Origin of the sequence: Hydrogenophaga intermedia (assembly GCF_000723405.1) — a bacterium.
Taxonomy (GTDB): domain Bacteria; phylum Pseudomonadota; class Gammaproteobacteria; order Burkholderiales; family Burkholderiaceae_C; genus Hydrogenophaga; species Hydrogenophaga intermedia.
This window is the reverse complement of sequence record NZ_CCAE010000012.1, coordinates 57,672-108,283: the sequence shown is the minus strand read 5'-3', so window position 1 is coordinate 108,283 and position 50,612 is coordinate 57,672. Positions and strand designations below refer to the sequence as shown.

The following is a 50,612-nucleotide window of genomic DNA, read 5'->3' as shown; positions in this document are numbered from 1 at the left end:
TGCTTCGTCTCCCGCGCCGAGCCCGACCCCGGCGCCGGCCCCCAGTCCCGCGCCCGCGCCGGCGGCTCCAGCGCCGGCACCGGCGCCCACCCCCGAGCCCGCCAAGCGCGACTCCGCCGCCGAGGCCGCGCGCGCCCAGGCCATCCTGCGCGGCCAGCAGCCGCCCGCCGCCGCTTCCACGGCGAACGAGCGCGTGGTCGTGCAAGTGGGCGCTTTCGCCGATGAAGCCCGTGCCCGCGAGGCCCGGCAGAAGCTGGAGCGCGCCGGCCTCAAGACCTACGTGAATGTGGCGCAGACGTCCGACGGCAAGCGCACCCGTGTGCGCGTGGGCCCCTTCGACAGCCGCGCCGAGGCCGAGAAGGCCGCCGCGCGCGTCAAGGCGCTGGGCCTGCCGGCCGCCATCCTCACGCTCTGAGCGGAGGGTCCTCCATGCTGCTGACCGACTGGGTGCTGCTCACGCTGCTGGTGCTGTCGGTGCTGCTGGGCATCTGGCGCGGCCTCATGTTCGAGGTGCTGTCCGTGCTCGGCTGGGTGGCCGCCTTCCTGTTCGCCCAGGCCTTTGCCGACGACGTGGTGCCTTACCTGCCCATCGACAAGGTCGCGCCGCCGCTGCAACTGGCCATTGGCTTCGCGCTGGTCTTCATCGTGGTGGCGTTCCTCGGTGGCCTGGTCGCCTGGCTGGTGCAGAAATTCGTCAACACCGTGGGCTTGCGCCCCGTGGACCGCGTGCTTGGCGGTGCCTTCGGCCTGCTGCGGGGCCTGGTCATCCTGCTCGCCGTCGCGCTGGTCATCACCATGACGCAAATGCAATCGGCCGCTTGGTGGCAGGGCTCGCCCACCGCCAATGCGCTCAGCGGCACGCTGCAACACGCCAAGCCGTTGCTGCCCGACCCGCTCGCGCGCTACATCCCCTGAACTTCTGAACCCAAGGACACCATCATGTGTGGAATCGTCGGCGTCGTCAGCCAGACCCCGGTGAATCAGCTCATCTACGACGCGCTGTTGCTCCTGCAGCACCGTGGGCAGGACGCGGCGGGCATCGTCACCCAGCAGGGTCGCAAGTTTTTCATGCACAAGGCCAAGGGCATGGTGCGCGACATCTTCCGCACCCGCAACATGCGCGCCCTGCCGGGCAACTGCGGCCTGGGCCAGGCTCGCTACCCCACGGCCGGCAACGCCTACAGCGAGGAAGAGGCCCAGCCCTTCTACGTGAACGCGCCCTTCGGTCTCGTGCTGGTGCACAACGGCAACCTCACGAACGCGCACGCGCTCAAGCAGGAGCTGTTCCAGACCGACCACCGCCACATCAACACCGAGAGCGACTCCGAGGTGCTGCTCAACGTGCTGGCGCACGAGCTGGAGAAGTGCACGCGCGGTGAGCCGCTGAAGCCGGCCGATGTGTTCGCCGCCGTGCGTGGCGTGCATGCGCGCGTGAAGGGCTCTTACGCGGTGGTGGCGCTGATCGCGGGCCACGGCCTGCTGGCCTTCCGCGACCCGTTCGGTATCCGCCCGCTGTGCATCGGCCGCCACGAAGGTGCCGTGATGGTGGCGAGCGAGTCCGTCACGCTCGAAGGCTCGGGTTTCAACTTCGAACGCGACGTGCAGCCCGGCGAGGCGGTGTTCGTCACGCTGGAAGGTGAGATGCACGCTGAGCGCTGCGCACCGAACGCCGTGCTCAAGCCCTGCATCTTCGAATACGTCTACCTCGCCCGGCCCGACTCCGTCATGAACGGCATCTCGGTCTACCAGGCGCGTCTGAACCTGGGCACCACGCTGGCCAAGCGCGTCATTTCCACCGTGCCGCCGAACGAGATCGACGTGGTCATCCCCATCCCCGAGTCCTCGCGCCCGAGCGCGATGGAGCTCGCGCGCCTGCTGGGCCTGCCCTACCGCGAAGGCTTCGTGAAGAATCGCTACGTGGGCCGCACCTTCATCATGCCGGGCCAGGCCGTGCGCAAGAAGAGCGTGCGCCAGAAACTCAATGTCATCGGCAGCGAGTTCAAGGGTCGCAACGTGCTGCTGGTCGACGATTCCATCGTGCGTGGCACCACCAGCCGCGAGATCGTTCAGATGGCGCGCGACGCCGGTGCGCGCAAGGTCTACCTCGCCAGCGCGGCACCACCGGTGCGCTTCCCCAATGTCTACGGCATCGACATGCCCACGCCCGGTGAACTCGTGGCGCACGGCCGTTCGGTGGAAGAGGTGCGCGAACTCATCGGCTGCGACGCGCTGATCTACCAGGACGTGGACGGCATGAAGCAGGCCGTGGGCTCGCTCAACGCCCAGCTCGATGGCTTCGACGCCTCGTGCTTCGACGGCGTCTACGTCACCGGTGACATCACGCCGCAGGACATCGAACGGCTCAACCAGGGCCGCCCGCAAAGCGAGGAGGGCGAAGAAGACACGTCCCGCCTGGCGCTGCCGAACGCCCAGGAGGCCTGAATTGGACGACGAGTTGCGCAAGACCCTGCACCGCGACACGCTGGCGGTGCGCGAAGCCGTCGAACGAAGCCCCTATGGCGAGAACTCCGAGGCGCTGTACCTCACCAGCGGCTATGTGCAGTCCTCGGCTGAATCGTCGGCCCGCCGCTTCGCGGGCGACGAGGACGGCTTCACCTACGGCCGCTACGGCAACCCCACCGTTGCCAGCTTCGAGCGCCGCCTCGCCGCCCTCGAAGGCGCCGAGGCCGCCATGGGCACGGCCTCGGGCATGTCGGCCATCCTGATGATGTGCATGGGCCTGCTCAAGGCCGGCGACCACGTGGTGTGCTCGCGCTCCATGTTTGGCTCCACCATCAAGCTCATCGGCAGCGACCTGGGCAAGTTCGGCGTGGAGTCCAGTTTCGTGCCGCAGGACGACGTGGCCGCGTGGAAGGCCGCGTTGCGCCCGAACACGAAGCTGCTGTTCGCCGAGACACCCACCAACCCGCTCACCGAGGTCTGCGACATCCAGGCCCTGGCCGACCTGGCCCACAACGCGGGCGCGGTGCTGTGCGTGGACAACTGCTTCGCCACGCCCGCGCTGCAGCGCCCCATGGACTTCGGCGCCGACATCGTCATGCATTCGGGCACCAAGTACCTCGATGGCCAGGGTCGCGTGATGGCGGGCGCCCTGTGCGCCAGCCAGGCCATGATCACCGACAAGTTCCTGCCCGTGCTCAAGAGCGCGGGCATGACGCTCGCGCCCTTCAATGCCTGGGTGGTGCTCAAGGGCCTGGAGACGCTGGACATCCGCATGCGCGCGCAGAGCGACAACGCGCTGGCGATGGCGCGCTGGCTCGAATCGCACCCCTCGGTTTCGCGTGTCTACCACCCGGGCCTCACCAGCCACCCGCAGCACGAACTCGCGATGAAGCAGCAGTCCGGCGTGGGCGGCGCGGTGCTGTCTTTCGACGTGGTGGCCATGGACCCCGACCAAGCCCGCGCGCGTGCCTTTCACGTGCTTGATTCGCTGCGCGTGCTCTCCCTGTCCACCAACCTGGGCGACACCAAGACCCTGTGCGCGCACCCCGCCAGCACCTCGCATGGTCGCCTCACTGAAGCGCAACGCCAGGCAGCCGGCATCGGCCAGGGCCTGATCCGCGTGGCCGTGGGCCTCGAACACCTCAACGACATGCAGGCCGACCTTTCGCGCGGCCTCGACACCCTGCCGTGACCATCCGTACCCGCTTCGCTCCCTCGCCGACCGGCTTCATCCACCTCGGCAACATCCGTTCGGCGCTGTACCCCTGGGCCTTCGCGCGCTCGCAGAAAGGCGACTTCATCCTGCGCATCGAGGACACCGACCTGGAACGGTCCTCTCAGGCCGCGGTGGACGTGATCCTCGAAGGCATGGCCTGGCTGGGCCTGGACCACGACGAGGGGCCGTTCTATCAGATGCAGCGCATGGACCGCTACAAGCAGGTGCTGGCCGAGATGCAGGCGCAAGGCCTGGTCTACCCCTGCTACATGAGCGTGGAAGAACTCGACGCGCTGCGCGAGCGCCAGATGGCCGCGAAGGAAAAACCGCGCTACGACGGCACCTGGCGTCCCGAGCCGGGCAAGATCCTGCCGCCCGTGCCCGAAGGCGGCAAGCCTGTGCTGCGCTTCAAGAACCCGCAAGGCGGCGTTGTGGCCTGGGACGACAAGGTCAAGGGCCGGATCGAGATCCGCAACGACGAGCTCGACGACCTGGTGATCGCCCGCCCCGACGGCACGCCCACCTACAACTTCTGCGTGGTGGTGGACGACATCGACATGCGCATCACCCACGTGATCCGTGGCGACGACCACGTGAACAACACGCCGCGCCAGATCAACATCTTCCGCGCGCTCGGCAAGGAACCGCCGGTGTACGCGCACCTGCCCACCGTGCTGAACGAGCAGGGCGAGAAGATGAGCAAGCGCAACGGCGCCAAGCCCGTCACGCAATACCGCGACGAGGGCTACCTGCCCGACGCCATGGTGAACTATCTCGCGCGCCTGGGTTGGAGCCACGGCGACGACGAGATCTTCAGCCGGGAGCAATTTCTCGAGTGGTTCGACCTCGACCACCTGGGTCGCAGTGCCGCGCAGTTCGACGAGGCCAAGCTGCGCTGGGTCAACGCCCAGCACCTCAAGGCCATGGCCGACGAGGCGCTGGCGCCCTTGGTGGCCGAGCAGTTGAGCAAGCGCGGCATCACCGCCGACGACCGCCTGCCGCGCATCTGCGCGCTGTTCCAGGACCGCTGCGACACCACCGTGGCACTGGCTAACTGGGCCGCGGCTTTCTACACCGACGTGAACCCCAGCGCCGAGGAGCGCGCGCAGCACATCACCGAGGCCGTGAAGCCGGCACTGGCGGCGCTGGCCTCCGCCCTCGCCGAACTGGCGAGCTGGGACAAGGCCGCCATTTCGACCGCGCTCAAGGCGGTGCTGGCCGCGCACGGCCTGAAGATGCCGCAACTGGCCATGCCGGTCCGGGTGCTGGTGATGGGCACGGCGCAGACACCTTCGCTCGATGCCGTGCTGGAACTGCAATCGCGTGAACTTGTGATCGCGCGGCTTCAGAAAGCCTGAATTTCTGGCATATAATGCGAGGCTCGCTAGGACGCAACGCCGAGTGATCGACGAAGCGAAGCAGTGAACCCTGTGGGGGTATAGCTCAGCTGGGAGAGCGCTTGCATGGCATGCAAGAGGTCAGCGGTTCGATCCCGCTTACCTCCACCACAGATTCGAAGTCGCGCATGGTGGCGACGGCAGGAAAAGCAGACACTGCCGCTGATACAATGCGAGGCTTCCGTCCAGGTTATGACCCTATCGTCTAGAGGCCTAGGACATCACCCTTTCACGGTGAGTACCGGGGTTCGAATCCCCGTAGGGTCGCCAAACAAGCCGCAAGGCAAGTAGGCACAAGTCGTGGCACTTGGTTCGCAAGAACGAAAGCCGCCTGCCAGGAGTGGTAGTTCAGTTGGTTAGAATACCGGCCTGTCACGCCGGGGGTCGCGGGTTCGAGCCCCGTCCACTCCGCCAGATTCAGAAGCCTTGCTCATCGCTGAGCAAGGCTTTTTTCATTTCCGACGCACCTGTGAAGCGTCGTCGGCCTCGGTTCACAGGAAGCGGTTGAGGATGCGCTTGGACACCCGGTCCAGCGCGAAGCGGTCGGCAACCTCGAACAGCACGCCGTGGCCGTCCTGGATCAGCAGGCGCCCACCCTCGAGCCGGCGGATGTCGTCTTCGGCCTTGAGCACCAGTTGCGCGGGCCCGCGCGCGGTCGCCACTGTCCAGGTGCTGGGCGTGGCGTAGCTCGACACGCTCAGGATGCGTTCGATGCGGGGCATGAACTCGCGCGGCGCCAGCTCTTCTTCGATCAGCGCGCGCGTCGCGGCATCCAACGTGGACAGGTGGTCGATCCACAGCAGCTCATGCCCGTCGCTGCCCACCAGCGACAGGCCCTCGCCGGGCTCGGCCAGGGGAAAGGCGCGCACGGGCAGCACATCGGTGTGCAACTGACCGTCCGCCGTGGTGAGTTGCAGTGGGCCCTGCGGGTCGCGGCGGAGTGTCCAGTCGGGAGTGGTCATGGGTTGGGTTCCGGTGTCCATCAGGCGGTGCCGGCCGTGGCGCCATGCGCCGTGGGATTGGCAATGGGTGAAACGAGGGTGGGGTCGTCTTCCGAGTCCACATTGCGAAGCTGCGCCATGTACAGGCGCCAGTAGGCGCCTTCGCGCGCCATCAGCTCGTCGTGTGGCCCCACCTCGACCACCTCGCCGCGGTCCATCACCACCAGGCGGTCGGCCTTGCGCAGCGTGGAAAGGCGGTGCGCGATGGCGATGGTGGTGCGCCCGGCCACGAGGTTGTCGAGCGCCTTCTGGATTTCCTTCTCCGTCTCGGTGTCCACGCTGGACGTGGCCTCGTCGAGGATGAGGATGCGCGGGTCGATCAGCAGCGCGCGCGCGATGGAGATGCGCTGGCGCTCGCCGCCGGACAGGCCCTGGCCGCGCTCGCCCACCAGCGAGTCGTAGCCGTGCGGCAGGCGCAGGATGAACTCGTGCGCGTGCGCGGCGCGCGCTGCGGCCACGATCTCGGCGCGTGTGGCGTCCGGCCTGCCGTAGGCGATGTTCTCGGCGATGGTGCCGAAGAAGAGGAAGGGCTCCTGCAGCACCAGGCCGATGTGGCGGCGGTAGTCGGCCACGGCGAACTCGCGCACGTCGGTGCCGTCGATGCGGATGCTGCCGCTGCTGACGTCGTAGAAGCGGCAGATGAGGTTGACCAGCGTGCTTTTGCCTGAGCCACTGTGGCCCACCAGGCCGATCATCTCGCCGGGCCGGATCTGCAGGTCCATGCCGCGGATCACCGAGCGGTTGCCGTAGCGGAAGTGCACGCTGTTCAGCTCGATGCCACCTTCGATGCGCGGCCGGCTCACGGGTTGAGACGGTTCCGGCACGTTGGAGACGTGGTCAAGGATGTCGAAGATGCGTTTGGCGCCAGCGGCGGCCTTCTGCGTGACGGAGACGATGCGGCTCATGGCGTCCAGGCGCGTGTAGAAACGGCCGATGTAGGCCAGGAACGCCGTGAGCACGCCCACGGTGATCTCGCCCTTGGCCACCTGCCAGATGCCGAAGGCCCAGACCACCAGCAAGCCCAGTTCGGTCAGCAGCGTGACGGTGGGCGTGAACAGGGACCAGGTCTTGTTGAGCTTGTCGTTGACCTCCAGGTTGTGGCGATTGGCTTCGCGAAAGCGCGCGGCCTCGCGCTTTTCCTGGGCGAAGGCCTTCACCACGCGGATGCCGGGAATGGTGTCGGCCAGTACGTTGGTCACGTCAGACCACACGCGGTCGATCTTCTCGAAGCCGGTGCGCAGCCGGTCGCGCACGAGGTGGATCATCCAGGCGATGAAGGGCAGGGGCAGCAGCGTGACCAGGGCCAGCCAGGGGTTGATGCTGAACAGGATGATCGAGGTCATCAGGATCATCAGCACGTCGGTGGCGAAGTCCAGGGCGTGCAACGAGAGGAAAACGCAGATACGGTCGGTTTCCGAGCCGATGCGCGCCATCAGGTCGCCCGTGCGCTTGCCGCCGAAGTACTCCAGCGAGAGCGCGAGCAGGTGCTCGAAGGTGGTGGTGCGCAGGTCGGCGCCGATGCGCTCGGACACCAGCGAGAGCACGTAGGTGCGCGCCCAGCCCAGGCCCCAGGCTGACAGAGCCGCCAGCAGCAGGCCGCCCAGCAGCCAGGCCACCTGCCAGGGGTCGATGCGCTGGCCGTTCTGGAAGGGGATCAGCACCTCGTCCATCAAGGGCATGGTCAGGTAGGGGGGCACCAGGGTGGCCGCGGTGGAGGCCAGCGTCAGCAGAAAACCCAGTGCCAATTGGCCGCGATAGGGTTTGGCGAATCGCCCCAGGCGCAATAGAACCCATGTGGATGGCGGGTTTTGCAATTCGGGTTCATTGGCCAATTTGTCGTCAATCAGCGACAAGCCATTTTCGGGATTTGGCGACAACTCGATTGCGTCTGTCGGTTGCGCGACAGATTCTTGCATTGCAGCAATTGTTTGCGCGTGGTCGAACGCGGTTTTAACCCGTTCGAATTCGCTCTTGAAGCGCAGGGCCTGCGTGTTGTGTGACACGGTGAAACGCCAGATGCCCAGCCGCTGTTGGCCGTTGTGCACACTGAGTTGGCCGACCCCTGCATGATCGCCGTGCTTCAAGCACAATACCGCCCCCAGGGGCCATTCACGCCAGCCGGCATCGGCCCCGGCGGTCTCCCAGCTCAACAATCGTTGGGTCGTCAGCACCAGCACGCCGGTCGAGAAATTCAATTTCGAATCGAGGTCAACCTGTAGCCAGCCCGAAATCCGTTCGTTGGGCAGTAGTCGGTCCCGCAACTTTGCTGACCAAGCTTGCGGCAGGTTACTGAACACCGACCTGGTTTCGGGTGAAGTTGAGTTCATTGAATGTGGATCGGTCCGTTGTGTGCCCGCTGTGATGGGGCGTGCCTGCATTGTCCTGGATGCAGACCATGCCGGCTTGTGGCACCCGCGTCGAACGGTCGCTAATCGAGACCCAAGATGAATCCCATACGATTTCTGCGCGTCAGCTACCTGGGCGGCCCCAACATCTGGACCTACCGCCCGGTCCTCGAGAGCTGGATCGACATCGGCGAACTCGAGGACCACCCCTCGCATCTGCTGCCCGGCCTGTACCAGCGTCTCACCGCGTGGCTGCCCGGGCTCATCGAGCACCACTGCGGCGTGGGCGAACGCGGGGGCTTCCTGCAGCGCCTGCAGGAAGGCACCTGGGCCGGGCATATCCTCGAGCACGTGGTGATCGAGCTGCTGAACCTGGCCGGCCTGCAGACCGGTTTCGGGCAGACGCGCAGCACGCCGCAGCGCGGCGTCTACAAGATGGTGTTCCGCGCCCGCGACGAACAGGTGGCCCGCCGCGCGCTGACCCTGGGGCACGAGCTGCTGATGGCCGCCATCAACGACGGGGCGTTCGATGTCGACACCGCCGTGCACGAGTTGCGCGAGCTGGTGGACGACCTCTGCCTGGGGCCCAGCACCGCCAGCATCGTGGACGCGGCCACCGGCCGCCGCATCCCGCACATCCGCCTGAACGACGGCAACCTGGTGCAGCTGGGCTATGGCGCGCGTCAGCGCCGCATCTGGACGGCCGAGACCGACCGCACCAGCGCCATCGCCGAAAGCATCGCCAGCGACAAGGACCTGTCCAAGGGCCTGCTCGCGGCCTGCGGCGTGCCGGTGCCCGAAGGCCAGGTCGTCGAGAGCGCGCAAGCCGCCTGGGCGGCCGCGCAGGACATCGGCCTGCCGGTGGTGGTCAAGCCCACCGACGCCAACCACGGCCGCGGCGTGTCGCTGGAGCTGATGCGCCAGGAAGACGTGGAGGCTGCCTTTGCCGTGGCCGACGCCGAAGGCAGCGGGGTGATGGTCGAGCGCTTCGTGCGCGGCCTGGAACACCGCCTGCTGGTGGTGGGCGGGCGTGTGGTGGCCGCCACGCGCGGCGACGAGGCCTGGGTGACGGGTGATGGGCGCAGCACGGTGCTGCAACTCATCGAGAGCCAGATCAACAGCGACCCGCGCCGTGGCCTCAACGAGGACTTCCCGCTCAACGCCATCCGGCTCGAGGAATACCCCGCCATGGCGGTGGAGCTGCAGCGCCAGGGCCACGCGATCGACAGCGTGCCCGCGGCCGGCCAGCGCGTGCTGATCATGCGCAACGGCAACCTGGCCATCGACTGCACCGACGACGTGCACCCGCAGGTCGCCCATCTGGTGGCGCTGGCCGCGCGCGTGATCGGCCTGGACATCGCCGGCGTGGACCTGGTGGCGCAGGACATCTCGCGCCCCCTGGCCGAGCAGGGTGGCGCCATCGTCGAGGTCAACGCAGGCCCCGGCCTGCTCATGCACCTCAAGCCCGCCGTGGGTCAGCCGCGTCCCGTGGGCCGCGCCATCGTCGATCACCTCTTCGTGCCCGGCGACACCGGTCGCGTGCCGGTGGTGGGCGTGGCGGGCAGCCGCGGCACCACGGCCATCGCGCGGCTCGTGGCCTGGCTGGCCACGCTGAACGGCCCGCAGGTGGGCCTGGCCTGCAAGGCGGGCCTGTTCCTGGGGCGGCGGCCCTTGCAATACGGCGACTTCTCCAAGGCCAATGCCGCGCGCCGCCTGCTGATGAACCGGGGCGTGCAAACGGCGGTGTTCGAGAACGACCCGCTGACCATCGTCACCGAGGGCCTTGCCTACGACCGCTGCCAGGTGGGCGTGGTGACCGATGCTTCGGGCAGCCCCGAACTCGCGGCCTGCCACATCCGCGAGGTGGAGCAGCTCTTCAAGGTCATGCGCACCCAGGTGGACGTGGTGCTGCCCGACGGCGTGGCTGTGCTCAACGCCGCCGACCCGGTGGTGGCCGAGATGGCGCCGCTGTGCGACGGCGACGTGATCTTCTACGCCGAAGACCCCGACCTGCCCGTGCTGGTGGAGCACCTGGCGCAGTACCGCCGTGCGGTTTTCCTGCGCCAGGGCGAGATCGTGCTCAGCGACGGCCAGCAGGAACACGTGGTGGTGGCGCTGAGCGATGTGTCGCTGGGCGACAGCGTGGCTGCCGACGACAAGACCGCCGTGCTGCTGGCCTCGCTGGCCGCCGCCTGGGCACTGGAGATCTCGCCCGCCCTGATGGCCGCCGGCCTGCGCACCTTCGACCGCGAGGCGCCGATCGCGCACGCCCCGATCCGGCGCATGCCGGCCGCCGTGGTCTCCCCCGAATCCCTTGCCGAGAAGAGCCTCTGATGGAACTCACCCGCATCCGGGCCCTGCGCGGCCCCAACCTCTGGACCCGCCACACCGCCATCGAAACGGTGGTGCACTGCGGTGACAACGAGCGTGCCCTGGCCAGCCTGCCGGGCTTCGAAGCGCGCCTGCGCGAGCAGTTTCCCCACCCGGGGGCGCTGCACAGCGCGGGCGGCTCGCTCTCCCTGGCCCACGTGCTGGAGGTGGCCACGTTGTCGTTGCAGGCGCAGGCGGGTTGCCCCGTTAGCTTCAGCCGCACCTCGGCCACCATCGAATCCGGCGTCTACCAGGTGGTGGTGCAGTACAGCGAGGAGGCCGTGGGCCGCCGCGCACTGGAACTGGCGCACCAGCTCATCGAGGCCGTGCTGCGCGGCGAAGGGTTCGATCTGGCCGCTGCCGTGGCCGAGTTGCGCGAGCTCGACGAGGACGAGCGCCTGGGCCCGAGCACCGGCTCCATTGTCAACGCGGCGGTGGCGCGCGGCATTCCCTACCGGCGCCTCACCCGTGGCAGCCTGATCCAGTTCGGCTGGGGCAGCCGCGCGCGCCGTATCCAGGCGGCCGAGGTGGACCGCACCAGCGCCGTGGCCGAGTCCATTGCGCAGGACAAGGAACTCACTAAGCGCCTGCTGCAGGCGGCCGGCGTGCCCGTTCCCCTGGGCCGGCCCGTGAGCGACCCCGACGACGCCTGGGCCGCCGCGCTCGAGGTGGGCCTGCCGGTGGTGCTCAAGCCGCGCGACGGCAACCAAGGCAAGGGCGTCACCGTGAACGTGACGACGCGCGGGCAGCTCGACGCCGCCTTCCAGACCGCGGCCCACTACGGCGACGTGCTGGTCGAGCGCTACCTGCCCGGTAGCGACTACCGACTGCTGGTGGTGGGCGATCGCCTGGTGGCGGCCGCGCGCCGTGACCCGCCGCAGGTGGTGGGTGATGGCCGGCACACCGTGCGCGAACTGGTGGACATCGTCAACACCGACCCCCGCCGCGGCGAGGGCCACGCCACCGCACTCACGAAGATCCGCTTCGACGACATCGCCCTGGGCAGCCTGGCCGTGCAAGGTCTGCAGGCCGACAGCGTGCCCGCCAGGGGACAGCGCGTGGTGCTGCGCAACAACGCCAACCTGAGCACCGGCGGTACCGCCACCGACGTGACCGACGACGTGCACCCCGACGTGGCGGCCCGCGCGGTGGCGGCCGCGCAAATGATCGGACTGGACATCTGCGGCGTCGACGTGGTCTGCGAAACCATGCTCAAGCCGCTGGAGGACCAGGCCGGCGGCGTGGTCGAGGTGAACGCCGCGCCCGGCCTGCGCATGCACCTCTCGCCCTCGTACGGCCACCCGCGCGACGTGGGCAAGGCCGTCATCGACGACATGTTCCCCAACGGCGAGGACGGCCGCATTCCCGTGGTGGCCGTCACCGGCACCAACGGCAAGACCACCACCGTGCGCCTGATTGCGCACCTGATGGCGGCCAGCGGCCTGCGCGTGGGCATGACCAACACCGACGGCGTCTACGTCAACGGCCACCAGACCGACAGCGGCGACTGCGCCGGCCCGCGCAGCGCGCGCAACGTGCTGGCCCACCCCGACGTGGACGCGGCTGTGTTCGAGACCGCGCGCGGTGGCGTGCTGCGTGAAGGCCTGGGCTTCGACCGCTGCCAGGTGGCCGTCGTCACCAACGTGGGCGCGGGCGACCACCTGGGCCTGAACTACATCACCACGGTCGAGGACCTGGCCGTGCTCAAGCGCGTGATCGTGCAGAACGTGGCCACCACGGGCTACGCCGTGCTCAACGCAGCCGACCCCATCGTGGCCGACATGGTCCACAACTGCCCCGGCGAGGTCATCTACTTCGCGCAGGACCGCCACCAGCCCGTGATGGCCACGCACCGCGCGCAAGGCCGCCGCGTGGTCTACGTGGACGGCGGCGCCATCGTTGCCGAGCAGCAGGAACTGGGTGAACGCTTCGAACTCTCGGGCATTCCCATCACGCGCGGCGGGCAGATCGGCTTCCAGGTCGAGAACGCCATGGCCGCCATCGCCGCCGCCTGGGGCGCGGGCCTGTCCTGGGACGCCATCCGCCGCGGCCTGGCCAGCTTCCACAACGACGCGCACAACGCCCCCGGCCGCTTCAACGTCATGGACTACCGCGGCGCCACCGTGATCGCCGACTACGGCCACAACCCCGACGCCATGCGCGCGCTGGTGCAGGCCGTCGAATCGCTGCCGGCCCAGCGCCGCTCGGTCGTCATCAGCGGCGCCGGCGACCGCCGCGACCAGGACATCCGAGAGCAGACGCAGATCCTGGGCAAGGCCTTCGACGAGGTCATCCTGTACCAGGACGCCTGCCAGCGCGGCCGCGCCGACGGCGAGGTGATCGGCTTGCTGCGCGAAGGCCTGGCGGGCGCCTCGCGGGCGCGCGAGGTGCTGGAGATCCAGGGCGAATTCAAGGCCATCGACACCGCGCTGGAGCGCCTGCAGCCGGGTGATCTGTGCCTGGTGCTGGTGGACCAGGTGGAGGCCGCGCTGGCCCATCTGCAGCAGCGCACGCGGCAAGAGGCTTTCGTGGCGGCTTGATCCGTCTCACAGGCGCCGGCGCAGGTCCCGGCGCAGGTCCCGGCGCAGCCTCGCACAGGCCACCCCACGCGTTGGGGGTTTTCACGTATGCCTCACGTCATTGCCGACAGCCGAACTCCGGAATGAGCGACAGCCACTCAAGTGTCCGTTCATTCAGGAGACCGTCTTGATTCGTTTCACCCGCCAAGGCCCCCCGGTGGTGTTTCGCCGGGAAGAGCAACCCCGCTTCTCAAGAGCCACCGATTCCCTCGATCAGAGGGCGGGTGGCCCGCCTCTTTTCCCTCCGCTCATCCAAAGCCGTGTCCTGGAGCCCGACTGGATCCGAGAGGACGACGACTCAGGCGCAGGCTCGGCCACGCTCAGGCACCTGGACGCACCCGCCGACCTGGTGACCGTGACCATGCCGGTGGTGGGTGGCCTGACCGCAGCGGGTCTGGCGGTTGATCATTCCCTGTCCTCCGATGCGGTCGCTCTCGTGTGCGTGGTTGCGGCCGGCCTGGGTATCGCGCTCGCCGGTGCAGGCGAGGACCCGAACCGCCAAGCCCCTACCTGACCGCAGGAAGGGCGTCTTCGTCCGTGGACCTGGTGCTTTTCGGTTATCCCGATCCGGACGACCGCGAGCGCCAGTAGACACCGCCCCGCTGCGGTTCCCCCTCAGATCGTTCGCCGCTCCAGCGCGCGCAGCTTCACCAGCCCGGTCGACAGCGCCGTCCCGCAGACGATCACCAGGCCGCAGCCCACCATCCAGGCCGTAACCACCTCTCCCAGGAACACCGCGCCGTAGACCAGCGCAAACACCGGGATCAGGAAGGTCACGGTGAGCGCCTTGGCCGGGCCGGCGCGCTCGATGAGGTGGAAGTACAGGATGTAGGCGATGGAGGTGCACAGCACCGCCAGCGCCGTCACCGCGGCCCAGGCGCCCGCGCTCACCGCCTGCGCCGGCCACAGCCAGGCCATGGGCAGCACCAGTGCCAGCGCGGCCCCCATCTGGCTGCCCGTGGCCGAGGCCAGCGGGTTCACGCCGGTGAGGTAGCGCTTGGTGAAGCTGGCCGCCACGCCGTACGACAGTGTGGCCAGCAGGCAGGCACCCATGGCCACCAGCGACATGGCGTGGCCGCCCACGCTGACTGCGCCCCGCGCGTCCACGCCCGACTTGCCCAGCACCAGCAGCGTGACGCCGACGAAGCCGATCACCAGCCCCAGCACGCGCGAGCCGCCCGGGCGGTCCTTGAGCCAGACCCAGGCCACCAGTGCGCCGGTGAGCGGCACCGTGGCGTTGAGGATGGCCGAGATGCCGGTGGGGATGTGCAGCACCGCGAAGGAGAACAGCAGAAAGGGCAGGCCCGAGTTGAGCAGGCCCACGACGAAGATGGCGCGCCAGCGCGCGCGGAAGTCGGCCCACACCGCCGCTTTCAGGAACACCGGCAACAGACACAGTGCGGCGATCCCCACGCGCAGCCCGGCCGTGGGCACGGGGCCGAATTCGGCCGCGCCCAGGCGCATGAACAGGAAAGACGCGCCCCACAGGGCGGCGAGCGCGATGAATTCAAGCAGCAGCAGCGGTGTCATGCGGGCAGTGGGGTGCTTGTGGGTATGGACAGCTCGGCGGATTCGAGTTGCAGCAGGGCCTGCTTGCGGGCCAGTCCGCCAGCATAGCCGGTGAGCTCGCCGCGCGCGCCCAGCACCCGGTGGCACGGCACGATGACGCTCAGCGGGTTGCGGCCCACGGCAGCGCCGACAGCGCGCACCGCGCTCGCGGCCTGAAGGCCCTGGGCCAGCGCGCCATAACTCAGAGTGCGGCCGGCGGTGATGCCGCACAGGGCGCGCCACACGGCGATCTGGAACGGCGTGCCGAAAGACAGATCCAGAGGCAGTTCGAACACGCGGCGGCGGCCTGCGAAGTAGTCGACCAGTTGCGCGGCGGCTTCGCGCAGCACGGTGTGGTGCGGGTCGGGCCGCCACAGGGTCATCAGCGCGGGGTCGGGTGCGTGCCGCTGGTCGTGAAACCAGGCGCCGGCCAGGGCGTGGTCGGTGGCGGCGAGGCGCATGGGGCCCAGGGGCGTGTCGATGTCGGTGCGGATGAGCGTGGCGGGCAGTTTCATGATGGGCTCCCTTCGAGGGCGGGTGTGGGGACGGGGACCGGGCGGTACAGGCCGGCCCAGGCGCGCAGCACGGCGTAGCTGCGCCAGGGTTGCCAGGCCCGGGCCAGTGCCTCGCAGGCGCGCTCGCGCTCGCGCGGCGTGCCGCTCAGGCCCAGGGTGTGGTGCAAGGCGACATCGGCCGCAGGCCAGGCGTCGGGCCAGCGCAGCGCGCGCATGGCGATGTACTGGGCTGTCCAGGGGCCGATGCCGGGCAGGGCGGTGAGCGCCGCGGTGGTGGTGGCCAGGTCGGCGTGCGGGCCCAGGTCCAGCGTGCCCTCGGCCACGCCGCGCGCCAGTGCCTGGATGGCGCCCTGGCGCTGGCGCACGATGCCCAGCGAACCCAGCTCGTCTGCGCTGGCGCCGGCCAGTGCCTGGGGCGTGGGAAACAGGCGGTTGAGCGCCGGGTCGGGTGTTTCCAACGGTTCACCAAAGCGCGCCACCAGTCGCCCGGCCAGCGTGCGCGCGGCCGCCACCGTCACCTGCTGGCCCAGCACCGCGCGCACCGCGAGCTCGAAGCCGTCGATGGCGCCGGGCACGCGCAGGGCCGTGCCCCCGGGGAAGTGCGCGCCCAGCACGGCGTCGATGGCGTGCGGGTCGGCGTCCAGGTCGCACAGCGCGCGCACCCGCCAGATCAGCGTGGGCAGGGCGGGCAGCAGACCGTCGCTGGCGTGCAGCCAGACGCGGTGGCGCTCGGGCTCGAAGCGCAGGCCGAACCAGCCGGTGTGCGTGCCCGAGGGCGTGTGCAGGCGCAGGGTGCGCCAGTAGCGCTGCTGGTCCAGGTCGATCGCGTCCACGCCGGGCAGGCGTCGCGCGTCCAGGAAGGCGAGCAGCGCGGGCACGTCCAGCGGCGGGCGCCAGCCCAGCGCCACGGCGTGGCTGCCCGAGGCGTCGACGCCGCGCCGGCGCATGGCCGTGGGGCTCAGGCCGTAGCGCTCCAGCAGCGCGGCGTTGAAGCGGCGCAGGCTGGAGAAGCCGCTGGCGGCGGCCACGGCGCCCACGCTCAGGCGCGTATCGGTGAGCAATTGTTTGGCGGCCAGCAGGCGGCGCGTGTGCAGCACCTGCAGGGGCGACACGCCCAGGTGCGCCTCGAACACGCGGCGCAGGTGGCGGTCGCTCACACCCAACTTCGCGGCCAGGCGTTGCATGGCGGGGCCGTCCTCGCCGACCCATTGCGCGGGGTCGTCGAGCAAGCGCGTGGCGTGCTGCACCAGCAGCTCGCCCGCGTCCTGCGTGGACCAGGCGCGCGACAGCGGTGCCAGCTCCGGCCGGCAGCGCAGGCAGGGCCGGAAGCCCGCGCGCTCCGCCTGGGCCGCGTGGTCGAAGAAGCGGCAGTTGGCGCGGCGTGGTGCGCGCACGGCGCAGACGGGGCGGCAATAGATGCCGGTGGAGGTGACGCCGGTGAAGAAGCGGCCGTCGAAGCGCGCGTCGCGCGCGCACAGGGCGAGGTAGCGGGCGTCGTCGTCGGTGGGGGTTCGGGTGTCCATGGGGGGCATGGTAGGCCGCATGCACCGAGAGAACTCGCCGTTTCCGGACATGATCCTGTAACAGGGGTATTGGCCTCGCTTCCTACAATGCCCGCTTTTGCCAACTATTCCCGGGAGCCCCTGCATGCAAGTGTCCGCCTCCATTTTCAAGGCCTATGACGTGCGCGGCATCGTGCCGAGCACGCTGGACGAGCGCGTGGCCGAAGCCCTGGGCCTGGCCTTCGGCACCGTGGCGCGCCGCCAGGGCGAGCGCACCGTGGCCGTGGGCCGCGACGGGCGCCTGAGCGGGCCTTCCTTGTCCGAGGCGCTGATCCGGGGCCTGGTGGCCGCCGGCATCGACGTGATCGACGTGGGCATGGTCACCACGCCCATGCTGTACTTCGCCGCCGCCACGCTGTGCAACAGCGGCATCCAGGTCACCGGCAGCCACAACCCCAAGGACTACAACGGCTTCAAGATGGTGATGGGCGGCCGCGCCATCTACGGCGACGACATCCAGGCCCTGCGCCAGCTCATTGAAAGCGACGGTGGTGAGCGCGCCGAGGGCGGGCGCGTGCGCCACGTCAACGTGGCCGGCCCCTACCGCGACCGCATCGTGAGCGACGTGAAACTCGCGCGGCCGATGAAGGTCGTGGTGGACTGCGGTAACGGCGTGGCGGGTGCCTCGGCGCCCGCGCTGTTCCGCGCGCTGGGCTGCGAGGTGATCGAGCTCTTCAGCGAGGTGGACGGCAACTTCCCCAACCACCACCCCGACCCGAGCAAGCCCGAGAACCTGCGCGACGTGATCCGCACCCTGGCCGAGACCGACGCCGAACTGGGCCTGGCCTTCGACGGCGACGGCGACCGCCTGGGCATCGTCACCAAGCAGGGCAACAACATCTACCCCGACCGCCAGATGATCCTGTTCTCTCAGGACGTGCTCTCGCGCGTGCCGGGCGGCGCCATCGTCTACGACGTGAAGTGCTCGCAGCGCCTGGGCCCGGCCATCGAGGCGGCCGGTGGCGTGCCGCACATCTACAAGACCGGCCACTCGCTCATCAAGGCGCGCATGAAGGAGCTGGACAGCCCCCTGGGCGGCGAGATGAGCGGCCACATCTTCTTCAAGGAGCGCTGGTTCGGCTTCGACGACGGCACCTACGCGGGGGCGCGCCTGCTGGAGATCCTGAGCCGCCACCCCGACGCCAACGCCGTGCTCGACGGTCTGCCCACCAGCCACAGCACGCCCGAACTGAACGTGGCCTGCGCCGAGGGCGAGCCGCACGCTGTGGTGAAGACGCTGGTGGACATGGCGCGTTTCGATGCGCCTGCCAAGGTCTCCACCATCGACGGCGTGCGCGTGGACTGGCCCGACGGCTTCGGCCTGATCCGCGCCTCCAACACCACGCCGGTGCTGGTGCTGCGTTTCGAAGGCCACACGCCCGAGGCGCTGAACCGCATCGAGGCGGCGATGCTGGATCTGCTCAAGCGGGCCAAGCCCGATGCAGTCGTCGGTGCGAGCGCGCATTGAACACGCGTGACGACGACCTGCTCGGCCAGGTCACTGTGGTGCTGGTGACCTTCCACAGCGCCCACTGCCTGCCCGCGCTCGACGGCTTGCTCGCGCACTGCCCGCACATCGTCGTCTCCGACAACGGCAGCGGCGACGGCACGCCGGAGCAGGTGCGCGCGCGCTGGCCGCAGGCCGTGGTGCTGGAGCACGGCCGCAACCTGGGCTTCGGCACGGCGAACAACCGCGCCATCGCACAGGTGAAGACGCCCTTTGCCTTCCTGCTCAACCCCGATTGCGAGGTCACGCCCGATGGCCTGCGCGAGCTCGTGCGCGCCGCCCAGGCCATGCCCGAGGCGGCCATCGTCGCGCCGCAGCTCGAAGGCGCACCCGGCCGGTCCGACGTGAACTACCGCTGGCCGAGCACGCTGTGGTCTTCACGCGGGCCCGGCGCCGACGGCCCGGCCTGCGTGGGTTTCGTGGTGGGCGCGGCCATGCTGTTTCGCCTCTCGCGCTTCGAGGGCGTGGGTTTTTTCGACGAGCGCTTCTTCCTCTATTACGAGGACGACGACCTCTGCCTGCGCTTGTTCCAGCATCAGCGCCCGCTGCTGGTGTGGCCCGCCGTGGCGGCGGTGCACCGCGCGCGCGGCTCGGTCAAGGGCAAGACACCGTGGAAGAGCGAGTACCTGCGCGGCTACCACCACGCGCAGTCCAAGCTCATCTACACCGCCAAGCACCGATCGCCGGCCCAGGCGCGCCGCCAGCGCTGGCGCGTGCTGCTGGGCACCACGCTGGCGCTGCCGCTGCGCGCCATCGCGTGGTCGCCGCGACTGCTGGCGCGCATGGCGGGGCGCTGGATGGGACTGATCCAATGGAGACAACATGACAACAGAGGCTGAAAAACGCCCGACCCTGTGCATCGGCATCCTGGCCGTCAACGAGGCCCGTCGCATCGCGGCCTGCATCGCCTCGGCCCGCTTCGCCGACCAGATCGTCGTCATCGACAGCGGCAGCACCGATGGCACCCGGGAAGTGGCGGCCGAAGCCGGCGCCGAGGTGCACCTGCGCGCGGACTGGGAAGGCTTTGCCGTGCAGCGCAACCGCCTGCTGCCTCACGTGCGGTGCGACTACGTGTTCTTTCTCGACGCGGACGAGATCATCCCGCCCGAACTCGCCCAGGAAATTCAGGCGGCGGTGCGCTCGGGCGACGACGCCGTGTGGGAAGTGCAGTGGAACCAGGTGGCCTATGGGCGGCCCCTGACGCTGATGAAGTCCACCGGCGGGATACGGCGCCTGTTCCGCATGGACATCCTCAGCCACTTCGACGGGGTGGTGCACGAGGGTGGCGTGCTCAAGCGGCCAGAGGTGCCGATCCGGCGATTTCGCCACCGCCTCCTGCACTACTCGCGCGAAACCGTGTACGGCAGCCTGCTCAAGCTGGCGCAGTACGTGCAACTGGGCGCGGCCAAGCGCGCCGAGAAGGGGCGGCGCGGCGGTGTGCTGCGGGGCATGGCCTCGGCCACCGCGATCTTCATCCGCCTCTACATCATCCGCCGCGGCGTGCTCTGCGGCCCCGAGGGCTTTCTCTTCTGCTTCTTCATCGCGCTGGAGTGCTTCTTCCGCTACGCGGCGCTGCGCTACGACAAGCTGGAGCAGGGCGCCGCGCTGGCGCGTCGCTAGCGTCTAAGCCAGCTTCATGGTCAGCTTGAAGCGCAGGTAGGCCAGCCGGTGCCGCCAGCCCAGGCGAAAGCCCGGCCCGTCGCCGGGTTGTTTGCCCAGGGCCGGCTGGATCAGGTGGCGATCGAACTCGCCCATCACGCGCTCGGCGTTGTAGCGCTCGGTGTAGCGGTCCCAGTCGCCTGAGCGCAGGCTGTCGGTGTCGAGCCGGCGGATCAGCGCGAGCAGGCTCGGCGCGTCGTGGTACAGGAGAGCGGCGTCGCCAAGCACCTCGATGTGGTGGCGGTGCTTGCTGTGCGCGTAGGCGATGACACGCTTGTTGCGCACCGAGAACTCGCCGCAGGCCAGGCCGAATGACTCCCCCAGCACGCGGGCATGCAGCATGGCGTCGCAGGTGTCGACGAAGCGGGCCTTGAACGCCATGTCGCTGGTGCCCGGCAGGAACACGGCGCGCGGGTGTTCCAGGAAGGGCTCCAGGTTCAGGGCGATGAACCACAGGTCTTCGCGTTGCTCCAGCGCCTGGCGCAGGCCCTCCCGGGCCGCCGGCACGTTGAAGCTCTTGGCCCCGCCCATGCCGCCCAGCACCAGGGCCGACGGGGGAATGCCCAGGCTTTCGCGCAGGTTCCCATCGCCGGCCGGCAATTGAACGATGTGGGGAACGGCGGGAATCACGCCGCCGGAGCAGCCGTCGCTGAGCCAGCTCGAGATGTAGGCGAAGGAGGCACCGTGCGCCTCGAACGGCGAGGTGGGAAAGACCGCGTGCACCATGGTGGGCACGCGTTGGGAGAGCAGTCCGTCGCGGCGCCCCGACTTGATCGCATACATCAGCTTCGCGCCGCTGGACTGGATGAGCCCGTCGAGTTCGGTGCGGTCGCGGTAGGCCAGCACGTCGAAGCGGCCCTTGAATTTCTCGATTGCCTCTGGCACGTTGTGGGGGTTGGACGCGTCGTGCAGGATCACGGCCCGGTGCTGCAGCACGCGCTCCGCCGCGTCCGCGTAGTCGTACAACGCGACCTCGGTGCCTTGCCGGGAGATCTGGTTGGAGTGGAAGGCAATGATCATGGCGGGTTCACGCCGCGCGAGCGGCGACCGGGCGGTCACTGAGGCCTGGTGTGAGTGCCATCGACGGTCCGAGGTTCCGGGCTGGTCAGCGGGCCGCGGTTCGAGGCGATGCAGATGAACAGCGCGAGCATGTACATGAAGAACTGGCTTTCCCGGGAACTCCACAGCGGTGAGTTCACCTGGCTGTCCAGCAGCATGAGCGTGGTCAGCACCAGCAACAAGGGGCGGCCCAGGGGTGAGCGCGAGCGCCGCGCCACCAGATACATGCACACGAAGATGCCACCGTACAGCAACATGCCGATGACACCATGGTCCGCGCCGAGGAATAGGAACTGGTTGTGTGGGTGCCAGTTGTAGGTGCTGCAGGTCGCCGGGTCGGGCATCACGTCGCACACACGCACGTGGTAGGCGCCGGTGCCGTGGCCGAGGATCGGGGCCTTGGTGATCAGTTCGGTGGTGGTGGTGTAGTTGTGGATCCGGTGCCCGATGGCGGACAGTGGGTCGGCCTGGTAGTTGAGGGCCTGTTGGTAGGCGGAGGTAAAGCGCGCCTGGATCAGGTCCGAGGAGGTGAACGCCGCGCCAGCGACGGCGACGACCGCCGCGAGCAGCAGGACCAACCACCGGCCGCGCACCGTGGACAGCACATAGGCCACCAACCCGACGACCACCAGCACGAAGCCGGTTCGCCCCTTCGAGAGGTGCGTGATGCTGATCATGGCAAGCACGGCGATCAAGAACCACAACACCCGAACAGCGGGCCTTGTATTCGTGCGGCCGAAGTGCAGTGCCACGATGGCGAAGAAGCTCATCATCACGTTCTGGGTGATGTAGTCGCCGAAGACGTGGTGTGAGACGCCCCAACCCAGGTCCTGACTGACCGACCAGGGCAGCAGGAACCACACGTTGAGCCAGGTGGACACGAGCGTGATCAGCATGGCCGCGACGAAGCCGCGCAAGGCCAGCGTCTGGGCACGTTCATCCTGCCAGAGCAGGCCGATGAGGGCCACCGCGTAGAGAAGCCGCGCGTACTTCGAGAGGTGCAGGGTGATCCAGTCGGGCGACGCGCTCGTGTAGGTGAGGCCCAGCAGCACCAGCAGGTACAGGCCGGCCAGCCACCAGACGATAGGCGTGTGGCGCATGAGCGTCCAGGTCTCTCGGTGCCGCCACGAGGCCAGCCACAACAACAGCAGGATCAGCAGCACGAGGTTCGACGCGCCGAGGGCGATCGGGAACAGGAAGTACAGCGCGGCCAGCAGGTACGCGCGCCAGGGCACGGCGCTCAGGATGGCGCTTGGTGTTCGGGTCATGGGGTGGAGTCGGTGGTGCCGCCTGCCGATGGCGTGGGACCATAGCCCGCGATCAGGGACGCCCACTGGGACTCGTCCCAGTGAAACGGTTGAAGCCGCGCGGCTTCCTTGCGCAAAGAGCGTTGCAGTCGCGCGAGGTTGTCCGCTTTCCAGGCCTCGCCCGGGCGCACGGCGCATTTGTCGAAGTCGACCACCCAGGCACGGCCTTGCATGTCGAGCAGCAGGTTGTGGGCGTTGAGGTCGGCGTGGAAGACCTGGCGGTCGTGCAGGGCGCGGATCGCGTGGCCCAGGCTGGCCCAGTCGTCCGGCGAAGGCGGCGCCTCCTGAAGGCGCTGCACGAGGTTGCGGCTGCCCTCGATCAGGCCGACGGCGATGTCGGCGCTGTAGACCAGGCCGTGCGGCCGGTGGCGCGCCAGCGCGGGCGCGGGCACGGGCAGCCGCCAGGAGCGCATGAGGCGCAGCAGCGCGAACTCGCGCATGGCGCGGCTCAGGTGTGCGGGCTCGCGCCAGAACCGGTCCTCGCTGAGGCGGGCCATGAGGCCGCCGCGCCGGTAGTGGCGCAGCACCAGGCCATGGCCGTCGAGGTGGACGAGCCGCGCCTGCCCGCGACCGCTGCCGGTGGCGAGGTGCTCGGTGGTCGCGTCGGACTCGAACAGCCCACTCGCGCGTTCGGTGCGGACGGTGCGCGGGTCGTGCCACAGCGTGTCGGATCCGTGCGTGTCGGTCAGCACGGGCACCAGGGTCGAGGGATCGACCTCGCCGAGCCGCGCGCGCACGACGGCCAGGGTGCGCTCGGTCGCGCCCCGGTTGGTGTCGACAAGGCCGCGCGCCACCGCGCCGCGCGCGGCCCAGGCGGCGGGCTCGCGCAAGGCGCCGTGCACCGCTGGCGCGAGCGTGGCCGCGTCGTGCACCGCAAGGCCCGCGCCGGCGGCCTGTGCGTCGTCGAACAGCGCCTGCGCGTTCGCCGTGTGTGGGCCGAACAGGAAGGCCTGGCCCAGGGCCATGGGCTCCAGCGGGTTGTGGCCACCCACGGGCGCGATGGTGCCGCCCACGAAGCACACGCTGGCGTGGCGGTACCAGTGCATGAGCTCGCCCATGGCGTCGATCAGCAGCACGGCGGTCCGGTCGCTCACCGCGTCGCCAAGGCTGCGGCGCGCGAAGGGCAGACCCCGGCGTTGCAGCTCGGCCGCGACGGCGTCGAAGCGCTGCGGGTGGCGCGGCACCAGCACCAGCAGGGCCTGCGGGTGGTGCTCGCGCAGGCCGGGCCAAGCGTCGAGCCACGCGGCCTCATCGCCCTCGTGCGTGCTGCCGGCCACCACGAGGTGGCGCGCCTGCAGCGCGGGCGACAGGGGTTCGGCCTGCTCGGGCGGGGCGACGTCGAACTTGAGGTTGCCGGTGACGGCGGTGTGCTCAGCCGCGACGCCCAGGTCGCGCAGCCGCTCGGCCGATGCCGCGTCGGCCGCCGCCACGCCGAGCCTGGGCCAGGCGTGCGCCATCAGCCCCGGCCAGCGCCGGTAGCTGCGCGCCGACGATTCGGACAGGCGCGCGTTGACCAGCAGCACCGGCAGCGCGCGTTCGGCGCAGGCGAACAGCCACTGCGGCCACAGCTCGCGCTCCACCAGCACCAGGGCTTGCGGTTGCAGCCGGTCGAGAAAGCGCCGCACCGCGCCGGGCGTGTCGATGGGCGCGTAGCGGTGCGCGAGGCGGTCGCCCCAGGTGGCGCGCAGCGCGGCCGCGCCGGTGGGCGTCTGCGTGGTGACCGTGATGGCGTGCTCGGGCCAGTCACGCAGCAGGGCCTCGATGAGCGGACGCGCGGCCTGCACCTCGCCCACGGAGGCCGCGTGCAACCACAGGCCGCCGAAGCGCGAGGGCTCGATGGGGAGGTGGCCGAGGCGTTCGGCGAGCCGTTCGCGATAGCCGGGCTCTCGCCGGCCGCGCCACCACAGCCAGCCCAGCAACAGGGGCGCGAGCGCGCGGCTCAGCAGCCGGTAGGCCCGCAGGGTGGTGGTGGCGCGTGGCGGGTTCAACGCCAGTGTTCGGCCACCCACTGCGTGGGCAGCACGCGCCGGTACCACTTGCCGCTCACGCCGGCGATGGCGTCGGGCGGGTTGGGTTTGCCGTGGAAGGCGATGATGCGCGCGCCCGGCGGAATGATGGGTGGCTGGAACCAGCCCATGAGGCCGCGGCGCATGCAGTGGCGCTTGAAGCTCACGCACCAGCCCTCGGGCCAGAAGCTCACCTTGCCCTGGCGCCCCAGGTAGCCGGTGATGAACTCCTGCTCGTTGCGCACCTCGTCGACGGAGCGCGGGTAGTCCTTCTTCAGGTGCTCCAGCGCGTCGGTGTGGGCGCCGATGGTGTAGAGGTAGCACGAGGTGTTGCCCGTGCCGTCCTTCTTGTCCCATTCCTTGATGACGACGAACTCGCCGGGTTGGTCGAAGAAGGGGTCGAGGCTGTCGACGATGACGATGTCGAGGTCCAGGAACAGGGTGCGGCCGCTGAGGTCGTAGAGCGGGTTGGCAAAGCTGGTGAGCTTGAGCCAGCCATGGCCGAAGGTCCAGGGCTTGCGCTGGTCGAATTCGTCGAAGCCGATCGCGGGGATGGGCTTGACTTCGATCGCCGGGTCGATACCGGTGCCGTCGTCGGTGAGGCAGACGAAGCGGAACGGGCGGCTCAGGTGGCGCGACACCATGCTGTGGAGCTTGTTGACGTAGTCGGGGCCGTACTTGCGGCCCCATTTGATGCACAGCACGTTGACGGCTTGCACGTCATCTCCTGCAGGGTGAAAAATGGGTCCGCCCGGGTTGGGGCCGGGCGGATGGGGGATCGGGGGAGTGTATCGGCTCTCAGCGGGCCAGCAAGGCGTCGATCGCCTGCAGATCGGCCGGCGTCAGCTCTCCGCTGGCCTGGCGCAGGCGCAGGCTGCCCAGCAGCACGTTGTAGCGAGCCTGGGCGAGGTCGCGCTTGGTCTGGAAGAGCTGGCTCTGCGCGTTGAGCACGTCGATGTTGATGCGCACGCCCACCTGGTAGCCCAGCTGGTTGGCTTCCAGCGCGCTCTGGCTGGAGGTCTCGGCCGCTTCCAGCGCCTTCACCTGCCCCTGGCCCGACACCACACCCAGGAAGGCGCTGCGCGTGCGCAGATCCACCGTGCGCCGTGCGGCGTCGAGGTCGGCGCGCGCCTTCTCCTCCAGCGCCAGCGTCTGCTTCACGCGGTTCTGGATGGCGTAGCCCGCGAACAGCGGCATGTTGAATTGAACGCCCACACTGGCGTTGTTGGTACGCACGTTGCCCGGTACGCCCTGGATGCCGGCTGGCCCGCGCGCCACCTGGTATTGGCCCACCAGGTCCACGGTGGGCTTGTGGCCGGCCTCGGCGCGTTGCGTCTCGAGTTCGGCGATCTCCAGGTTGCGCCGCGCGCTCACGATGGCGGGGTGGCTCTCGCCCGTGCGGTCCACCCAGGCCTGCGGCGTGGCGGGGTCCAGCGGGGGCAGGTTCAGGGGCGCGGCCAGGGGCAGCGGCGTCACGCCGCTGCGGCCCACCAGTTGGTCCAGCGCGAGCTTCTTCACGCGCAGGTCGTTTTCGGCGGCGATCTCCTGCGCGGTCACCAGGTCGAAGCTGGCCTGCGCCTCGCGCGCGTCGGTCACGGTCGCCGTGCCGACCTCGAAGTTGCGTCGCGCGGCGGCGAGTTGTTGCTCCACTGCCGTCTTCTGCGCGCGCACGAAGGTGAGCGTGTCCTGCGCGGCCAGCACGTCGAAGTAGGCCTGTGAGGTGCGCACGATCAGGTCCTGCTCGGCCTGCACGAGCTGGGCCTGCGAGATGTCGCGCGAGAGGTTGGCCTGGTCGTTGGCGAGCCGGTTGGCGGGCCGGTACAGCGGCTGGCTGGCCGACAGGGTCACGCTCTGGCTGTTGCTGGTGCCGTCGAGCAGGTTGTTGTCGCTGTCGCGGCGCGCCCAGCTGGCGCCGGCGCCCAGGCCCACCTCGGGCAGCAGGCCGGCGCGCGCCTGGTCGGCCTGCGCCAGGTTGGCCTCGTGCTGCGAGCGCGCGGCCAGGTAGGTGGCGTCGAAACCGCGCGCGGCCTCGAACAGCTGCGACAGGCTTTGCGCCTGCGCGGCGGATGCCGCCCCCAGGGCCATCAGCACGGCAACCGTCAATGGGCGAATGGGGGTGGCAAAGCGCATGAGCGGATCCTTGGGAGTTGATCAGTAGCGGGGGATCGACGGGTCGCGTTCCTGCGACCACCGATCGATGCCGCCGTGCACGTTGACGACGCGCGTGTAGCCCTGGTCCTGCAGGAACCGGGCCACCTGCGCGCTGCGGCCACCGTGGTGGCAGAGCACGGCGATGGGGCGGTCGCGCTCGAGTTCGGCCAGGCGCGCGGGGACGCTGCGCATGGGCATGGCCAGCAGCTCGTAGCCCGGGCCGCTCGGCGCGCTGGCCGTCTGCAGTTCCCAGGGCTCGCGCACGTCCAGCAGCACCGGCGTGGCGGCACCGTCCGTGGTCTCCTGACGGATCCAGTCGTCGAGCTGGGCGGGGGTGATGGCTTGCATGCGCGGGCCCGGCTCAGAAACGGAAGCGCGAGGGCTCGGGGAAGTTGCGCAGGCGTGGCGCGACGGTGTCCCAGGGCTGTGCGCTGCGGAAGTCGGCGTCGCCGGCGCGGGTGATGAAGGTGGCGCGCATCATGGGCTCGCTGCCGGTGATGGCCGCGAGCCGGCCGCCCGGGGCCAGCAGGCCCAGCAGCGCGGGCGGCACCTCGGCCACCGAACCGGCCAGCAGGATGGCGTCGTACGGGCCGCCGGCGCGGCAGGCGGCGAAGTCGTTCGCGCAGGCGTCGGCCTGGCGCACCTCGACGTTGGTGACGCCGGCCTGCATCAGGCGCGTGCGCGCCTGCGAGGCCAGCGCGGGCTCGATCTCCAGCGACAGCACGCGCTGCGCCAGGCTGGCCATGAGGGCCGCCGTGTAGCCGCTGCCGGTGCCGATCTCCAGCACCTTGTCGGTGGGCTGCAGGGCCAGGTCCTGCACCAGGCGGGCCTGCACGCGCGGGGCGAGCATGCACTGGCCGTCCACCACAGGCTGCGTCAGGGGCAGTTCCATGTCGGTGAAGGCCAGGGCCCGGTGCGCGGCGGGCGCGAAGTCCTCGCGGCGCACCTGGCCCAGCAGCTCGAGCACTCGGCCGTCGAGCACCTCCCAGGGGCGGATCTGCTGCTCGATCATGTTGAAGCGGGCCTGTTCGAGGCTGGTCGCGGTGGTCATTTCATTTCTCCAGTGGGGTCGGCACAACCGATGGATTTTAGGAGGCGCCCTCTTGCCGAGCCGTGACGGCGGGCGGCAGCCCGGCCTTGCGGCGCAGCCAGTTGGCGAAGTCGTCGAGGTAGCCGTAGACCACGGGCACCACCACCAGCGTGAGCAGGGATGAGGTGATGACGCCGCCGATGACGGCCTGGCCCATGGGGGCGCGCTGCTCCGAGCCTTCGGTGAGCGCGAAGGCCAGCGGCACCATGCCGAAGACCATGGCCAGCGTGGTCATGAGGATGGGGCGCAGCCGCACCTTGGCGGCCAGCAGCAGGGCTTCGTCGCGTGGCAGCGGCGGGCCGCCGGCGCGGCCTTCGCGCGCGCGGATGGCGAAGTCCACCAGCAGGATGGCGTTCTTGGTCACCAGGCCCATGAGCAGCACGATGCCGATGATGGAGAACATGCTCATGGTGGAGCCGAACATCAGCAGCGCCAGCACCACGCCGATGAGGGTGAGCGGCAGCGAGGTCATGAGCGAGAGCGGCTGCAGGAAGCTCTGGAACTGGCTGGCCAGGATCATGTAGATGAAGATGATGGCCAGGGCCAGCGCCGACAGCGCGTAGCCGAAGGACTCCTGCATGTTCTTGGTGGAGCCACTGAACTCGGTGCGGTAGCCCGGCGGCAGGGCGATGCCGCTGACGACGCGCTGGATCTCGGCCGAGACTTCGCCGGTGGAGCGGCCGAAGACGTTGGCGCTGAAGGAGACCTCGCGGTTGAGGTTGCGGCGGTTGATCTGGTTCGGTCCGGTGGCCTCCACGATGTCGGCCACCTGCGACAGCGGCACGGTGCGCGTGGTCGCGTCGGCCGCGGTGGTGCCCGTGCCGGCCACGTTCAGCGGCAACTGCAGCAAGTCCTCGGTGCGCTGGCGCTGCGCGGATGGAAGCCGCACCATCACGTCGTAGGTCTCGCCGTTCTGCGCGCGCCAGTTGCCCACGGTGGTGCCGGCCACCAGGGTGCGCAGGCTGTTGCCGATGGCGTTGGTGGACAGGCCCAGGTCGGACGCCAGGTCGCGCTTGAGCACCACGTCGACCGTGGGCTTGTCGGGCTTGAGGCTGGAGTCCAGGTCCACCAGGCCCACGATGGGGCGCAGCCGCTCGGTGATGAGCGCGCTCAGGCGCTCCAGCTCGTCCAGGTCGTCGCCCTGCAGCGAGAACTCGATCTGCTTGCCGCCGCCCACCGCGTCGAGCAGGCCCGCGTGCGTGACGGTGATGCCCGGCACGGCGCGCAGGCGGTCGCGCAGCGTGGCCGACATGGCGACGGCATTGAGGTCCCGCTCCTCACGGTTCACCAGGCGCACGTAGGTGCTGGCGTACATGCTGCCCTGGGCATTGCCGGTGTTGATGGTGGTGAGCGTGTAGCGCACCTCGGGGAAGCTGCGCACGATGGCCTCGACCTCGCGCGCCTTGGCTTCGGTGGCGACCAGGGACGAGCCGACCGGCGTGTGGTAGCTCACCGAGGCCTCGGAGAAGTCGGCCTGCGGCACGAATTCGGAGCCCAGCAGCGGCAGCATGGCCAGGCTGCCGATGAAGGTGGCCAGGGCCAGCCCCAGCGTGGCCAGCTTGTGCTTCAACGACCAGCGCAGCGCGCCCTGATAGCCCTCGGCGAGGTCGTCCTGAAAGCGGTCGAACCAGTGCGTCACGCGGCCCAGGGTGCGGTCGTAGAGCGAACGGCCCGGCGGTTTGCCGTGCGCGTCGATGGCCGGGTCGTGCCACACCGAGGACAGCATCGGATCCAGCGTGAAGCTCACGAACATGGAGATCAGCACCGCCGCAACCATGGTGATGCCGAACTCGTGGAAGAACTTGCCGATGATGCCGCCCATGAAGCCGATGGGCAGGAACACCGCCACGATGGACAGCGTGGTGGCCAGCACCGCCAGGCCGATCTCCTGTGTGCCTTCCATGGCGGCCTGGTAGGGCGTCTTGCCCATCTGCACGTGGCGCACGATGTTCTCGCGCACCACGATGGCGTCGTCGATCAACAGGCCCACCGAGAGCGTGAGCGCCATCAGCGTGATCATGTTGATGGTGAAGCCCAGCGCGTTCATCACGAAGAAGGTGCCGATGATGGCGATGGGCAGCGTGAGCCCGGTGATGACCGTGGAGCGCCAGGAGTTGAGGAACAGGAAGACGATGAGCACCGTGAGGATGGCGCCCTCGATCAGCGTCTGGCGCACGTTCTGCACCGACACGCGGATGGGCCGCGCACCGTCGGCGATGGGCTCCAGGCGCACGCCGGGTGGCAGCTCGGGCTTCACCGCGTTCAGGGCCGCATTGAGGCCGTCCACCACGGCGATGGTGTTCTCGTCCTGCGCCTTCTGCACCTGCAGCAGCAACGTGCGCTGGCCGTTGTAGAGCGACAGGCTCTCCACCTCCTGCGTGCCGTCGCTCACGCGCGCCACCTGGCCCAGACGCACGGGCGAGCCGCCGCGGCGCGCGACGATGATGTCTTCGAAATCGCGCGGGTTCTGCAGGCGCGAGAGCACCTGCACCACGCGCTCGGACTCGCCGGCCTTGAGCGTGCCCACGGGCAGGTCCTGGTTCTCGCTGCGCACGGCCGCGTTGACCTGTTCGGTGGTGACGCCCAGGGCCTGCATGGCCGCCGGGTCCAGCTCGACGTTGACAGCACGCCGTGTGGCGCCCACCAGGGTGACCGCGCCCACGCCGCGCACATTTTCCAGCCGCTTCTTCAGCACCTGGTCGGCCCAGGTGGACAGTTCCACGGCCGATTGGGTGCGGCCGTCCGCCGCCTCGGGTACCACGGCCACGGACCAGATGGCGCGGCTCGCCGGGTCGAAGCGCAGCACGCGCGGCTCGTCCACCTCGTCGCGCAGCAGCGGGCGCAGGATGCCGATCTTCTCGCGCACGTCGTCGGCGGCCTTGCGGCCGTCGACCGTGAGCTGGAACTCGATGATGACCACCGAGTTGCCCTCGTAGCTGCGCGAGGTGAGGCTGTTCACGCCGGCGATGGCGTTCACGGCCTCTTCGACTTTCTTGGTCACCTCGGACTCGACGATCTCGGGCGAGGCGCCGGGGTAGGTGGTGGTGACCACCACCACGGGGAAGTCGATGTTGGGGAACTGGTCCACCTGCAGGCGCTGCAGCGAGAACGCGCCCAGCACCACGAAGGCCAGCATCACCATGGTGGCGAACACCGGGTTGCGCAGCGAGACCTGGGTGAACCACATGGCGTGTCGCGCTCCGAGGGCTCAGGGCTTGGCGGGCGTGGTCGCGTCCACGCGCGTGCCCTCGCGGATCGCGCCGGCCGTGGCGGCCAGCACGGTGTCGCCCTCGGCCAGCATGGGCACGGCCTGGTGCGGCACACCGTCCACGCTGCCGGTGGGCGCGGGCGTCAGCGTCACGTGCTTCACCGTGCCGTCGCGCAGCAGCTGCACGTAGGGCTCGGGCCGGTCGTTGCGGATGGCCGAGACGGGCACCACGGGCGCCTGCACCGTGCCGGCCACGATCTCGCCGCGCGCGAACAGGCCCTGGCGCATGCCGGGCACCGCCTTCAGGCGCAGGTACACCAGCACGCTGCGGCTGCCGGCCTGCACGCTGGGGTTGATGCGCGCCACCGTGGCGGCCACCGGCTCGGCGAGGCCTTCCACCACCAGGCGCGCGGGCTGGCCGGGCTCGATGCGCGCGGCGTCCGCCGGGCTCAGCGCGGCCTCCATCTCGAAGGCGGAGAGGTCCACCACCTCGAGCACGCGCGTGTCGACGCCCACGCGCTCGCCGTTCTGCACCGGGCGCGCGGCCACCTGGCCCGCGATCGGCGAGCGCAGCACCGTGTCGGCAAGCGACTTGCGCGCGATGTCCAGCGCGGCCACGGCCGCGCGGTGGTTGGCCTCGGCCCCGGCCAGGTTGGCCTGCGAGGTCTCCAGCGCGGTGGCCGAGATGAAACCCTGCTTGACCAGTGCCTGGTTGTTGTCCTGGTTGCGCTGCGCGATGCGCACCTGCGCCAGCGCGGAGGCGGCCTGCTGCTCGGCCTGGCGCACGCGCGCCTGCGGCTCGGTGGGGTCGATGCGCGCGACCACCTCGTTCGCGGCCACGCTGTCACCCTCGCGCTTGTTCAGGTCCCGCAGCTCGCCGGCCACGCGGGCCTTGATGGCCACGGTCTGCACGGCTTCCAGCGAGCCGGAGACGGCGGCCGTCCGCTGCAGCGCCAGCCGGCGCACGGTGACCAGGTCGCGTGCGGCGATCTGGTAGACCGGTGTGTTCTGCAGGGCCTGGGCGGCGGCGCGCGCCTGCTCGGCCTGGGTGCCGCGCTTGTCCAGCGCGCGCACCACACCAAAGGCCAGCGCGGCCACGGCCAGCACGGGCAGGGCCCAGTAGAGGGTCTTGCGCAGGCGGGAGGTGGTCATTGGTTTCGCTTGAGCATGCCGCTCAGGATCAGGTCGACCTGGGTATCGATGAAGGTGAGGGGGTCGATCTGCTGCGAGGGTGGTGCGCAGGGTGTCATGGCGTGTTTCCACATCAGCAGGAAGATCATGGGCGCGATCAGGCTGTAGACGGCGTAGTCGAGCGGCATCTCGCGGAACTCGCCGCGGTCGATGCCGCGCTGCAGGATGCGGCGGATCAGGTCGTGGCCGGGGGCCACCACCTCGTTCTGATAGAAGCTGGCGATCTCGGGGAAGGTGCTGGCCTCGGCCATCACGAGCTTGGTGATGCCCGAGGCGGGCGTCATGCCCACGCGCTCCCACCAGGTGTGCATGGCGTAGCGCACCAGCTCCACGCTGTCGCCCTGGAACTCGGCCAGCTCATCGGCCCATTCCGGGAAACGGCCCGCCACGGTGTCGCGCACCACGGCCTTGAACAGGTCTTCCTTGCTGGGGAAGTACAGAAACAGCGTGCCCTTGGACACCCCGGCACGCGCGGCCACTTCCTCCACGCGCGTGGCGGCGAAGCCCTTCTCGACGAAGAGTGCCAGTGCCGCCTCGATCAGCTCGCCCGGGCGCGCCTCCTTGCGGCGGGCGCGGCGCGGGGCCTCGGGCGGCAGGGACGGAGTGGGGGTGTGCATGGAGGCGAAATTACTGACCGATGGGTTATTAAATATACCCCACCCACCTTTTGCTCGGGTGTCGCGCGGGTAAAGGGCCGTGGGCGGGCGGGGCAGGTGATGCGGGAGTCATTTGCCCAGCGGCGGGGGGACAATCCAGCCGCCACGCGGCCCCGGCCGTGCCCACCTATTTCCGTCCTTGCGCATGTCCCGCCACGTTTTCATCGACAACTCCAACATCATCTGGGGCGCGCAACGCGCCGCGGCCACCCTGGAGCCCGACGCCGTGTGGCTGGCGGTGCGCATCTACTGGCGCAACCTGTTTCAGCTCGTTGAGCGCCCGGGCAAGGTCATCACCCGTGTGCTGGCGGGCTCCGTGGTCGGCGGGAACGACCAGTTGTGGGACTACGCCCACCGTCAGGGCTACGACACCAAACTTCTCAAGCAGGTGGAGCGCTACGACGGCCGGCTGGGTGAGCAGGCGGTGGACGAGATGCTCATCCTCCAGATCTCCAACGCGCTGCTCGACTTCGATCCGCCGCAGACGCTGGTGCTCGTCACCGGCGACGGCAAGGAGACCGAGTTCGGCAACAGCTTCAGCCGCCAGGTCGAGCGGGCGCTCAAGCGCGGTTGGGAGGTCGAGGTCTGGTCGTGGGAGGACCAGTTGTCCTCGCGCTTCGGGCACCTCCGAAGTGCCGCCGGCCGCCGGCCGAAGATCTGCCTTCTCGACCCGCACTGGCGGCAGATCACGTTCACCAAGGCCGGCAGCTACAAGGTCAACGGCAGCCAGGTGAATGTGGGAGGGCGAGTGGTGGCGCCCCTGCCACCCGAGGAGCCGCAACGCCCGGTGGTTGCCGCCAGCTGATCCTCACCCGCGAGATCCGGTGGGAGTGCGCGCCGGTACGCGGACAGCAAGCGGGCCTGACTTGCGACCTGCGCTCAGTTGAACGCGGCGATACCCGTGATCGCACGGCCCAGGATGAGTGCGTGCACGTCGTGCGTGCCTTCGTAGGTGTTGACCACCTCGAGGTTGACCAGGTGGCGCGCCACGCCGAACTCGTCGCTGATGCCGTTGCCGCCCATCATGTCGCGCGCCAGGCGCGCGATGTCCAGCGCCTTGCCGCAGCTGTTGCGCTTGAGGATGGAGGTGATCTCCACGGCGGCGGTGCCTTCGTCTTTCATGCGGCCCAGGCGCAGGCAGCCCTGCAGGCCCAGGCTGATCTCGGTCAGCATGTCGGCCAGCTTCTTCTGGATGAGCTGGTTGGCCGCGAGCGGGCGGCCGAACTGCTGGCGGTCCAGCACGTACTGGCGGGCGCGGAAGTAGCAGTCTTCCGCCGCGCCCAACGCCCCCCAGGCGATGCCGTAGCGCGCGCTGTTCAGGCAGGTGAACGGGCCCTTCAAGCCGCGCACCTCGGGGAAGGCGTTCTCCTCGGGGCAGAAGACGTTGTCCATCACGATCTCGCCGGTGATGGAGGCGCGCAGGCCCACCTTGCTGTGGATGGCGGGGGCGGAGAGGCCCTTGGCGCCCTTGTCCAGGATGAAGCCGCGGATGGCGCCTTCGTCGTCCTTGGCCCAGACCACGAACACGTCGGCGATCGGGCTGTTGGTGATCCACATCTTGGCGCCCGACAGGCTGTAGCCGCCGGCCACCTTCTTCGCGCGCGTCACCATGCTGCCCGGGTCGGAGCCGTGGTTGGGTTCGGTCAGGCCGAAGCAGCCGATCCATTCGCCCGTGGCCAGTTTGGGCAGGTACTTCTGCTTCTGCGCCTCGGTGCCGAACTCGTTGATTGGCACCATCACCAGAGAGCTTTGCACGCTCATCATGGAGCGGTAGCCGGAGTCGATGCGCTCGACCTCGCGCGCCACCAGGCCGTAGCAGACGTAGTTCAGGCCGGCACCGCCGTATTGCTCGGGGACGGTCGCGCCCAGCAGGCCGAGCTCACCCATCTCGCGGAAGATGGCCGGGTCGGTGTTTTCCTTGCGGAAGGCCTCGGTCACGCGCGGCAGCAGGCGTTCCTGGCAGTAGGCGTGGGCGGCGTCGCGCACGGCGCGCTCGTCGTCGCTGAGCTGGCCGTCGAGGTGGAACGGGTCTTCCCAGCTGAAGCTGGCCTTGGACTTCTGGGGCGAGAGCATGGCTTGTCTCCGGGTGCGGTGGTCGAATCGGCGGATTGTCCGCCTGAGGACCATAGCTGTCTAATATCGATGCTGTATTCAAGGATTCGAACGGCATATCGATGGAGAAGGGCATGGAGTTCCGCCACCTGCGCTGTTTCCTGGCCCTGGCCGAGGAATTGCACTTCGGCCGCGCCGCGGCGCGACTGGCCATGACGCAGCCGCCGCTGTCGCTCAACATCCAGCAACTGGAGGCCTCGGTGGGTGCGCCGCTGTTCGTGCGCAACAGCCGTGGCGTGGCCCTCACGCCCGCCGGCCAGGCCTTCGTGCCGCGCGCGCGGGCCCTGCTGGACGCGGCCGCTGGCGCCGCGCGAGAGGCCAGAGAGGTGGCGCAGGGCGTGAGCGGCCAGTTGCGCGTGGGCTTTGCGGGCACGGTGCTGTATCGAGGCCTGCCGCAGATTCTGCGCAGCTTCGCGCAGCGCCACCCGCGTCTGAGACTGGTGCTGCGCGAGATGAGCTCCAGCGACCAGCTCATCGACCTGCAGCACGGGCGGCTGGAGGCCGGCTTCGTGCACACGCCGCGCGTGCCGCCGGGCTGCGCGCAGGTGCTGGTGTCGCGCCAGGCCTTTGTGGCCTGCGTGCCGGCGCAGCATGCGCTGGGGCGCAAGCGCCACCTGTCCCCGGCGTTGCTGGCGGGCGAGCCTTTCGTGGCGATCTCGCGCGCCGTCTCGCCCGACTACCACGACCGCCTGCTCGCGCTCTGCGCCGATCACGGGTTCGAGCCCGACGTGCGCTTCGAGTTGCGGCACTGGCTCAGCGTGGTGTCGCTGGTGGCGCAAGGGCTGGGGGTGTCGCTGGTGCCGGCGGCGCTGCAGCAGGCCGGCTTGCCGGGCGCGGCCTTCGTGCCGCTGCAGGGGGATTCGCCGCCGTATGAGACGCGTTGCCTCTGGCGTGAGGGTGGCGAGAGCGCGGCCTTGTCCGCATTCCTTGAAGCTGTGCGGGGCTTCGCTCAGCCCGCAGAATGATCGGTTGAAAGAAATCCGCGCCTGTATCGACACACGTTCAGGCAAGGACCATTGGAGAAATCAAGATGAGCGACAAGCAGGTACTGGTGCTCGGTGGCGGCTGCTTCTGGTGCACGGAATCGGTCTACAAGGAAGTGCGTGGCGTCACCGACGTGGAGTCCGGCTACAGCAACGGCCACGCGAAACAGCCCAGTTACGAGCAGGTGTGCACGGGCACGACCGGCCACAACGAGGTGGTGCGGTTGGAGTACGACCCGCACGAGGTGAGCACGCGCGAGTTGCTGGAGATTTTCTTCGTGGTGCACGACCCGACCACGCTGAACCGCCAGGGCAACGACGTGGGCACGCAGTACCGCAGCGGCATCTACTTCACCATGCCCGAGCAGCAGGCCGAGGCGCAGGCCATCATCGACGAGCTGACGAAGGAGAACGCCTTCGGCCGTCCCATCGTGACGGAGGTGAAGCCGCTGGAGAACTACTCGCCCGCCGAGGACTACCACCAGGACTTCTTCGAGCGCAATCCGCACCAGGGGTATTGCATGGCGGTGGCGGCGCCTAAGGTGGCCAAGTTCCGGAAGACCTTTGCGCGGTTGGCGAAGTAGCTTTTTTGCTGGGGTGAGGTTTCGCTGCGTTTCGCTCCACCACCTCGCGAAGCTCGCGGCCACTGGGTGCCCTGCTCCGCGAATGTCCTCCGGACGGCTGCGCCGTCCTCCCCCTTTATTTCGCTGCGCAGGGCACCCAGCGTCCGCGAGCAACAGGCACGGTGGCGCCCCAACCGACGAGTGCCAACGAGGTCGTCGGTGATCGGGTGTCCGGCGTAGCGACATAAAGGAGGAGGAGTGGAGCGCGTCAGCGATCCGCTCCGGGGGACAGTCGCGGAGCCGGACACCCGAGCGCCGATGACCGACCTAGCCGGAGAAAGGGAGCCCCCGTCAGCGCCCCCGCCGCCACCGCGGCCAGAACACGATCACCGCCAACCCCCCCAGCACCAGCGCACAGGCGCCCAGCTTCCACCCCGGCATCGCCTCCCCCAGACTGAACGCCGAGGCACTCAAACCGAACACCGGCACCAGCAGCGCCATCGGCGTCACCGTGGCCGCCGGGTGCCGCGCCAACAGCCAGTTCCAGGCACCGTAGCCGAACAGCGTGTTGCCGATGGCCTGCCACAGCACGCTCGCCCACACCACCCCGTCGGCCGCGCGCAGCGACTGGGCGATCAGCGCCGGCCCCTCCACCAGCAGCGAAATCAACAGCAACGGCGGCACCGCGAACACACTGCTCCACACCATGAAGTGCAGCATGTTCACTTCCCCCAGCGTTTTGACCATGAGGTTCGCGCAGGCCCAGAAGAACGCCGCGCCGATGATCAAGCCCAGGCCCGCCATCGTCACCGTCGCGTCCAGGTTGGCGGCGATCAGGCCCAGGCCGGCGATCGCCAACAGCAGACCCGCCACCTGAAAGCCCCGCACGCGCTCGTGCATGAGCCACAGCGACAGGCCGATGGTGAAGAACACCTGCACCTGCACCACCAGTGAGGCCAGGCCGGGTGAGATGCGGCCGTCGATGGCGAAGAACAGCAGGCCGAACTGCCCCGGGCCCAGCAGCACGCCCACGGCCGCCATGGACCGCCAGCTCGTGGCCGGCCGCGGCACGAACAGCAGCCAGGGCAGCGCCGAGAGCGCAAAGCGCAAGGTGGCGAACAGGAAGGGCGGCAGGCCGTCCAGCCCCCAGCGGATCACGACGAAGTTGGTGCCCCACACGGCCACGACGGCGAGGGCGAGCAGCAGGTGGGAGACGGGCAAGGTGGAGGCCGGGGGTGAGGGAGCGGGCAGTGTAGTCAGGCGGTGGGCGGCCGGTGGGCAGGGCCAGGGCATGGGGTTATTATTTGCAACTCAGTTGCGATACGAGGCCGCCGCTATGACCCGTTCCCCGATCGACGCCGACACCGTCCCGGACCACTTGCAGGCCCGGCTGGAGGCCGCCGGCCTGCGCCGCACCCTGGCCACGCGCGCGGCGCTGGGGGTGTTCCTGGCGCGGCCGGGGCAGGGGCTCACGCACGCGCAGGTGCTGCAGGCGCTGCGCCTGCGCGGGCACGAACCGAATCGCGTGACGCTCTATCGCCTGCTCGATCGCCTGGCCGCCTGCGCGGTGCTGGCGCGCCACAGCGACGACCGCGGAACCTGGCGCTACACGCTGCAAGGCCCAGGCGACGCGGCGCGGTCGCAACCCACCGGCTGGCAGCCGCGCTTCGAATGCCGCCGTTGCGGGCAGGACCGCGCGCTCGACGAAGTGTCCGCCGCGGGCAAGGCCTGGTTGCGAGACCTGCAGCGCACGCTGGCGCGCCAGGGCGACGTGGTGGAGCGCGTGGAACTGGCCCTGCACGGCGTGTGCGCGCCCTGCGCCGAGGCGGAGCGCGCGGCGTGATCCGCACCCGCGCGCTCGGCTTTTCGCACCCCGGCGGCCCGCGCCTGCGCTTCGCCGACGTGGACGTGGCGGCGGGTGGCACGCTGTTGTTGCGCGGTGCCTCGGGCAGCGGCAAGTCCACCTGGCTGGCGCTGGCGGCGGGGCTGCTGACGCCCGGTGAGGGCACGATCGAGGTGGCGGGCCAGTCGGTGGGCGCGCTGCGCGGCGCCGCGCGCGATGCCTGGCGAGGCGCCACCGTGGGCGTGCTGCCGCAACGCCTGCACCTGAGCGCCGACCTCAGCGTGGCCGACAACCTGGCCCTGGCCTACCGCGCCGCCGGTTTGCCGGTCGACCGGCGCGCCATCGACGAACTGCTGGTCGCGCTGGACATCGAGACCCTGCGCGAGCGCCGGCCCTCGGCCCTGTCGGGCGGGCAGGCGCAGCGCGTGGCGCTGGCGCGTGCTCTGCTGCGGCGCCCCGCGCTGCTGCTGGCCGACGAGCCCACCGCCAGCCTGGACGACGCGGCCTGTGCCCAGGCGCTGGCCCTGCTGCGCGAGACGGCGCAGCGTGTTGGCGCCACGCTGGTGATCGCCACGCACGACGCGCGAGCCCTCGCGATGTTCCATGGCGCGGCAGTGCTTGCGCTCGAGCCCGTCGGGGTCAGCGCATGACCAACGGCCTGCCGCGCCTGGCCTGGCAGTACCTGTGGGCGCGCCCGCTGACCGCCGCGCTCAACCTGCTGCTGCTCACCCTGGGCCTGGCGTCCATCGCCTTCCTCATCCTGGCGCGCGACCAGGTCGATCGGGCCTTCGAGCGCGACCTCGCGGGCATCGACGCGGTGGTGGGCGCCAAGGGCAGCCCCATGCAGCTCATCCTCGCCGGCGTGTTCCACCTGGACGTGCCGCCCGGCAACATTCCCCTGGCCGAGGCGCGGCGCATCGCCGAACACCCCCAGGTGGCGCAGTTCATTCCGCTGAGTCTGGGCGACAACCTGCAGGGCTGGCGCATCGTCGGCACCACGACCGACTACCTCTCGCTCTACGGCGCCACGCTGGCGCACGGCGCGCCGTGGCAAGCGCCCATGCAGGCCGTGCTGGGCGACGCGGTCGCACGCGGCAGCGGCCTGGACGTGGGCGCACGCTTCGTCGGCGCGCACGGCCTGGGCGTGGGCGGCGCGGTGCACGACAGCACACCCTACGAAGTCACCGGCGTGCTGCGGCCCTGCGGCTGCGTGCTCGACCGACTCGTGCTCACGGCCACCGAATCGGTCTGGTTCGTGCACGACGAGATGCACACCGACAAGGACCTGAGCGCCGACGAGCGCGCCGAACTGCAGGCCGCGCTGGACGCCGAGCGCGAGATCACCATCGGCCTGGTGCGCTACCGCAGCCCGCTGGCCGCGGCGAGCTTTCCGCGCTTCGTCAACAGCATCACGCCGCTGCAGGCCGCGGCGCCGGCCGTCGAAGTGACGCGACTGCTCAGCCTGATCGGGCAGGGCACGCAGGTGCTGCGCGCGCTCGCGGGCGTGCTGCTCGTGGTGGCCGCGCTCTCCGTATTCATCGCCCTCTGGAGCGCGGTGCGTGAACGCCGCGCCGACCTGGCCCTGCTGCGCCTGCTGGGCGCGCCGCCGCGCCGCGTGGCTGCGCTGTTGCTGGCCGAAGCCGCCTGGCTGGCCCTGCTGGCCAGCGCCCTGGGCCTGCTCGCCGCGCAAGGCCTGGCCGCGCTGGCCGGCCGCTGGTGGGGCGACGCCGCGCTGCCTACCCTGGTGCAGGCCGGCGCCTGGCCACCGGCCCTGGCCTGGGTGCCGGTGTTGGCGGCGGGCGCCGCGCTGCTGGCCGCCGGCCTGCCCGCGCTCGCGGCCTACCGCGTTGACGTTCACACCCTTCTCAACCCCCGGAGCTGATCCATGAAACCCCTCACCATCACCGCCTTGTTCGCCGCGCTGCTGTCGGCGGGCACCGCCTTCGCACAGCACTCCGAGAAGGAGATCCAGGAAGACATCCAGCGCCACCGCGCCATGGCCGTCGCGCACGAGGGCGCGGCCAAGTGCCTGGAATCGGGCAAGGGCGAGAAGGTCTGCCAGGCGGAGCTCGCGGCGGCTTGCAAGGGTCTTGCCTTGGGCAAATACTGCGGCTTGCGCCATGTGCACTGACGATCACCCCCGCCGCGCTGCGCGCGACCCCCTCGAGGGGGCGGCGCCTGCGGCCCGGCAAAGCCGGTTCCGCGGCGCCCCTGGTTTGATCTCTTTGCTCCGCCATCCATGCATCTGTTCCGACGTCACGTTCTGCTGAGCTTGCTGGGGCTGGCCTCGGGGCCAGCCTTCGCGCAGGTGCTGAACTCGCCGCTCGGCGCGCCACCCGCCGACACCGGCCCCATGGGTCTGCCGCACGGCCAGGGCGCGGGCGTGCACAGCCCGCAAAGCCCCATCGCGCCGCTGCCCACGCGGGACGACGTGGTTGCCTGGTCGCTGCTCACCGACGTGAGGACCGAAGTGAAGACCGTGGCCAAGCGCAAGCGCGTCGTGCCGGTTTACCCGCCCGAAGTGCGTGCGCTGGATCAGCGCCGCCTCAAGCTGCACGGCTTCATGCTGCCGCTGGAGCCGGGCGAGAACCAGCGCCATTTCCTGCTCGCTTCGGTGCCGCTCACCTGCTCGTTCTGCACCCCGGGCGGTGCCGAGAGCCTGGTGGAGGTGCGCACGAAAACTCCGGTGAAGTACCGGCTCGAGGCGGTGGTGGTCGAGGGGAAGTTTCACGTGCTCGACAACGACCCCTACGGTCTCTATTACCGTCTGAGCGAGGCCGAGGGCAGCCGCTGAGCCGGCCGGGTGGGCCGGGCACGGGCGATACCATCCCCGGGTGAACCTCGCCCAGCACCCCCTTTTCGTCTCCCTCACGCCCGTCTTCCTGCTGATCGCGCTGGGCTACCTGGCGGGGCGGCGCGAATGGATACGCGATTCGGCGGTCAAGGACTTGTCCAACCTCGTCTTCCTGCTGCTCATCCCGGCGCTGCTGTTCCGCACCATGGCTTCGGTGCACCTGGAGGCGCTGGACCTGCGCCCCGTGCTGGCCTACTTTCCCGTGGTGGTGTTGGTCCTGTTCGCCATCGTGGCCTGGCGAGGCTTCAGCCGCGAGAGCGTGGTCATCGCCATGGCCAGCGTGTTCTCCAACATGGTGATGATCGGCATCACCCTGGCCGAGCTGGCCTATGGCAAGACCGCGCTGGTGACCATGCTCACGCTGGTGTCGGTGCACGCGCTCATCCTGCTCAGCGTGGGCTCGGTGGTGCTGGAGCTGGTGGTGGCGCGCGAAGCGCGCGAGCGCGGTGAGGCTGCCCCGCCCTTGTGGGCCACGCTGGGCTCAGTGATCAAGGGCACGCTCATCCACCCCATTCCCCTGCCCATCCTGAGCGGCCTGCTGTTCGCGCAGACGGGCTGGTCCTTGCCAGTGGTGATCGACAAGCCCCTGCAACTGCTGGGCAGCGCTTTCGGACCGATCGCGCTGGTGCTGGTGGGCGTGAGCCTGGCGCGCACGCCCTTGGCCGGTCACTGGCGGCCGGCCTTCGGCGTGGTGCTGGTGAAGAACCTGCTGCTGCCGCTGCTGGTGGGCCTGTCGGCCTGGGGTCTTGGCATCGGTGGCCTGCCGCTCACCGTGATGGTGGTGGCCGCGGCGCTGCCGGTGGGCGCCAACGTCTTCCTGTTCGCCCAGCGCTACGACACGGCGCAGGCGCTCACCATCGCCGCCACCGGCCTCACCACAGTGATGGCCCTGTTCACCCTGAGCCTGGTGATGACGGTGATGACCTGGCTCAACCCGCTGGGCGGCTGATCACTGGCTGATCTTGCGGGCTTCTTCCACCTGGTACTCGAAGTAGCGCTGAAAGCCGAAGGCCAGGCTGCCCATGAAGGCGATGGTGCCCATGAGCAGCGAGAGCACCAGCGCGATGACGGTGAGCCAATTGGTGTGGCCGGCTGTTCCGCCGGGGTTGGCGGGGTTGAACCAGCGGTCCCATTTCTCGCTATCGGCCAGCGCGTAGACGATGCCCGTGAGGCAGGCCGCCGCGATGCTCATGCCCAGCAGCGGGATCAGCACCCAGGACAGCTTGTCGTCCTGCCCGTGCGCCAGCACGCGTTCCACGCCGTACCAACCCAGCGCGGTGGGCAGGGGGTGCAACCAGCCCACCCAGTCGCCCAGGCCGCGCAGGTAGAAGCGGTGCAGGCCCAGGGCGCCACCGACGAGGGCCAGCCAGACGGCCAGCGTCTTGTTCTTGCGTCGTGTCACGTTCAGCCCTCCTTCGGCGGCGCGTGGTGTGCCTCGCCCAGGGGTTTTTCCATGATCACGATGTCCAGCCAGCGGTCGAACTTCCAGCCGCAGGCCTGCACCGTGCCGACGGGCGTGAAGCCCAGTGCGCGGTGCACGCCGATGGAGCCGGCATTGGCCGAATCACCGATCACCGCCATCACTTTGCGGATGCCCGCGCGCTGCAGCACCGCGAGCAGTTCGGCCAGCAGCAGCCGGCCCAGGCCCTTGCCGGCGGCCTCGGGTGCGAGGTAGATCGAGTCCTCGACCGAGTAGCGATAGGCCGGGCGCGGCTTGAACCAGTTGCCGTAGGCGTAGCCGAGCACCTGGCCGCCTTCTTCCATCACCAGCCAGGGCAGGCCCTTGCCCAGCGCATCGGCGCGGCGCTGGGCCATCTCGGCCTCGGTGGGCGGGGTGGTTTCGAAGGTACCGGTGCCGTGCAGCACGTGGTGGGCGTAGATGCGGGTGATGGCGGCGAGGTCGTCGTCGGTGCTGGGGCGGATGAGGGGCATGAACGGACCGGTGGGGCAGGGGCGTTGCGGGACGGGATGGCGGGCTATAATCGCCGGCTTTGCGGTGTTTCGCTGGCCGGGTGGTCAGTCGTGTGTCTCAGGCGCCGCAGAAAACCGCGCATCAATTGCGATGAGCCGCGAACCGCAAGGTTCGCGATTCCCCGGAGTGCCGGGGTGTGCTCAACCACCCAAGGATAAATCATGGTCGTCATTCGACTCTCTCGCGGCGGTGCCAAGGCACGTCCGTTCTACACCATCGTCGCCGCCGACAAGCGTTCGCGCCGTGATGGCAACTTCATCGAACGCCTGGGTTTCTACAACCCCAACGCCAAAGGCGGCGAAGAGAAGCTGCGCATCGCCAGCGACCGCCTGAATTACTGGATCGGCGTGGGTGCCACCCCGTCCGACACGGTCGCGCGCCTGGTCAAGGAAGCCAAGGCCGCCGCCCCGGCCGCCTGATCGCGCCATGTCCGCGGCCCTGGTCGCGTCGGCCCTGCCGGCCGATGCCGTCGAACTGGGCCGCATCCAGGACGCCTGGGGCATCAAGGGCTGGGTCCGCATCCACCCCCACAGCGCCGACACCGACGCGCTGTTCGCCAGTCAAGACTGGTTTCTTCAGCCGCCCGAAGCCCGCTTCGCGCGCGGCTTTTCTGTTTTCTCGGGCTGCGTATCCGTGCGTGTGGCCGAGATCAGGGCCCATGCCGATGGCCTCGTCGCCCGGCTCGAGGGCGTGGACGACCGCAACCTGGCGGAGTCCCTCAAGGGCTGCCGCATCAGCCTGCCGCGCAGCGCCTTTCCCGAGCCCGAGGCGGGCGAGTTTTACTGGGTCGACCTGATCGGCCTCACGGTCGTCAACCGCGAGGGCGAGGCGCTCGGCGTGGTGCGCGACCTGATGAGCACCGGGCCGACCTCGGTGCTCGTGCTGGAATACCTCGACATGGTGGATGGCGAGGAACGCCCCGCCGAGCGGATGATTCCCTTCGTCGACGCGTACATCGACGACGTGGACCGCGCCGCGCGCCGCATCACGGCCGACTGGCACAAAGACTATTGACGTGCCCCCAAGCTGCGCCGCTGCGCGGGTCGCTGCCCTCCACAATCGCTGGTATGCGCTTCGACGTCATCACCCTGTTCCCCGAGCTGTTCGAGCCGTTTCTCGCGCACGGCATCAACCGCCGCGCGTTCGAGTCGAAGCAGGTCGACGTGCGCCTGTGGAACCCGCGCGATTTCGCCGAGGGCAACTACCGGCGCGTGGACGATCGCCCCTTCGGTGGCGGGCCCGGCATGGTCATGATGGCCGAGCCCTTGTGGCGCTGCCTGCAGGCGATCCGTGCCGAGCGTGCCGAGCCTGAGGGCGCGCGTGCCCCGGTGGTGCTGTTCTCGCCCGTGGGCAGTCGGCTGGACCACGCCGGCGTCGAGGCCTGGGCCAGCGGGCCGCTGGGTGCTGTGCTGGTTTGCGGGCGCTACGAGGGCATCGACCAGCGATTCATCGATGCCTGTGTGGATGTGCAACTCAGCCTGGGCGACTTCGTGCTTTCGGGCGGTGAGATCCCGGCCATGGCCCTGCTGGATGCCGTGGCGCGCCTGCAGCCCGGCGTGCTGGGCGACGAGGGCAGCCACCAGCAGGACAGCTTCAACCCGGCTCTCGACGGCCTGCTGGACAGCCCGCACTTCACCCGTCCCGAGCTCTGGCAGGGCCCGCAAGGCCCCCTGGGGGTGCCGCCGGTGCTGTTGGGCGGACACCACGAGCGCATCGAGCGATACCGGCGCGAGCAGCGCCTGGCGCTCACCGCCCGCCAGCGCCCTGACCTCATCGCCAGGGCCCGCGCCGAGGGCCGCCTGGCTGCGCAGGACGAGCGCTTCCTGCGCAGCCTGGGCTGAGCCGGCAGGACGTGGGTTCCGCCCGCCGGCCCGCTCTGGCTATAATGGTGGGCTTTTCGATCCTCTGGCCGGCCGCCGCGACCGATCGATGCCCTTGAAGGGCAACGGATTCGCGGCCTTTCGTGCAGCGCGGCCATGATCGTGGAACAGGAACCATGAACCTCATCCAGACCCTCGAGCAGGAAGAGATTGCCCGCCTCGGCAAGACCATCCCGCCTTTCGCCCCCGGCGACACCGTGATCGTCAGCGTCAACGTCATCGAAGGCACCCGCAAGCGCGTGCAGGCCTACGAAGGCGTCGTGATCGCCCGCCGCAACCGCGGCTTGAACTCCAGCTTCATCGTGCGCAAGATCTCCAGCGGCGAAGGCGTGGAGCGGACCTTCCCCCTGTACAGCCCGCTGATCGCCAAAATTGAAGTGAAGCGCCGCGGCGACGTGCGCCGCGCCAAGCTGTACTACCTGCGCGAGCGCAGCGGCAAGTCGGCCCGCATCAAGGAAAAGCTGGGCGCCTGATCCAGCACCCCGGAAAAAGCCGCTCCCCGGAGCGGCTTTTTTGTCGCCGGTCCGTCCATCCATCCATGACCGAACCCGTCGTCCACATCCCGCCGTTCGATCCGCGCACCGTGCCCGTGGTGGCCACGGGCACGAGTGAGGGCTTGGCGCCAGCGGCCGCGCACCGGCTCACCCCGGACGGTCTGCGCTCGTTGTTTGAGGCGCCGCCAATCTGGACACCCGAGTTCGTTCGCGAGCGGCGTTTCGCCGACCGCGAGCCGGCCGACGCGGCGGTGCTTCTGCCGCTGGTGGTGCGTGACGAACTGAAGCTGCTGCTCACGCAGCGTACGTCCACCCTGTCCACCCATTCTGGCCAGATCGCCTTTCCGGGCGGCAAGGTCGATCCGGAGGACGCCGACGCCGTGGCCGCCGCCCTGCGCGAGGCGCACGAGGAGATCGGCCTGCCCGCGCAGAACGTCGAGGTGCTGGGCACGCTGCCGGTCTACATCACCGGCACGGCCTTTCACGTGACGCCGGTGGTGGCTCTGGTGCAGCCGGGTTTCGTGCTGCAGCCCAACCCGCACGAGGTGGACGACGTCTTCGAGGTGCCGCTGGGCTTCCTGATGGACCCGCGCCACCACCGCCGCCACCTCATGAACCTCAACGGCACCGTGCGCGAGTGGTATTCCATGCCCTGGCACGACGGCCAGCATGAGCGCTTCATCTGGGGTGCCACGGCCGGCATGCTGCGCAACCTGTACCGCTTGCTCACGGCCTGAGTCGCGTGCGGTGAAGGCGTGGGCCCGGGGGCCCACTATCATCGGCCCCATGGGTTTTCTGGCCATCCTGCTGGCGCTGCTCATCGAGCAGGCTCGTCCCCTGTCGTTCAACAACCCCGTGCACGCCGGTCTGCGCGCCTGGGGCCGTGGCGTGCGCCGCAACCTCGACGCCGGCCAGTCCTCGCACGGCTGGCTCGCCTGGCTGCTGGCCGTGGGGGTGCCCTCGGCGCTGGCGGCGCTGATCTACCACGGCCTGTGGGAGCTGAGCGGGGTGCTGGCCTTCGTGTGGACGGTGGCGGTGCTCTACGTGACGCTCGGGTTTCGCCAGTTCAGCCATCACTTCAGTGAGATCCGCCGCAGCCTGGAGGACGGCGACGAGCGCGCTGCGCGCGAGCAGCTGGCGCAATGGCTGAGGGTGGACGCGAGTGCCTTGCCGCGCGCCGAATTGCTGCGCCAGGTGATCGAACACTCGGTGCTGGCGGCGCACCGTCACGTGTTTGGCGTGTTCGTGTGCTTTCTTGTGTTCTGGGTGATTGGCCTGGGCCCGGCGGGCGCAGTGATCTACCGCCTGGCCGAGTACCTGTCGCGCAACTGGCGCGGGCGCGCCGATGGCACGCCCAGCGAGGCGCTGCGCCGGGCCTCGGCCACCGCCTGGCGCTGGATAGACCACGTGCCCGCGCGCATCACGGCGCTGGGTTTCGCGGTGGTGGGCAACTTCGAGGAAGCGGTGGCGAGCTGGCGCGCCGACGCCGAGCGCTTCGCGCCTGGCAGTGACGGCGTGGTGCTCGCTGCCACATCCGGGGCCATCAACGTGCGCCTGACGCCGCAGGACCCGGCGAACCCGGTGCCTGACGAGACCGACCCCAGTGCGCGCCCCGAACCCCAGCTGGCCCACCTCGGCAGTGTGGTCGGCCTGGTGTGGCGTGCGGTGGTGCTGTGGATGCTGCTGCTGGCGCTGCTGACGCTGGCGCGGGTGTAGCGGCCGTTCAGTACGTTCGCTTGTTGCTCAGCTCGTCGAACAACTCGTTGTAGAGCCGGTAGCGCCCCTCGTCGATCGCCAGCGGGTCGTTCGCCGGATCGGCCCCCACGTGTGACCGCACGCCGCAGCCCGGCTCATGCCGGTGCGTGCAGTTGTAGAAACGGCAGGCGCCCAGGGTGGCGCGCAGGTCGGGCATCAGTTGCGCGAGGCGCTGGGCCTCCAGGTGGTGCAGGCCGAATTCCTGGAAGCCCGGCGAATCGATGAGTGCGCTTTCCCGCGCCGCGTCCAGCCAGTACCAGGTGGTGCTGGTGGTGGTGTGGCGCCCGGTGTTGAGCGCGCGCGAGATCTCGCCGGTCTGGGCGCGAGCCTCGGGCACCAGTCGGTTCACCAGGGTGCTCTTGCCCACGCCCGAGGGGCCCAGCACCAGGGTGTGGCGGCCGGTGAGGCGCTCGCGCAGGGCGTCCAGGCCCTGGCCCTGTTGCAGGCCCAGCGGCAGCACGGCGGTGCCCATGCGCCGGTAGGCCTCCAGTCGTACCCAAGCCTGCGCGAAGGCGTCGCCCAGGTCTTGCTTGTTGAGCACGATGAAGGCGCTGATGCCCTCGGCTTCGGCCGCGAGCAGGGCGCGCGTGAGCTGGCTTTCGGAGAACACAGGCTCGGCCGCCAGCAGGATCAGCACCTGGTCGAGGTTGGCCGCGAAGGCCTTGGTGCGCATCTCGTCCTGCCGGTAGAACAGGTTGCGCCGCGTCTCGATGCGTTCGATGCTGCCCTCGTCGCCCGTGGGCTGCCAGGCGACGATGTCGCCCACCACCACCGCGCTCTTCTTGCCGCGTGGGTGGCACAGCGTGCGCTGGCCGTCTTCGCCCTCCACCAGGCAATGGCGGCCGTGGGCCGCCACCACACGGGCGGGACGCGTGCCGCCCATCAGGACGCGAGCAAGGCGTTGACCGCCGCCGCGCAATGGAAGTCGCTCACCGATATGCCGTTCACGTCGTGGGTGTTGAAGCGCAGGGTGCAGCGGTTGTAGCCGAAAGCCGCGTCGGGGTGGTGGTCCTCGCGGTGGGCGATCCAGGCCATGGCGTTCACGAAGGCCATGGTCTCGTGGTAGTTGGCGAACTTGAAGGTGCGCTCGATCGAGCCGTCGATGAGCTTCCAGCCATCGGCCTCGCTGCCGTTGAGCTGGCTGAGCTGAGTGACGATCTCGGTAGCGTTGAGCGCGCGGCGGTTCTGGTGGATGGGATTCATGGTCAGGCGCTCTTAGGCGAGGCGGTTTGCAGACGCGCCAGACGTTCGCTGGCGGGGGGGTGGGAGTAGTAGAAGCGCGCGTACAGCGGGTCGGGAGTGAGCGTGCTGGCGTTGTCCTTGTAGAGCTTGAGCAGGGCGCTGGCGAGGTCGGTACCGCGCGTCTTCTCCTTCGCGAAGGCGTCGGCCTCGAACTCATGCTTGCGCGACAGTTGCGCGGCCAGTGGCGACAGGAAGTAGGTGAACAGGGGCACCGCCAGCAGGAACAGGATCAGCGCAAGGGCGTCGTTGGGCGCGCCCAGGTCGGGCTCCACGCCGAGGCCGGTGTAGAACCAGGCCTGCGAGGCCGCCCAGCCCAGCGCCGCGAAGCCCACGAAGCTCAGCGCGAACAGCATCAGCACGCGCTGCGTGATGTGGCGCAGGCGGTAGTGGCCAAGCTCGTGCGCCAGCACGGCGTCGATCTCGTCGGGCGTGAGTTGCTGCAGCAGGGTGTCGAAGAACACCACGCGCTTGGCCGAGCCAAAGCCGGTGAAGTAGGCGTTGGCGTGCGCGCTGCGCTTGCTGCCATCCATGACGAACAGGCCCTGGGCCGAGAACCCGCAGCGCGCCATGAGCGCGTTCACGCGGTCCTTCACGGACTCGTCGGCGAGCGGCTCGAATTTGTTGAACAGTGGCGCGATGAGCGTCGGGTAGAGCACCAGCGCGAGCAGGTTGAACACCATCCACACGCCCCAGGCCCACAGCCACCAGGTGTCGCCGGCCGCGCTCATGAGCCAGAGCACCAGCGCCGCCAGCGGCAGACCGATGACCGCGCCCAGCAGGCTGCCTTTGAGGCCGTCGGCGATCCACAGGCCCAGGCTGGTCTTGTTGAAACCGAAGCGCTCTTCGAGGCGGAAGGTGGCGTACCAGGAGAAGGGCAGGCCCAGCAGGCCGCCGATGAGCGCGAAGGTGGCGATCAGCGCGAGCTGTTGCCAAAGGCTCGGGCCCATGAGGTCCAGCAGCGCGAGGTTGAGGGCGTTCAGGCCGCCGAGCAGCGTCCAGCCGATGAGCACGGCGGTTTCGAAGGCGGTGGCCAGCAGCCCGAAGCGGGCTTTGGCGATGGTGTAGTCGGCGGCCTTGCGGTGCGCGTCGAGCGCAATGGTGGCATCGAACGGCGTGGGCACCTGGTCGCGGTGGCGCGCCACGTGACGGATCTGCCGGCTGGCCAGTGCGAAGCGCGTGAGCAGGCCCAGCACCAGCAGGGTGCAGAAAACGGCGGTGAAGGCGAGGGAGGCGGTGTCCATGAAGGCGCCAGTCTACCGGCGCCCATGCGTCAGCGCCGGCCCGGGCAGATGACGGAGAATCGCGGGATGAGTTCGAATCCCGCTGATATCACCGCCCCCGAGATGCCCGCGCTCGCGAAGAACGACCAGAACCTGGTCTGGATCGACTGTGAAATGAGCGGTCTGGACCCCGAGAAGGAGAGGCTGCTGGAGATCGCGGTGGTCATCACCGGCCCTCAGCTCACGCCGCGCATCGAAGGCCCCGTCATCGTGGTCCACCAGAGCGACGCAGTGCTCGACGCCATGGACGCCTGGAACAAGGGCACGCATGGTCGCAGCGGTCTCATCGACAAGGTTCGCGCCAGCGCCGTGAGCGAAGCCGAGGCCGAGCAGCAGCTCATCGACTTTATCGCGCGCTACGTGCCCAAGCAGGCCTCGCCGCTGTGCGGCAACACCATCGGGCAGGACCGCCGCTTCCTCGTGAAGTACATGCCCCGGCTCGAGGCCTACCTGCACTACCGCAACGTCGACGTGAGCACGCTGAAGGAATTGGCCAAGCGCTGGCGCCCGGAGGTGGTCGACGCCTTCAAGAAGCGTCAGATGCACACCGCGCTGGCCGACGTGCACGAGTCCATCGACGAACTGGAGCACTACCGCGCGCAGTTCCTGCGCTGAGCCGGTCATCGCGGCGGCTGGCCTGCTGTGATGATGTGACAATGTGACGACGTTCACACAGATTTCACATGAAGAAGAAATCCCGTCCCTTCGTCGAGCGCCACTTCGAGGCGCTGCAACTGGCCACTGCGGTGGCCTTTCTTTTGCTGGTGGGCTTGTACGCCTCGCTCACTGGCGCGGCCGACGCGG

Annotated in this window: 50 protein-coding genes and 3 tRNA genes (1 of these 53 only partly in view); 31 read left to right on the top strand and 22 right to left on the bottom strand. The window is 69.4% G+C overall.

The features are described 5' to 3' along the window. The 8 genes from BN948_RS10135 to BN948_RS10100 form a co-directional block, all read left to right on the top strand. A partial coding sequence (locus tag BN948_RS10135) for an SPOR domain-containing protein (RefSeq protein WP_035621484.1) occupies nucleotides 1–415 on the top strand: 415 nt, incomplete at its 5' end. Between the two features lie 14 nt (nucleotides 416–429). Then, entirely contained in the window at nucleotides 430–915 is a 486-nt protein-coding gene (locus tag BN948_RS10130) for a CvpA family protein (protein ID WP_009518002.1), read from the top strand. Nucleotides 916–939: 24 nt separating this feature from the next. Beyond that, nucleotides 940–2,442 carry an amidophosphoribosyltransferase gene (gene purF, locus BN948_RS27265; RefSeq protein ID WP_009518003.1) on the top strand — a complete coding sequence of 501 codons (1,503 nt, stop codon included), beginning with the start codon at nucleotides 940–942 and terminating at the stop codon, nucleotides 2,440–2,442. Nucleotide 2,443: 1 nt separating this feature from the next. Further along, the gene (locus tag BN948_RS10120; RefSeq protein ID WP_009518004.1) at nucleotides 2,444–3,655 is read left to right on the top strand and encodes an O-succinylhomoserine sulfhydrylase; all 1,212 of its coding nucleotides are present in this window, start codon (nucleotides 2,444–2,446) and stop codon (nucleotides 3,653–3,655) included. Next, entirely contained in the window at nucleotides 3,652–5,037 is a 1,386-nt protein-coding gene (gltX, locus tag BN948_RS10115) for a glutamate--tRNA ligase (RefSeq protein WP_009518005.1), read from the top strand. The genes BN948_RS10120 and gltX overlap by 4 nt, the downstream gene beginning before the upstream one ends. 74 nt (nucleotides 5,038–5,111) lie before the next feature. Beyond that, nucleotides 5,112–5,187, top strand: a tRNA-Ala gene (locus BN948_RS10110). A gap of 83 nt (nucleotides 5,188–5,270) precedes the next feature. After that, nucleotides 5,271–5,346: transfer RNA gene (locus tag BN948_RS10105), tRNA-Glu, on the top strand. A 67-nt stretch (nucleotides 5,347–5,413) separates the two neighbouring features. Continuing rightward, nucleotides 5,414–5,490 (top strand) — tRNA-Asp (locus tag BN948_RS10100). A 77-nt stretch (nucleotides 5,491–5,567) separates the two neighbouring features. Here BN948_RS10100 and BN948_RS10095 read toward each other — a convergent pair. Together BN948_RS10095 and BN948_RS10090 are read right to left on the bottom strand one after the other, a co-directional pair. After that, nucleotides 5,568–6,038 carry a cyanophycin metabolism-associated DUF1854 family protein gene (locus tag BN948_RS10095; RefSeq protein ID WP_035621481.1) on the bottom strand — a complete coding sequence of 157 codons (471 nt, stop codon included), beginning with the start codon at nucleotides 6,036–6,038 and terminating at the stop codon, nucleotides 5,568–5,570. A gap of 20 nt (nucleotides 6,039–6,058) precedes the next feature. Continuing rightward, nucleotides 6,059–8,404 (bottom strand): cyanophycin metabolism-associated ABC transporter, encoded by a 2,346-nt coding sequence (locus BN948_RS10090; protein ID WP_009518007.1) that lies wholly within the window; start codon nucleotides 8,402–8,404, stop codon nucleotides 6,059–6,061. 117 nt (nucleotides 8,405–8,521) lie between these two features. Between BN948_RS10090 and BN948_RS10085 the strand changes: the two genes are divergently transcribed. The 3 genes from BN948_RS10085 to BN948_RS10075 all read left to right on the top strand — a co-directional run bounded on the left by BN948_RS10085 (nucleotide 8,522) and on the right by BN948_RS10075 (nucleotide 13,885). Beyond that, nucleotides 8,522–10,756, top strand: coding sequence for a cyanophycin synthetase (locus tag BN948_RS10085; RefSeq protein WP_009518008.1), 2,235 nt, complete (start codon nucleotides 8,522–8,524; stop codon nucleotides 10,754–10,756). Further along, a complete protein-coding gene (gene cphA, locus BN948_RS10080; protein WP_009518009.1) occupies nucleotides 10,756–13,332 on the top strand; it encodes a cyanophycin synthetase in 2,577 nt (858 codons plus the stop codon). The genes BN948_RS10085 and cphA overlap by 1 nt, the downstream gene beginning before the upstream one ends. Nucleotides 13,333–13,498: 166 nt before the next feature. Continuing rightward, the gene (locus BN948_RS10075; protein WP_009518010.1) at nucleotides 13,499–13,885 is read left to right on the top strand and encodes a hypothetical protein; all 387 of its coding nucleotides are present in this window, start codon (nucleotides 13,499–13,501) and stop codon (nucleotides 13,883–13,885) included. Between the two features lie 101 nt (nucleotides 13,886–13,986). On the opposite strand, the gene BN948_RS10070 is transcribed toward BN948_RS10075, so the two are convergent. From BN948_RS10070 to BN948_RS10060, 3 genes are read right to left on the bottom strand one after another with little or no spacing between them, the layout of a single operon-like run. Further along, nucleotides 13,987–14,901, bottom strand: coding sequence for a DMT family transporter (locus BN948_RS10070; protein WP_009518012.1), 915 nt, complete (start codon nucleotides 14,899–14,901; stop codon nucleotides 13,987–13,989). After that, the gene (locus BN948_RS10065) at nucleotides 14,898–15,434 is read right to left on the bottom strand and encodes a methylated-DNA--[protein]-cysteine S-methyltransferase (RefSeq protein WP_009518013.1); all 537 of its coding nucleotides are present in this window, start codon (nucleotides 15,432–15,434) and stop codon (nucleotides 14,898–14,900) included. Before BN948_RS10065 ends, BN948_RS10070 begins: the two co-directional genes overlap by 4 nt. After that, nucleotides 15,431–16,957 carry a DNA-3-methyladenine glycosylase 2 family protein gene (locus BN948_RS10060; RefSeq protein ID WP_050980653.1) on the bottom strand — a complete coding sequence of 509 codons (1,527 nt, stop codon included), beginning with the start codon at nucleotides 16,955–16,957 and terminating at the stop codon, nucleotides 15,431–15,433. The genes BN948_RS10065 and BN948_RS10060 overlap by 4 nt, the downstream gene beginning before the upstream one ends. A gap of 124 nt (nucleotides 16,958–17,081) precedes the next feature. On the opposite strand from BN948_RS10060, the gene BN948_RS10055 reads away from it, so the two are divergent. The 3 genes from BN948_RS10055 to BN948_RS10045 are packed head-to-tail and all read left to right on the top strand — an operon-like array spanning nucleotide 17,082 to nucleotide 20,123. Continuing rightward, nucleotides 17,082–18,464, top strand: a complete 1,383-nt coding sequence (locus tag BN948_RS10055) for a phosphomannomutase/phosphoglucomutase (RefSeq protein WP_009518015.1) — start codon at nucleotides 17,082–17,084, stop codon at nucleotides 18,462–18,464. After that, the gene (locus BN948_RS10050; protein WP_009518016.1) at nucleotides 18,461–19,342 is read left to right on the top strand and encodes a glycosyltransferase family 2 protein; all 882 of its coding nucleotides are present in this window, start codon (nucleotides 18,461–18,463) and stop codon (nucleotides 19,340–19,342) included. Before BN948_RS10055 ends, BN948_RS10050 begins: the two co-directional genes overlap by 4 nt. After that, nucleotides 19,326–20,123, top strand: a complete 798-nt coding sequence (locus tag BN948_RS10045) for a glycosyltransferase family 2 protein (protein ID WP_009518017.1) — start codon at nucleotides 19,326–19,328, stop codon at nucleotides 20,121–20,123. The genes BN948_RS10050 and BN948_RS10045 overlap by 17 nt, the downstream gene beginning before the upstream one ends. A gap of 3 nt (nucleotides 20,124–20,126) precedes the next feature. On the opposite strand, the gene BN948_RS10040 is transcribed toward BN948_RS10045, so the two are convergent. From BN948_RS10040 to BN948_RS09995, 10 genes are all read right to left on the bottom strand, one after another. Beyond that, a complete protein-coding gene (locus tag BN948_RS10040) occupies nucleotides 20,127–21,182 on the bottom strand; it encodes a hypothetical protein (RefSeq protein WP_009518018.1) in 1,056 nt (351 codons plus the stop codon). A gap of 35 nt (nucleotides 21,183–21,217) precedes the next feature. Continuing rightward, complete coding sequence (locus BN948_RS10035) at nucleotides 21,218–22,489, bottom strand: O-antigen ligase family protein (protein WP_009518019.1); 1,272 nt, start codon at nucleotides 22,487–22,489, stop codon at nucleotides 21,218–21,220. Then, the gene (locus tag BN948_RS10030) at nucleotides 22,486–24,516 is read right to left on the bottom strand and encodes a 3-deoxy-D-manno-octulosonic acid kinase (protein ID WP_009518020.1); all 2,031 of its coding nucleotides are present in this window, start codon (nucleotides 24,514–24,516) and stop codon (nucleotides 22,486–22,488) included. The genes BN948_RS10035 and BN948_RS10030 overlap by 4 nt, the downstream gene beginning before the upstream one ends. Next, nucleotides 24,513–25,253, bottom strand: a complete 741-nt coding sequence (locus BN948_RS10025; protein WP_009518022.1) for a hypothetical protein — start codon at nucleotides 25,251–25,253, stop codon at nucleotides 24,513–24,515. Before BN948_RS10025 ends, BN948_RS10030 begins: the two co-directional genes overlap by 4 nt. Before the next feature lie 79 nt (nucleotides 25,254–25,332). Continuing rightward, entirely contained in the window at nucleotides 25,333–26,664 is a 1,332-nt protein-coding gene (locus BN948_RS10020) for a TolC family outer membrane protein (RefSeq protein ID WP_009518023.1), read from the bottom strand. 21 nt (nucleotides 26,665–26,685) lie between these two features. Next, nucleotides 26,686–27,033 (bottom strand): rhodanese-like domain-containing protein, encoded by a 348-nt coding sequence (locus tag BN948_RS10015; RefSeq protein ID WP_009518024.1) that lies wholly within the window; start codon nucleotides 27,031–27,033, stop codon nucleotides 26,686–26,688. 13 nt (nucleotides 27,034–27,046) lie between these two features. Next, nucleotides 27,047–27,736 carry a protein-L-isoaspartate O-methyltransferase family protein gene (locus tag BN948_RS10010; RefSeq protein ID WP_009518025.1) on the bottom strand — a complete coding sequence of 230 codons (690 nt, stop codon included), beginning with the start codon at nucleotides 27,734–27,736 and terminating at the stop codon, nucleotides 27,047–27,049. Between the two features lie 37 nt (nucleotides 27,737–27,773). Further along, the gene (locus BN948_RS10005) at nucleotides 27,774–30,962 is read right to left on the bottom strand and encodes an efflux RND transporter permease subunit (RefSeq protein WP_009518026.1); all 3,189 of its coding nucleotides are present in this window, start codon (nucleotides 30,960–30,962) and stop codon (nucleotides 27,774–27,776) included. Nucleotides 30,963–30,983: 21 nt separating this feature from the next. After that, the gene (locus tag BN948_RS10000; RefSeq protein ID WP_009518027.1) at nucleotides 30,984–32,135 is read right to left on the bottom strand and encodes an efflux RND transporter periplasmic adaptor subunit; all 1,152 of its coding nucleotides are present in this window, start codon (nucleotides 32,133–32,135) and stop codon (nucleotides 30,984–30,986) included. Next, entirely contained in the window at nucleotides 32,132–32,791 is a 660-nt protein-coding gene (locus BN948_RS09995; RefSeq protein ID WP_009518028.1) for a TetR/AcrR family transcriptional regulator, read from the bottom strand. Before BN948_RS09995 ends, BN948_RS10000 begins: the two co-directional genes overlap by 4 nt. A 184-nt stretch (nucleotides 32,792–32,975) precedes the next feature. On the opposite strand from BN948_RS09995, the gene BN948_RS09990 reads away from it, so the two are divergent. Beyond that, entirely contained in the window at nucleotides 32,976–33,635 is a 660-nt protein-coding gene (locus BN948_RS09990; protein WP_009518029.1) for an NYN domain-containing protein, read from the top strand. Between the two features lie 74 nt (nucleotides 33,636–33,709). Here the strand turns inward: BN948_RS09990 and BN948_RS09985 are convergent, their stop codons facing one another. Further along, nucleotides 33,710–34,903 (bottom strand): acyl-CoA dehydrogenase, encoded by a 1,194-nt coding sequence (locus BN948_RS09985; protein ID WP_009518030.1) that lies wholly within the window; start codon nucleotides 34,901–34,903, stop codon nucleotides 33,710–33,712. A 113-nt stretch (nucleotides 34,904–35,016) separates the two neighbouring features. On the opposite strand from BN948_RS09985, the gene BN948_RS09980 reads away from it, so the two are divergent. Together BN948_RS09980 and msrA are read left to right on the top strand one after the other, a co-directional pair. Further along, entirely contained in the window at nucleotides 35,017–35,907 is an 891-nt protein-coding gene (locus BN948_RS09980; protein ID WP_009518032.1) for a LysR family transcriptional regulator, read from the top strand. A 65-nt stretch (nucleotides 35,908–35,972) separates the two neighbouring features. After that, a complete protein-coding gene (msrA, locus tag BN948_RS09975; protein WP_009518034.1) occupies nucleotides 35,973–36,509 on the top strand; it encodes a peptide-methionine (S)-S-oxide reductase MsrA in 537 nt (178 codons plus the stop codon). A 330-nt stretch (nucleotides 36,510–36,839) separates the two neighbouring features. Here the strand turns inward: msrA and BN948_RS09970 are convergent, their stop codons facing one another. Then, nucleotides 36,840–37,709: an EamA family transporter gene (locus BN948_RS09970; RefSeq protein WP_035621472.1), complete on the bottom strand. Its 870-nt coding sequence runs from the start codon at nucleotides 37,707–37,709 to the stop codon at nucleotides 36,840–36,842. Between the two features lie 115 nt (nucleotides 37,710–37,824). Between BN948_RS09970 and BN948_RS25630 the strand changes: the two genes are divergently transcribed. From BN948_RS25630 to BN948_RS09940, 6 genes are all read left to right on the top strand, one after another. Beyond that, entirely contained in the window at nucleotides 37,825–38,331 is a 507-nt protein-coding gene (locus BN948_RS25630) for a Fur family transcriptional regulator (protein WP_009518036.1), read from the top strand. Beyond that, nucleotides 38,328–38,981, top strand: coding sequence for an ATP-binding cassette domain-containing protein (locus BN948_RS09960; RefSeq protein WP_009518037.1), 654 nt, complete (start codon nucleotides 38,328–38,330; stop codon nucleotides 38,979–38,981). The genes BN948_RS25630 and BN948_RS09960 overlap by 4 nt, the downstream gene beginning before the upstream one ends. Continuing rightward, nucleotides 38,978–40,213, top strand: coding sequence for an FtsX-like permease family protein (locus BN948_RS09955; RefSeq protein WP_009518038.1), 1,236 nt, complete (start codon nucleotides 38,978–38,980; stop codon nucleotides 40,211–40,213). The genes BN948_RS09960 and BN948_RS09955 overlap by 4 nt, the downstream gene beginning before the upstream one ends. A 3-nt stretch (nucleotides 40,214–40,216) precedes the next feature. Beyond that, nucleotides 40,217–40,462: a hypothetical protein gene (locus tag BN948_RS09950; RefSeq protein WP_009518039.1), complete on the top strand. Its 246-nt coding sequence runs from the start codon at nucleotides 40,217–40,219 to the stop codon at nucleotides 40,460–40,462. A gap of 108 nt (nucleotides 40,463–40,570) precedes the next feature. Next, nucleotides 40,571–41,125: a DUF3299 domain-containing protein gene (locus BN948_RS09945; RefSeq protein ID WP_009518040.1), complete on the top strand. Its 555-nt coding sequence runs from the start codon at nucleotides 40,571–40,573 to the stop codon at nucleotides 41,123–41,125. Between the two features lie 40 nt (nucleotides 41,126–41,165). Next, entirely contained in the window at nucleotides 41,166–42,134 is a 969-nt protein-coding gene (locus tag BN948_RS09940; protein WP_009518041.1) for an AEC family transporter, read from the top strand. Here BN948_RS09940 and BN948_RS09935 read toward each other — a convergent pair whose 3' ends face one another. Then, complete coding sequence (locus BN948_RS09935) at nucleotides 42,135–42,587, bottom strand: TM2 domain-containing protein (protein ID WP_009518042.1); 453 nt, start codon at nucleotides 42,585–42,587, stop codon at nucleotides 42,135–42,137. A 2-nt stretch (nucleotides 42,588–42,589) separates the two neighbouring features. After that, nucleotides 42,590–43,117 carry a GNAT family N-acetyltransferase gene (locus tag BN948_RS09930; protein WP_009518043.1) on the bottom strand — a complete coding sequence of 176 codons (528 nt, stop codon included), beginning with the start codon at nucleotides 43,115–43,117 and terminating at the stop codon, nucleotides 42,590–42,592. A 201-nt stretch (nucleotides 43,118–43,318) separates the two neighbouring features. Between BN948_RS09930 and rpsP the strand changes: the two genes are divergently transcribed. The 6 genes from rpsP to BN948_RS09900 all read left to right on the top strand — a co-directional run bounded on the left by rpsP (nucleotide 43,319) and on the right by BN948_RS09900 (nucleotide 47,247). Continuing rightward, nucleotides 43,319–43,576 (top strand): 30S ribosomal protein S16, encoded by a 258-nt coding sequence (gene rpsP / locus BN948_RS09925; RefSeq protein WP_009518044.1) that lies wholly within the window; start codon nucleotides 43,319–43,321, stop codon nucleotides 43,574–43,576. Between the two features lie 7 nt (nucleotides 43,577–43,583). Beyond that, nucleotides 43,584–44,171, top strand: coding sequence for a ribosome maturation factor RimM (rimM, locus tag BN948_RS09920; RefSeq protein WP_009518045.1), 588 nt, complete (start codon nucleotides 43,584–43,586; stop codon nucleotides 44,169–44,171). Between the two features lie 53 nt (nucleotides 44,172–44,224). Then, a complete protein-coding gene (trmD, locus tag BN948_RS09915) occupies nucleotides 44,225–44,998 on the top strand; it encodes a tRNA (guanosine(37)-N1)-methyltransferase TrmD (RefSeq protein WP_009518046.1) in 774 nt (257 codons plus the stop codon). A gap of 155 nt (nucleotides 44,999–45,153) precedes the next feature. After that, on the top strand, nucleotides 45,154–45,510 hold the full coding sequence (gene rplS, locus BN948_RS09910) for a 50S ribosomal protein L19 (protein WP_009518047.1): 357 nt from the start codon (nucleotides 45,154–45,156) through the stop codon (nucleotides 45,508–45,510). 65 nt (nucleotides 45,511–45,575) lie between these two features. After that, entirely contained in the window at nucleotides 45,576–46,268 is a 693-nt protein-coding gene (locus BN948_RS09905; protein WP_009518048.1) for a CoA pyrophosphatase, read from the top strand. Nucleotides 46,269–46,317: 49 nt separating this feature from the next. Next, entirely contained in the window at nucleotides 46,318–47,247 is a 930-nt protein-coding gene (locus tag BN948_RS09900; RefSeq protein ID WP_035621468.1) for a CobD/CbiB family protein, read from the top strand. A 7-nt stretch (nucleotides 47,248–47,254) separates the two neighbouring features. On the opposite strand, the gene rsgA is transcribed toward BN948_RS09900, so the two are convergent. The 3 genes from rsgA to BN948_RS09885 are packed head-to-tail and all read right to left on the bottom strand — an operon-like array spanning nucleotide 47,255 to nucleotide 49,769. Continuing rightward, nucleotides 47,255–48,169 carry a ribosome small subunit-dependent GTPase A gene (rsgA, locus tag BN948_RS09895; RefSeq protein WP_009518050.1) on the bottom strand — a complete coding sequence of 305 codons (915 nt, stop codon included), beginning with the start codon at nucleotides 48,167–48,169 and terminating at the stop codon, nucleotides 47,255–47,257. Next, entirely contained in the window at nucleotides 48,169–48,489 is a 321-nt protein-coding gene (locus tag BN948_RS09890; protein WP_009518051.1) for a 4a-hydroxytetrahydrobiopterin dehydratase, read from the bottom strand. The genes rsgA and BN948_RS09890 overlap by 1 nt, the downstream gene beginning before the upstream one ends. A 2-nt stretch (nucleotides 48,490–48,491) precedes the next feature. Continuing rightward, nucleotides 48,492–49,769: a M48 family metallopeptidase gene (locus tag BN948_RS09885; RefSeq protein WP_009518052.1), complete on the bottom strand. Its 1,278-nt coding sequence runs from the start codon at nucleotides 49,767–49,769 to the stop codon at nucleotides 48,492–48,494. A 66-nt stretch (nucleotides 49,770–49,835) separates the two neighbouring features. Between BN948_RS09885 and orn the strand changes: the two genes are divergently transcribed. Together orn and BN948_RS09875 are read left to right on the top strand one after the other, a co-directional pair. After that, nucleotides 49,836–50,423, top strand: coding sequence for an oligoribonuclease (gene orn / locus BN948_RS09880; protein ID WP_009518053.1), 588 nt, complete (start codon nucleotides 49,836–49,838; stop codon nucleotides 50,421–50,423). Nucleotides 50,424–50,491: 68 nt separating this feature from the next. After that, nucleotides 50,492–50,612 carry the beginning of an inorganic phosphate transporter gene (locus BN948_RS09875; RefSeq protein ID WP_009518054.1) on the top strand. Its footprint extends 1,460 nt past the window's final position, so only the first 121 of its 1,581 coding nucleotides appear in the window; it begins with the start codon at nucleotides 50,492–50,494; its stop codon lies beyond the right edge, outside the window.

Coding starts and splice junctions, on each gene's coding strand:
- BN948_RS09995 (WP_009518028.1), bottom strand. CDS start 32,791: ATGCACACCCCCACTCCGTCCCTGCCGCCCGAGGCCCCGCGCCGCGCC.
- BN948_RS10015 (WP_009518024.1), bottom strand. CDS start 27,033: ATGCAAGCCATCACCCCCGCCCAGCTCGACGACTGGATCCGTCAGGAG.
- BN948_RS10010 (WP_009518025.1), bottom strand. CDS start 27,736: ATGACCACCGCGACCAGCCTCGAACAGGCCCGCTTCAACATGATCGAG.
- BN948_RS10040 (WP_009518018.1), bottom strand. CDS start 21,182: ATGATCATTGCCTTCCACTCCAACCAGATCTCCCGGCAAGGCACCGAG.
- BN948_RS10005 (WP_009518026.1), bottom strand. CDS start 30,962: ATGTGGTTCACCCAGGTCTCGCTGCGCAACCCGGTGTTCGCCACCATG.
- BN948_RS09945 (WP_009518040.1), top strand. CDS start 40,571: ATGCATCTGTTCCGACGTCACGTTCTGCTGAGCTTGCTGGGGCTGGCC.
- rpsP (WP_009518044.1), top strand. CDS start 43,319: ATGGTCGTCATTCGACTCTCTCGCGGCGGTGCCAAGGCACGTCCGTTC.
- BN948_RS09955 (WP_009518038.1), top strand. CDS start 38,978: ATGACCAACGGCCTGCCGCGCCTGGCCTGGCAGTACCTGTGGGCGCGC.
- BN948_RS09950 (WP_009518039.1), top strand. CDS start 40,217: ATGAAACCCCTCACCATCACCGCCTTGTTCGCCGCGCTGCTGTCGGCG.
- rimM (WP_009518045.1), top strand. CDS start 43,584: ATGTCCGCGGCCCTGGTCGCGTCGGCCCTGCCGGCCGATGCCGTCGAA.
- purF (WP_009518003.1), top strand. CDS start 940: ATGTGTGGAATCGTCGGCGTCGTCAGCCAGACCCCGGTGAATCAGCTC.
- BN948_RS10045 (WP_009518017.1), top strand. CDS start 19,326: ATGACAACAGAGGCTGAAAAACGCCCGACCCTGTGCATCGGCATCCTG.
- BN948_RS09905 (WP_009518048.1), top strand. CDS start 45,576: ATGACCGAACCCGTCGTCCACATCCCGCCGTTCGATCCGCGCACCGTG.
- BN948_RS10090 (WP_009518007.1), bottom strand. CDS start 8,404: ATGAACTCAACTTCACCCGAAACCAGGTCGGTGTTCAGTAACCTGCCG.
- trmD (WP_009518046.1), top strand. CDS start 44,225: ATGCGCTTCGACGTCATCACCCTGTTCCCCGAGCTGTTCGAGCCGTTT.
- orn (WP_009518053.1), top strand. CDS start 49,836: ATGAGTTCGAATCCCGCTGATATCACCGCCCCCGAGATGCCCGCGCTC.
- BN948_RS09930 (WP_009518043.1), bottom strand. CDS start 43,117: ATGCCCCTCATCCGCCCCAGCACCGACGACGACCTCGCCGCCATCACC.
- BN948_RS10085 (WP_009518008.1), top strand. CDS start 8,522: ATGAATCCCATACGATTTCTGCGCGTCAGCTACCTGGGCGGCCCCAAC.
- BN948_RS09885 (WP_009518052.1), bottom strand. CDS start 49,769: ATGGACACCGCCTCCCTCGCCTTCACCGCCGTTTTCTGCACCCTGCTG.
- BN948_RS10035 (WP_009518019.1), bottom strand. CDS start 22,489: ATGACCCGAACACCAAGCGCCATCCTGAGCGCCGTGCCCTGGCGCGCG.
- BN948_RS10060 (WP_050980653.1), bottom strand. CDS start 16,957: ATGGACACCCGAACCCCCACCGACGACGACGCCCGCTACCTCGCCCTG.
- BN948_RS09990 (WP_009518029.1), top strand. CDS start 32,976: ATGTCCCGCCACGTTTTCATCGACAACTCCAACATCATCTGGGGCGCG.
- BN948_RS10020 (WP_009518023.1), bottom strand. CDS start 26,664: ATGCGCTTTGCCACCCCCATTCGCCCATTGACGGTTGCCGTGCTGATG.
- rsgA (WP_009518050.1), bottom strand. CDS start 48,169: ATGGGCGGCACGCGTCCCGCCCGTGTGGTGGCGGCCCACGGCCGCCAT.
- BN948_RS10065 (WP_009518013.1), bottom strand. CDS start 15,434: ATGAAACTGCCCGCCACGCTCATCCGCACCGACATCGACACGCCCCTG.
- BN948_RS10130 (WP_009518002.1), top strand. CDS start 430: ATGCTGCTGACCGACTGGGTGCTGCTCACGCTGCTGGTGCTGTCGGTG.
- BN948_RS25630 (WP_009518036.1), top strand. CDS start 37,825: ATGACCCGTTCCCCGATCGACGCCGACACCGTCCCGGACCACTTGCAG.
- BN948_RS09890 (WP_009518051.1), bottom strand. CDS start 48,489: ATGAATCCCATCCACCAGAACCGCCGCGCGCTCAACGCTACCGAGATC.
- BN948_RS10070 (WP_009518012.1), bottom strand. CDS start 14,901: ATGACACCGCTGCTGCTGCTTGAATTCATCGCGCTCGCCGCCCTGTGG.
- BN948_RS09900 (WP_035621468.1), top strand. CDS start 46,318: ATGGGTTTTCTGGCCATCCTGCTGGCGCTGCTCATCGAGCAGGCTCGT.
- BN948_RS09980 (WP_009518032.1), top strand. CDS start 35,017: ATGGAGTTCCGCCACCTGCGCTGTTTCCTGGCCCTGGCCGAGGAATTG.
- BN948_RS10000 (WP_009518027.1), bottom strand. CDS start 32,135: ATGACCACCTCCCGCCTGCGCAAGACCCTCTACTGGGCCCTGCCCGTG.
- rplS (WP_009518047.1), top strand. CDS start 45,154: ATGAACCTCATCCAGACCCTCGAGCAGGAAGAGATTGCCCGCCTCGGC.
- cphA (WP_009518009.1), top strand. CDS start 10,756: ATGGAACTCACCCGCATCCGGGCCCTGCGCGGCCCCAACCTCTGGACC.
- BN948_RS10095 (WP_035621481.1), bottom strand. CDS start 6,038: ATGACCACTCCCGACTGGACACTCCGCCGCGACCCGCAGGGCCCACTG.
- BN948_RS10055 (WP_009518015.1), top strand. CDS start 17,082: ATGCAAGTGTCCGCCTCCATTTTCAAGGCCTATGACGTGCGCGGCATC.
- BN948_RS09985 (WP_009518030.1), bottom strand. CDS start 34,903: ATGCTCTCGCCCCAGAAGTCCAAGGCCAGCTTCAGCTGGGAAGACCCG.
- msrA (WP_009518034.1), top strand. CDS start 35,973: ATGAGCGACAAGCAGGTACTGGTGCTCGGTGGCGGCTGCTTCTGGTGC.